Genomic DNA, 55972 nt, shown 5'->3' with positions numbered 1-55972 from the left:
TGCTGGCAGCTTGACGAATCCTGTTCTCGTGCAGGAACGTCTGCCCGACTTCCAAGCCGTGATCGACCTCACCGAGCACAGCATCCGACGGTATCCGCACATCGCGCAGTTCCACCTCGCCGTGGTCGCTGGGCATGTTGAACGTCCACCAGTAGTACGGCACTGCGAACCCTGGCGTATCGGTGGGTACCAGGAACGCAGTGATGCCGGTCGCCTGCCCCGGCTCGCCGGACGTCCGGGCGAACACCAGGTCGTGGGTGGCGCGGTGCACGCCGGTATTCCAGCGCTTGGCGCCGTTGATCACCCAGCCGTCGCCGTCGGCCACCGCCGTGGTCTCCAGCCAGGTGGCGTCCGAGCCGTGGCCGGGCTCGGTCAACCCGAACGCCATCGAACGCTCCCCGGTCAGCAAAAGCGCCTCGCCCCAGTCTTGCTTCTGCGCTTCGGTGCCGAACCGGTCCATCATGATCACCTGCGGAAAGTTGCCGACGATCGAGGATTCGTCCTGAAGGTCATTGTGCAAGCCCGAGCCCCTTGTGCGCCAGGTGCTCCCGGATGACAGCCATGTCGAGGTTGCTACCGTCGCGGCCGCCGAACCGCGACGGTAGCCCGTACCGGAGCCACCCGGCTTTGTCGGCCCGCCTGCGCATCTCGTCGAGGAGGTCCTCCCACGCTCGCGCCGGGATGCCGCCGTTGTCCAGGTCTGTCCTGGCGAACTCGCGGCGCCGATCGAAATACTGCATATTCTCGCGTTCCAGCGGCTTGATCTCGGCCTCGATGAAGGCATCCATTTCGGCGAGCAGTCCGGGAAGATGTTCCGGAAGGGTGAAATCCACAGTGATGTTTCCCTTGTCAGATCAGTAAATGGCCTAGTGCCCGTAGAGCGTTCTCTTCCAGATCGTGGCGAGGGTGCGGACCGCGTCCTCGTCTGTGGTGTGCACACCGAGCGCCGCGGCGTCGGCCCGCAGATATACCGTCGTGAACTGCTCGAACAGTAGCGCGATGGCCAGCGCGATGTGTTCGGGGTCCAGGGCGTCTTCCTGTCCGGCACCTCCGTAGCCCTGCTCGGCGGCCTGCAGCACGGACGCTCGCACGATGTTCATGCCGAACCGGCGGAATTCGTTCTGTACCGCTGCGAACCGCGGCTGCGTGGCCCCCAGCTGGGCGACGGCGACCATGATCCCGACGTTCTGTTTGAAGATGTTCCAGTAGCCGGTTACGACAGAGGTGAAATATTCTGTGTCATCGGGTGATTCGGGAAGTCGCACGACGATCCCGGAAAGAAAGTTATGCAGGAACGACTCCGCCAGATCAGCCAGCAGATCTTCTTTGTCATCGAAGTACCGATAGAACACAGCGGGAGATTTGCCGGCCGCGGCGGTGATATCAGCCAAGGTGGTGCCGTGAAAGCCGCGTTCGGCGAACAGCTTACGGGCGGCCCCTTCGAGGGACTCCCTGGTCTGTCTGCCTTTGCTGGTTCGGTCCCGGACCCGCTGCGTCACGGCTCAACTGTCCTGAATGCGGTCGCCGGCCCGCAGCAGTGCGCCGGGCAACTCATGGCCGATGATTCGCTGGGCCAGCCCGGCGGCGGCGATCGCGGCCGACAGATCGACGTCGACGGCGACATCGCTGTCGCGCAACAGGTACACCAGGTCTTCGGTGGCGATGTTTCCGCTGGCGCCGGGCGCGAACGGGCAACCGCCGAGACCGCCGATCGATGCGTCGAGCCGCCTCACCCCGGCACTGACCGCCGCGTAGGCGCTGGCCAGCCCGGCGCCTCGGGTGTTGTGGAAATGGGCACCGAGGGGTGTGTCGCCGACCAGCGGGCGGAGCGCCTCGATCAGCGACGTCACCCGTCGCGGTGTCGCGGTGCCGATGGTATCGGCGATGGCGAGCCGGTCGACGCCCGCGGCCTGTGCCGCGGCGATCACGCCGAGTACCCGCTGCACGGGGGTCGGCCCGTCAAAGGGGCAGTCCCAGGCGGTGGCGACGATGACCTCTACGCTGACGCCGTTGTCGTGGGCGATCGCAACGATCTCGCCGATCTGGGCGGTCGCATCGGCCGTACCGCGTCCGACGTTGGCGCGGCTGTGCGCGTCCGCGGCCGACACCACGTACTCGATCGATCCGAGGCCCGACGCGATGGCCCGTTTGGCGCCGTTCGGGCTGGCGACAAGCGCCGAGAACTCGATCCCGGCCGAGTTCCGCACGCGTGTCAGTTCTTCGGCGAACTCCGGTGCGTCGGCGAGGGCGGGCACCTTCGATGGTGAGACGAACGCGGTGGCTTCGACTTCCCGGACACCGGTGGCGATGATCGCCTCCAGCAGTTCTACCTTGGCGGACAACGGGATCGGTGCCTCGATCTGCAAGCCGTCGCGCAGTGCCACCTCGCGGATGGTCACGTGGGTCGGGAGGGCGTTCACAGCACCCCCTCGGTGCGCAGTTGGTCGAGTTCGGCGGCGCTCCGCCCGAGTAGACCCGAGTAGACATCGTCGTTGTGCTGGCCGGGCCGGCTCGACCCGGCGTAGCGGATGGTGCCGGGTGTCTCGGAGAGCACCGGTATCACCCCTGGGCCTTTCACGTTGCGTTCGACCCGCTCGTCCCAGTGGTCGGCGATCATGCCGCGAGCCAGCAGCTGCGGGTCGGTCACCACCTCGGCAACGGTGTTGATGGGCCCGCTGATCACCCCGGCCGCCGACAGGGTGGCGATGATATCGGCCGGCTCACGCTGTACCGCCCAGTCGGCGATGATCTTGTCGATCTCATCCTGGTTGCGGCCCCGCGCAACATGATTGACGAACCTGTCATCGGAGGCGAGTTCGGGTTGATCCATCGCCGCGCACAGTCGACGGAACACCGTGTCCTGGTTGGCCGCGATCACCACCCAGCTGCCGTCGGCGGTCGGGTAGATGTTCGACGGGGCGATGCCTTCGAGTCGGGTTCCCGACGGTCCACGGATGACGCCGCCGACGTCGTAGTCCGGGATGGTCGATTCCTGCACTGCCAGACAGGCTTCGGTCAGTGCGGTATCCACGATCTGGCCATCCCCGGTAACAGTGCGCCGATACAGCGCGGCCAGTGCACCCTGCACGGCGAACATGCCCGCCAGACTGTCTCCCAGCGATAAGGCCAGCCGCGGGGGAGGCCCGCCGGGAAAACCATTCATATGCCGCAGCCCGCTGGCCGCCTCGGCCACCGACGCATACCCGGCCTTGTGAGCTTCCGGCCCGGTCTGTCCGTAACCCGAGACCCGTACCAGGATGATGCCCCGATTGCGTTCGCGCAGCACGTCGTAACCCAGGTCCCACTTCTCCAGAGTGCCGGGGCGGAAGTTCTCCACGATGATGTCGGACTTCTCCACCAGGTCCAGAAAAAGGGCACGGCCGGCCTCCATTCGCAGGTTCAGCGTGGCCGCCTTCTTGTTGCGGGCGTGCACCGTCCAGAAGAAGTGATGTCCGTCGAGCTCGGCTTGGCCCCACGTGCGTAGCGGGTCCGGCGCCCCCGGTGGTTCGATCTTGATGACCTCGGCGCCCATGTCGCCCAGCAGTCGGCCGGCGAACGGCCCCGAGATCAGGGTGCCGACCTCGATCACCCTGATGCCATCCAACGGCCCCGTCGTCATAGCGAGAACCCGTGTCGGTGGAGCCAATCGGTGCACACCCCGACTGCGTGGCGCAGCGTGTCGCGCTGGTCCTGACCCGAGTAGTAGTGGTTGGCGCCGGGAATTTCCTGCATCTCCTTGTCGGGGTGACCGATGGCGTCGAACAGCCTACGGGTGTGGCTCGGGGTGCAGGCGTCGTCGGCGAGGTTACCGATGACCAGCGCGGGCACCGCGATATCGGGTCCGCACTCCACGGCATCGCCGCGGGCGTCGTCATAGCTCCACTGGGACAGCCAACTGCGTAGCGTGCAGAAGCGCGCCAAGCCGACGGGAGAGTTGTTCACCACCTCGGGGTCGCCCAGGTAGCAGGTACCCGGGGCGCGGTCGTTCGGATCGACTGTCGGATCGAGCCATCGGGGGTCGGCCATGGTGCCGTGCACGACGAACCCGAACTCGTCCTGCGGGCGTCCCGCCGCCTTCAGCTCGGCAAGTTTGTCCTTGACCCAGGCCGTGATTCGGCGGTTACGGGCGATCTGCGCCTCGCGGTACCTGGTCAGGAATTTCTCGGTGTAGGGCGGTTGATTCGGGTTGTCCGGGTCGTAGAGGTCGAGCTCCGGATCTCGGTTCGACGGATCGGACTCGTCGAGGATCGAGGCGTCCAGCCATTCAGTCATCGTGCCGTGGCGGCTGATGTGCGCGGCCAGCAACATGATTCCGTCGGCCGGTATCAGGCCCAACTTGGTGAGGTCGGGCCCGTCCCCGGACGGGCTGGACGTCACCGTCGGGCGCTGGGCCTGCTGCTGATAGAACACCGACAGCGACCCGCCGCCACTCCAGCCGGCCAGCACCACCTTCTCGTAGCCGAGCCGGTTCTTCGCGTCCTTGATGCATTCGCCGAGATCTTCGACGACCTTCTCCATCAGCAGCGCCGAGTCGGTACCGCGGAATCGACTGTTGCAGTAAATGACGTGGTGGCCGGCGCGGGCCAACGCGTTGATCATCGGCAGGTACGCGCCGCCACCGATCGGATGCATGAATACCAGCACGGTGTCGGACGGCTTACTCTTCGGTCTGAGCAGATAGCTCTCCAGCACGACGAGTTCGGCGATGCCGCCGTAGACATCGCGCACGCTCGAGGTGTTCTGGTAGGCAACGAGATACGGGATGCGGTCGTACTCGAACTTGATCGGTGCCTGTGTTGGCGCGCTCATCAGTGTTGTCCCAGATCGTTGGCGAGAATCTCTTCCGACGGGGTGAGCCGTCGTCTGGTGTCGATGGCGATCACCGACCAGTCGACGTGCGAATACTCGTCGAACTTGCGGCGGGCCCGTTCCCGCGCCTTCTCGGGGGCGCCGTGGTGAACCCCTTGCGGGGCATGGGAAACCAGCCCGGGTGGCATGGCAATGCCGTAGAGGGTGCCGCCGTGGAAGAACGCGATCTCGTCGAAGTCCACGTTGCGGTGATACCACGGTGTGCGTTCGGTCCCAGGCACGCTCTCGGCGGGTCTGGGCAGGAAGTTCATGATGTACACGCCGGTTGCCTGCATGAACAGATGCACGGTCGGAGGTAGGTGCACGCTGTCGGACGTGATGACGGTGTAGTCGTCGATATTGAAGGTGAACGGGAAGTTGTCGCCGCGCCAGCCCTCCACATCGAGCGGGTTGTGTTGGTAGAAAAGCGAAGTCGTCCCGACTCCATCGATCGGCGCGTGTACCAATCGGACCTCGTACTCGTCCCGTCCGTCATCGTCGATGGGGGCGGGCTCGGGGATGGTCGCCTGCGCGGGGTCGAAGGGGAAGTGCCTGCCGAGCTGCCCGGGCGGCGGGACGCGGAACTCCTCGGTGGCCTGGATCATCAGGAGGGTGGTCGCCCCGGCGTTCGCCGCCGGGATCTGGCGCCAGGTGCAGGCCTTCGGGAGATAGATCCAGTCGCCCTCGCGGTAGTCCAGTGGACCGAATTCGGTTTCCAGCCGGCCGGATCCTTTGTGCACGAATGACAGGACGTCGCCGTCGACATAGCGGACGAAAAACGGCATCTCCTCGGTGCGCCGGGACAGCAGCACCAGGCAATCGGCGTTGGAGAACATCAACAGTGGGCCACCGCGTGCATCGGTGGCATCGCTGGGCTTGAGCTCGGAACTCAGCACATCGGTGGGGCGAAGGGGACCGACCGATCGATACGCCGTCGGGTCGTGACGCCGGTACATGTGCGCGGTGCGGCCGGTGAACCCGCCGCGGCCCAATTCGTCGTCTTTGAGGCCGTTCAGGTCAGCGTGCAGCCGCCGCGGTGTGTTGCCTTTGCGCAGGTGGACGAAGGATTCCATCGTTGGCTCCCGGTCTTGTCGTGCGTCCGATGCGAAAAACTGAAGATGACATTACTTTTATTTTCGATCATCGACAAGACTGGATCAGTGGCCTGCGGGTGGTTCCACGAACTGCGCGCGCGAGGGTCCAGGCGCGAATGGTGCCCCGAAGTACTGCGTCTCGTGCACCACCTGCTCGCCTTCGAATTCCATGACGCTCACCACGTAGAACGGCGTCTCGTCATAGGTGAGGACGAGTTCACTGATCCATAGTTCCCCACCGCCGAGCATCCGTCGCAGAACGAATCGTTTGTCGTTGGGCTGGGCGGTGCGGGAGGCCTGGATGTTGTGCCGGCCCCGGATACGCTCGCCCGATTGCGGGTAGTCCAGGACAGCGTCATCACGGTAGATATCATGTTCGGCCGCAAAATCATTGGCGTCCGAGGCCGCCCAGTGCCGCTGTAACGCGGCCCGGATCTGGTCATCGTGTGTCACGATGCACCGTCTAAATCGACCCGCACCGTCAGGAGGTTGGTGCCGAAGGTCCGCACGCCGACGCTGTTGAACTGTGGCAGTTCCCGCAGCCGTGCTTGCGCATCGTCGTCGGGCACCAGGTGGGCGGTGCCGGCGTGCCACTTACCGCGTAACCGCACCCGTACGTGTGGGTCGGCATTGATATTGCGAACGTACTGCGACCGTTCGCCGAACTCGGAGACAAACCAGAATTGGTTGCCGACGAGCTTGCCCCCGAGCGGGGTCCGGCGCGGCTCGCCGGACTTGCGGCCGGTGGTCTCGAGCAGGGTCTGGAACGGGTTGCGTCGCATCAGCGGATTGGCGATCCGCTTCTGGAAGAAGTTCGTGATGGTTTCGGATGTGGTGGGCATACCGACCAGTTCACACCATCGCCACCAGGTTCAGGCTAGAAACCGCCGGCTACCCGAACCACCGCCCGCCCGGAGTATTTGCCGGCGCGGACCGCGTCGATCACCTCGACGACGTCCTTGGCGTCGACGTCGTTGGCGATCTCATCGAGATGTCTGGGCGCCAGCGACGAGCCGAGCTGCGTCCACAGTTCGCGACGCGGGCCGATGGGCATCAACACCGAGTCCATCCCGAGCAGCGCCACGCCGCGCAGGATGAACGGCATCACGGTGGTATGCAATGCCGGGCCGCCGGTCAGACCGCTGGCCGCCACCGCGCCGCCGTACTCGATCGTGCTCAGGACGTCGGCCAGCGTCGCGCCGCCCACACAGTCGACGGCACCGGCCCAGCGGGTCTTGCCGAGCGGCCGGGGTTTTGCGTCGGGATCAGCGGGCAGCCGGCCGATCACCTCGGCCGCTCCGAGCGCTTTGAGATGATCCGCGGCCTCGGGCTTACCCGTCGACGCGACCACCTGGTAGCCGGCCGCAGCCAGCAGGTCGATGCTGACCGAGCCCACTCCGCCGGTGGCACCTGTCACGACGATCGGTCCGTCGCCGGGTTCGATCCCGCGTTCGACCAGCGCCTGCACACTCATGGCGGCGGTGAACCCGGCTGTTCCGATCGCGGCGCCGTCCCGGGGGCTGATGGAACCGAGCGCCACCACGTAATCGGCCGGGAGCCGGGTGTATTCGGCATAGCCGCCGTCGCGGCCGGTGCCGATGTCGTAGCCGTGCGCCAGCACCAGATCGCCGACGGCGAACTCGTCGGACTGCGATTCGACCACTTCACCGGTGATATCGATCCCCGGCACGATCGGGTAATTGCGCACCACACCGCCGCGCGGCGTGACTGCCAGCGCATCCTTGTAGTTGACGCTGGAATAGAGCACCCGGATTGTCACATCGCCGGGCGGCAGATCCGCAGGTCGGCGTGTTTCGACTGCCAGCGTGATCGCATCCGTGCTCGTGTCGCCGTCCTGCCGTGCCACCAATGCCTGAAAAGAGTCCATCCGACGACGCTAGCCTCGAAGCATGCAGCCCTTTGCTCTTGGTCGTCTTTCGGTCAATCGCGTCGGGTTCGGAGCCATGCAACTGCCGGGTCCCGGCGTCTTCGGGCCGCCCAAGGACCGCGACCAGGCGATCGCCGTGCTGCGGCGGGCGGTCGAGCTCGGCGTCGACCACATCGACACCGCGCAGTATTACGGCCCGATCGTTGCCAACGAACTGATCAGGGAAGCGTTGTATCCGTATCCAGAGAACCTGGCGCTGGTCAGCAAGGTGGGCGGCCGACGAGACGACACCGGGGCGTGGCTGCCCGTCGCGGATCCTGCGGACCTGCGCAAGGACATCGAAGCGAACCTGCGCACCCTCGGCGTCGAACAGCTGGCGGCGGTCAACCTGCGGCTGATGGACAGTGACGAACCCGATGAGCTGTTCGATCGGCAACTGGATGTGATGATCAGGGCTCGCGAGGAGGGCTTGATCGGGGGGATCGGGTTGAGCAGTATCGATCTGACTCATCTACAACACGCGATGGCCCGCACCGAAATCGTCTGTGTGCAGAATCCGTACAATCTCGCCGACCGGGCATCGCAATCGGTGCTCGACGAATGCACCGAGCACGAGATCGCCTTCGTCCCCTTCTTTCCGCTGGGATCGGCTTTCGCCCAAGACAACCCAGTGTTGGGCAACGCGATCGTGCGGCGGGTGGCGGCGGACTTGGGACGCACCCCGGCACAGATCGCCCTGGCCTGGACACTAAGCGTGGCGCCGAATGTGCTCCTGATACCGGGCACGTCCTCGGTATCGCACTTGCAGGAGAACCTCGCCGTGGCCGATATCGATCTCGGTAAGCAGACCCGATCGGAGCTAACGGCTGTCTGCGTCTGACACCGTCGAGGCGGAGGTGATCGGGTTTGCCTATGCGGGGGTGTTCGGACGGACCTCGCACGGAACTCCGTTGACCACCTGGGTGTTACTCGGAACATCGATCAGCCCAGCGGGATTGAGCAGATTCGAGTTCACCCCGGGATGAGAATTGGCGATATCGAGGCTGGTGCCGTCGCGGCCGTGCCCCCAGCCGTGGGGCAGTGACGCCACCCCGGGTTTCATCTCGTCGGACACCTCGGTGAGCACCGATACCGATCCTTCTGTCGTCGAGACGTCGGCCATTTCGCCATCGACCAGCCCCAGCCGGGCGGCATCGTCGGGATGCACCAGCAGCGTGCAGCGCTCCTTGCCCCGCATCAGGGCCGGCACGTTATGAAGCCACGAGTTGTTCGACCGCAGATGCCTGCGGCTGGTCAGCACGAGATCCTCGGCGGCCCGGTCGATTCGGGCCAGCAGCCGGGGAATGTCGGCGGTCAGCATCGGGTGCACCAGCTCGATCTTCCCCGAGGGCGTGGTCACCGTCTCATCGAGTCGGCCGCCCTCGAGTTCGGCCAACCGCAGTCCGTTCTGATGTGTTCGTACCGTGTCCAGGGTGAGGCCGCCGCGACGCCGGCCCAGGTCGTCACCCCACGGACCGAGCCTGATGCCCAGATCAGCCAACCGTTCGGGGCCGCGCCCGCGAAGCGCGGCGATCACCTGAGCCGGATCGCGACCGGTCAAGGGAGTACCGGACGTGCTGCAGATGCTGGCGACCAGCCCGCTCGTGTAGAGGTCGTCCAGACCTGCGGTGTCCACCTCCGGTACTGGGATACCCACCACCGCGCCGGCCAGCCGCAGCAGTATCTCCCACTCGGCGGGCCGGTCTGCGGTGGGTGCGAAGACCGGTTCCGACCATTTGACACATGATGCAAGTGAATACATCCAGTACAGGTCATCGAAATGTGGACGTTCCAGCGGTGAGAGGCCGGGCAGAATGACATGCGCGTGTCTGGTGGTTTCGTTGAGCCAATTATCCACCGCGATCATCGCGTCCAGCCCGGCCAGCGCGGCGTCCAGCCGGCCCGCCGCCGGTGCGGAGATCACCGGGTTGCCCGCGACGGTGACAAGTGCGCGGATCTGACCGTCGCCCGGGGTGTCGATCTCCTCGGCCAGACAGCTGACGGGGAACTGGCCGAGCACCTCGTGCGCGCCACGCACGCGGCTGCGGTAGCGTCCGTATTCCCAGCCCTCGCCGGTCTGGTCGGGTGGTTTCATGAACATCGGTGACCACACCGCGGCCTTGGCGAAAACCGCACCACCGCGGCGATCGATGGCCCCGAGAGCGGCATTGAGGACGAAGACCAGCCAGGTGGCCAAAGTGCCGAATTCCTGTGTGCAGGTGCCAATTCGGCTATAGAGCACAGGGTTTTCCGCGCTCGCCAACTCCGACGCCAGTCGCCGGATCTCGACGGCCGGAATACCGCTGGGGCCAGCCACCCGCTCGGGGGAGAAGGGCTCAGCCATCGCGATCACCTCGTCGAGGCCGAGGATTCGCCCGGCCAGGTGGGTCGGGCGGCGAACTCCACCGATCTCGGCGAGGGTGTTCAGGATCGCGAACAACACCAGGGCGTCGGTACCGGGTTGGATGGGCACCCACTCGCTGGCCCGTTGCGCGGTCAGGGTGCGCCGCGGATCGACGACGACAACCTTGCCGCCACGGTGCCGGATCGCAGCCAGCTTGCCCATCACATCCGGCGCCGAGAGCATCGATCCCTGGGATGCAGAAGGGTTGGCGCCCAGGATGATCAGATGGTCGGTTCGGTCGAGATCGGGAATGGGCGCGTTCCACATGCCCCCGAACAACAGAGTGCCGACCACGTTGAGCGGCCACTGGTCCACGGTGCCCGGCGAATAGTAGGCCGGCATGCCGGCCGCCCCGGCAAAGCCGACCAAGGCGCCGATATAGCTCTCGAGCGCCAGGTTGTGCGCCACCGGGTTCCCCACGTACACCGTGAAAGCCTTGGCGCCGAACCGGTCGATGACCGGACGCAGGACCTTCTCGGTCTCGGCGAAGGCGTCATCCCAGCCGACCGGTACGTGTCCGCCGGATGCGTCGCGCACCAACGGAATTCGCAACCGATTCGGATCGTCGTGCAGATGGCCAAGCGAGGTCCCTTTGGGGCACAGATGGCCCTGCGACCAGACATCGTCGGGGTTGCCCCGGATGCTGGTCACCGTGTCGCCGTGGGTTTCGACGCGCAGTCCGCACATCGCTTCACACAGCGGGCAGGTCGCCCGGTGACTGGTCATCAGCCGGCCGGGTCCGGTTCGTAGCGCAGCAGGGTGACGTCGTGCTCGGGATAGTCGAAGAAGACCGGCCGCACGCGCATCCCGATCGTCAGATCGGCCGGGTCGACGTTCACCATCTCGGTGCTGAACCGCGGTCCCTCGTCCCACTGCACGACGGCCAGCAGCTGCGGTACGTCGGCGGCGAAGTGGGGTGACACCGGCTTCATCGCGATGGTGAAGGTGTACAGAGTCCCGGTACCGGAGATCTCCCGCCACTCCAGGTCGTCGGCCAGCGTGCGCGGGGCCAGAATCCTGGGATAGAAGACGTACCGGCCCAGCGACGGTGAATACTGGATACGGATGGTGTGCTGCGCCAAGGCATCCCAGAACGGGGCGCTGACCGGTGTCTTGACCGGCATGGGCTTTTCGAACTCTGCAGTGGTCATTTCGTCCTCAATCGCCCTGGAGGATCAATGTGGTCTGTTCGCTCAGGATTCCTCCGTTGCCGGAGACGAACGCCCGGTGGGCATCTGCCACCTGTGCCGCACCCGCACGGCCCATCAACTGCCGGGTGGCGTCGCAGACGTGGTGCATACCACCGGCGTTCCCGGCCTGACCGTAACCCAGTTGTCCGCCGGCGGTATTCAACGGGAAATCGCCGCGAAAGGTCAGGTCGTGCGATGCGACGAACTCCATCCCCTTGCCCTTCTCGCAGAACCCGGCGTCTTCCAGACTCAGCAGCACGGTGATGGTGTAGCAGTCGTAGATCGAGGCGATATCGATATCGGCCCGGGTGATACCGGCCATCGCGAATGCGCCGTCAGCCGCCTTGGTGATCGGCGTCGCCAGCAGGTCTTCGGCGTACGTCGGCGTCTTGTACGGCACGTGCTCGCCGAACCCGGTGACCCAGACCGGTCGGTTGCGCGACTTGCGAGCCAGGTCGGCATTGGCGACCACCACGGACGCGCCCCCGAAACAAGGCATCACGATCTCGAGGCGGTGCAGCGGATCGGCGATCATCGGGCTGGCCAGGACGTCCTCGATCGTGATCGGCGTATCGTGCCAGACCGCACCCTCGGTGTGGTTGGCGTTAACCCGTTGATCCACAGCGATTTTCGCCATCGCCCGCTCGTCGTAGCCGTAGGTGGCGCCGTACCGTCGGGCGACCTGACCGTACGGACCGTTCTGGCCGAGATTGCCGTAGGGAATCTCGAACTCGGCTTGTGGTGAGCCGTACTGATTACTGGATGCGCCGAAATACAACGCGTCGCCGTAGGCCTTCGGCTTCTTGTCCGAGGACGGCGTCATGTACTGAGCCGGGATGGTGCACAGCACGGCATTGCAGATGCCGAGTTCGACCGCCGCGGCCGCCCGCCACACCATCGCCGCTGCGGTCGCGCCCCCGAGGTCGACGAACTCTGCGAAATTGGCCGGGATACCCAGATATTCGGCGATCGTGGAGGGGACGAAGATCTCCGACTCCATCAGCGGGCTGCATACGATTCCGTCGACCTCGGTCGCCGAGATCCCCGCATCGGCCAGCGCCGCAGCGCTGAGGGTGGCCCATTGCTCCAGAGTGAACGTCAACGGCTCGGCCGGGGTCCGGGTGGGCGGGAGTTCGGTGAATCCGACGATGGCTGCTTCGCCGCGAAGTCCCATGTATCCGCCTCCTGGAAAACCGTGTTTTCCGTAACGTATCACGTACGGTGCTGACGATGGCCAGGTCGACGACTCCCGCTGACGCGATCTACGCGCGTGCGCTGACCCTGCTCGACGAGGAGGGGATCGCCGGGATCAACGCGCGACGGCTTGCCGCCGAGCTGCATTGCTCGACCAAAACGCTGTACCAGCAGGTCGGGAACCAGGATCAGCTGATTCGCGAACTCGTGGCCCGCCACTTCGCCGCGCTGCGGCTGGAGTTCGTCGAGGCCGACACCTGGCAGGAGAGCGCAGTGCGGTGGTGCCATTCCGTCCGCGCCGCCCTGCTGGCGCATCCGCACTTGTCGGCATTGATGACGTTCGACGACCGCGAGCCGATCGCGGCCTATGTGGATCGACTACTGCACGTGCTACTGCGGGCCGGGGTCCCAGCCGAGCTGGCCCGCAACTGCTGCCGGGTACTCGTGCACACGACGATCAGCCTGGCGGGAGCGGAGATCGCGGCGGGCGGTGAGTCGCCGGATGTGTTCGTCGAGGTATTCGACAACACGATCCGATGGGTGGTGTTGGGCGTTTCGGCCGAAGCTACTTGAGCTCGGCCGACGACAGGCCGAGCAGCCGGCGAGCGACCACCAGCTGCTGGATCTGCTGTGTGCCCTCGAAGATGTCGAGGATCTTCGAGTCGCGACTCCACTTCTCCAGCAGCGTCTGCTCGGAATAGCCTGTCGTGCCGGCCATCTCGACTGCTTTGAGGGTGATATCGCTGGCCACCCGCGCCGCCTTGGCCTTGCCCATCGACGCTTCCTTGGAGTTCGGGATGTTGTTGTCGGCTTGCCACGCCGAGCGTACGGTCAGCAGGTAACCCGCCTCCCAATCGGCCTCCATGCGGAGGAACTCGGCTGCGGGTGCGCTCTGCGCGTGGGACGGCTTGTCGTAGGAGATCTCGATACCCGCGTCGGTGAGGATGGCGCGGAGCTCCTCCAGTGCGGCACGGGCGATGCCGACAGCCATCGCGGCGACGACCGGCCGGGTGTTGTCGAAGGTCTCCATCACCCCGGCAAAACCCTTCTCCACCTGGATCTCTGGGCTGCCGAGCAGGTTCTCTTTCGGGATGCGCACGTTGTCGAACCGGATGACCGCGGTATCGGAGGCCTTGATGCCCAGCTTGTGTTCGAGCCGTTCCACGGTGACGCCGGGGTGTTCGCGCGGCACCACGAACGATTTGATCGCTGCTCGGCCCAGGGACTTGTCCAATGTGGCCCAGACCACGATATGGGTGGCGCGCGAGCCGGCGGTGACGAAGATCTTCTCGCCGTTGATCACGTACTCGTCACCGTCGAGCTTCGCGGTGGTCGCCACGGCGGCCGAGTCGGAACCGAAGCTCGGCTCGGTGATGGCCATCGCCGCCCACACCTTGCCCAGGCGTTCCAGTTGTTCGTCGGTCGCCACGCCGGAGATGGCCGCATTACCGAGGCCCTGGTAGGGCACCGACAGCATCAGCGCGACGTCGCCCCAGCTGATCTCGGTCACATTCACCACCGCGGACATGTTGCCGCCGTTGATGTTTGCCTTCTCGCCACCGGAGTCTGCACTGTCGCGGAAGGCCTCAGCGCCCGCGAACGAGATGGTCTTCGCCTCCGACATGCCCTCGAACAGCGTGGCCAGCGTGTCGAGTTCGACAGGGTAGGCGTGTTCCTTGAGGTCGTACTTGCGCGAGATGGGCCGCAGCATCTCGGCGGCGCCCTGATGCGCCTTTTCGATGACAGCCTGCAGTTTCTTCGGCATTTCCAGATTGATTGTCATCAGAGCACCACCACTCCCTCGGCGATACCGATGGCCCGCAGATCGCGATACCACCGCTCGACCGGATGTTCCTTGGTAAATCCATGGCCGCCGAGCAGTTGGACGCCGTCCAGACCGATCTGCATGCCCTTGTCGGTGCCGAGCCGCTTCGCCAGGGCGGCCTCCCTGGCGAACGGCAGGCCCTGTTCGGCGCGGGCGGCTCCGCGCCAGGTGATCAGGCGCAGACCGTCTAGTTCGATGGCGATGTTGGCGCACATGAACGCTACCGACTGGCGTCGGGCGACCGGCTCGCCGAACGCCTCGCGTTCCTTGACGTAGGGGATGACGTAATCGAGCACCGCGTGGGAGGTGCCGACGGCCAGCGCCGCCCAGCCCAGCCGAGACAACGCGATCGCCTCGGAGTAGTTCTGGGCGTAATCGGCCTCGCTCGCCCCGTCCTCGCCGAGTCGTGCAGACACGGGCACGGTGACCTTGTCGAGTTCGATCCGGCCGAGGGCGGCGGCCCGGATTCCCATGCTGGGATCGGGCTTGACCGTCACACCGGCGGAGGAGGCCTCCACGATGAACATGGCCGGCTTGCCGTTGAGTTGTGCTGCGATGATGAACAATTCGGCATCCGCCGCGGCAGGCACCAGCGACTTGACGCCGTCGAGCCGATACCCGCTCGGAGTGCGCACCGCGGTGGTCTTCAATGCGGTGGGATCGAAGAGCGCATGGGGTTCGGCGATCGCCAGGCAGGCCTGCGGCACATTCTCGCCGGCGAATTCCTTCAGGTAGGTGGCCTGCTGATCGGCGCTTCCCCAGTGGGTCAATGCGGAGGCGACGCCGCCGGGGGCGAGGATCGGCAACGCCAGCCCCATGTCGCCGTAGGCCAGGGCTTCGGCGACCAGCGCATTGGTGACTGTGCTGCGGTGCTCGGCGATACCGTCGAAATCCTCGGGCACGTTGATCGCGGTGACGCCGAGTTCGGCTGCCTTGGCGATCAGGCCGGCCGGATAGGTCGCTGCGTCGTCCGCGTCATGTGCGGCGGGGCGCAGGATCTCTTCGGCGAACTCTTGGACGGTCTCCAGGATCATCTTCTGGTCGTCGTCCGGGGTGAGGTCGAAATAGTCTGCGCCACTTGACTTCAGCCGGGTCGGAGCCTTACCGCTCAAGGCCTGGACCCGCTTGAACTGGCGGCTGGTCGCGGCGGCCACCGAGAACCCGTTCTTCACGCCGTAGCGCAGTCCTCGGTGTAGCGGGTCGCGCAGGTTGTAGCGGTCCAGGAATTCTTGGCCGACAAGCGGAGTGAGCAAGGCGATTCCGATATCGACGGAAGTGCGCTTGTGCTTCTGCAGTCCGACGGCGCTTTCGCGGGTGTTGGTCATGTCAGCAGCCTCAATGTAGGGGAGCAGTCTCTTCGTACCTTACTCCAGAGTAAGGTACGAAGATACTGTTGAACAGCTCACACCTAGGCGAGCCGGCTCAACACCTGGTCATGCACCAGTCCGTTGGTGGCGAGTGCGCTCCCGCCATGCGGTCCCGGCCGGCCGTCGACGCTGGTGAACGTGCCGCCGGCCTCACGCACCAGCAGGTCCAGGGGAGCCAGATCCCACAGCTTCACCTCCGGCTCGGCGACGATGTCGACGGCGCCTTCGGCCAGCAGGCAGTAGGACCAGAAGTCGCCATAGGCTCGTACGCGCCACACCTCGCCGATGAGCGCGATGAACTTCTCGCGCCGGTCCTCCCAGCCCGTCAGGTCGGAGAACGAGAGGCTCGCCGACGCGATATCGGCCACCCCGGATACCGAAAGCCGTCGCGCGGGGCCTCCATCGAAGGACCCCCACGCGCCTTCGCCCTGTCCGGCCCACCATCGACGACTCAGTGCGGGCGCGCTGACCACACCGACCACGGGCACCCCGTCCTGCAGCAGCGCGATCAACGTGCACCACACCGGGACTCCGCGGACGAAATTCTTGGTGCCGTCGATCGGATCGAGAACCCATTGGCGGCCTCGGAAAGACGGTGTCCCGCCGAACTCTTCGCCGAAGATCTCGTCGTCGGGCCGCAACCGCGCGAGCGTGTCGCGTAAGTGGATCTCCGTCGAGCTGTCGGCATCGGTGACCGGGGTCAGGTCCGGTTTGGTGTCGATCCGCAGATCCAGCGCTCCGAAACGGTCCATGGTCAGGGCGTCCGCGCGTGCGGCGAGGTCAAGGGCCAATGCCAGATCGTCTTGGATGGCTGTCTGCGCGACATTGTTCATGGCAGCAGTCCTACCATGGGTCCGGTGTGGGAATTCGCGATGTTGCTGCTGCTGGTCGGTGCATTGGTGTTGTTGATCGGACCGCGCTTCATGCGCCGCGGTCCTCGGCAAGGATCCGCCGCTGCGCCCGGCACATTGCTGGTCACCGGTGTCAGCCCACGCCCCGACGCCGAGGGCCAACAGTTCGTCACCATCTCCGGAGTCATCACCGGGCCGACCCTCACCGAGCATGTGGTCTATCAGCGCATGGCTGTGGACGTCGACCAGTGGCCGACCATCGGCGCGCTGATCCCCGTGGTCTATTCGCCTAAGAATCCCGACCGGTGGGACTTCGCACCGCCTGAGCCGCAGACGTATTAAAGGAGCCCCATGCCAGTGCCACTTCCCGACGGCCTGATCGACCTGCTGCGCAAGCCCAGCCCGTGCTTCGTCGCGACGTTGATGCCCAACGGATCGCCGCAGCTGACTCAGACGTGGGTCACCACCGACGGCGAGAACGTCGTGATCAACATCGTCGACGGACATCAGAAGGCCAAGAACTTCGCCCGCGACCCCAGGGTCGCGGTCAACGTCGTCGATCCCGACAACGTCTTCCGTTTCTACGCGATCCGCGGCCGGGTGGTCTCCATGAGCACCGAGGGCGGTCTGGACAGCATCAACGAAATCTCGCAGAAGTACCTCGGCATCGATTATCCGAATTTCACCGGCCAGCCGGAGACCCGCGTCATCGTCACGATCCAAGCCGACTCGGTGACGCCGCCGGCGCGCGACTGAGATTGACCCGGTGCACGCCTGTTCGCTCGTTCTGAGCTCAGCCGTGTCCGATCCGCAGTAGGTCCGCCACACTCGTCAGCTTGACCCGGGGCCGACCGTGTGGCTCGCCGGTGGTCCGCTCGTGCGCATCGATGAGTGCCCAGTGGTCATCGGTGATCAGCAGTGGCTGCCGCGACAGCAGCCACTCGACCAGGTTCTGTGCGTACTCCGACTCGCGGTCGGCCAGGTTCGCGCCGGCCAGGTCGATCAGCAGGGTCTCCACGGTGGCCTGCGAGTCCTTTTTGTTGCTGCCGATGACGCCTGACGGGCCGCGTTTGATCCAGCCGACGACGTACTCGTTCTCGCGGTCGGCGACGCGGCCGTCGGTATGCGGAATGGTGCCGGAGCCATCGTCGAACGGCAGGCCCGGCGTCGGCACCCCGCGATAGCCGACCGCCCGGACCACCAACTGCGCCGGCAGTTCCTCGCGAATGCCGGTGTCCTTGGCGACGACCCGGCCGTTGTCACTGACCAGTTCGTTGCTGCCCAACACAATCGACTCGACCTTGCCGTCGCCCTTGATCTCGATCGGTGACGTGCGGAACCGGAAGACGATCCGTCGATTGCCGGGTGTGGTTTCCCGTCCGGAATAGCCCCGCAGCACCTTGAAGTTCTGCCGGACGCCTTTGGGGACCGCATCCAGGTCGGCGTCGGTGATATCGGCGAAGTCGGTGGGGTCGATGATCACGTCGACATTCGCCATGCCGTCCAGGTCCCCGAGTTCGCGCAACTCCAGCGTCGTGAAGGTGGCCTGAAGCGGCCCGCGACGTCCGATCACGACGACCTCGTCGACTCTGCGGCGGTGCAGCGACTCCAATGCGTGATCGGCGATATCGGTGGCGGCCAGGGCTTTCGGGTCGGTCACCAGAATCCTGGCCACGTCGAGCGCCACATTGCCGTTGCCGACGACGATCGCGCGGCCACCGGACAGGTCCGGGTCGATCCCTTCGAAATGCGGATGCGCGTTGTACCAGCCGACGAAGTCGACCGCGGCAACGCTGCCGGGAAGATCTTCGCCGGGGATGCTCAGCGGGCGATCCGATTGCGCCCCAACGGCATACACGACGGCGTCGTACCGGTCGGCGAGTTCGGCGGTCTGCACATGTTCGCCGACGGTGATGTTGCCGAAGAACCGGAACCGAGGGTCGAGAGAGGTCTTCTCGAACTGACTGCTGATCGACTTGATCTTCGGGTGATCAGGGGCAACCCCGGACCGCACCAGCCCCCACGGCGTCGGCAACATCTCCAGCATGTCGACGCGCACATCGCGCACGGCATCTGGGGCGTCTGCGGCTTTCAGCAGTGATGCGGCGGCGAAGTATCCGGAGGGTCCTGAGCCGACGATCGCCACGTAGTAAGGGCGCATCTGGGACATGAAGGGAGCACTTTCTGTCGATGCCGGAACGCGCGCAAGGGGCTGTCGCGGAAGCATTCCGGCATTACAAGGGCAGGGAGAGGCTGACCGCGTAGAAGACCAACGCCTCGCTGGCCGGTCTTCGGGCTGGACCGGCGAGGCTGGCTGATTGGCGTACTACACATATCGGTTACCTGTGTGATGTTAGGGCCGCTCTGCACTACTCGCCGGTAAATGCCCTGCGTAGCAGCTGCCGATGACTACAACCGAAGCGGCCGACGGTAACGTGAACAGCCGTGGACCCCGACCTTCAGGCAGATCTCGACGCACTTGACACCACTTTGACGACGGTGGAGCGGGTGCTCGATATCGACGGTCTGCGGGGGAAGATCGAGAAGCTCGAACACGAAGCCTCCGACCCGTCGCTGTGGGATGACCAGGCGAACGCGCAGAAGGTCACCAGCGAGCTGTCCCACGCCCAGAGCGAGCTGCGCCGAGTCGAGGGTCTGCGTCAGCGGCTCGACGATCTTCCGGTGCTCTACGAGCTGGCCGTCGAGGAGGGCGACCAGGAAGTCGCCGAGGCCGATGCCGAGCGGTTGGCGCTGCGCGACGAGATCGAGACCCTCGAAGTGCGGACGCTGCTCTCCGGTGAATATGACGAACGCGAGGCCGTCGTCACCATCCGGTCGGGAGCCGGCGGGGTCGATGCTGCCGACTGGGCCGAGATGCTGATGCGGATGTACATCCGTTGGGCCGAGAAGCACGATTACAAGGTCGAGGTCTTCGACACCTCCTACGCCGAGGAGGCGGGTATCAAGAGCGCCACCTTCGCGGTGCATGCGCCTTACGCCTACGGCACGCTCTCGGTGGAGCAGGGCACCCACCGGCTGGTCCGGATCAGTCCGTTCGACAACCAGAGCCGGCGTCAGACGTCGTTCGCCGATGTCGAGGTCCTGCCCGTGGTGGACACTGCCGATCACATCGAGATCCCCGAGGGCGACGTGCGCGTCGACGTCTACCGCTCCAGTGGGCCCGGCGGCCAGTCGGTCAACACCACCGACTCCGCGGTGCGGCTCACCCACATTCCCACCGGTATCGTGGTGACCTGCCAGAACGAGAAGTCGCAGTTGCAGAACAAGGTCTCGGCAATGCGCGTTCTGCAGGCAAAGTTGTTGGAACGGAAGCGTTTAGAAGAGCGGGCGGAAATGGACGCGCTCAAGGGCGACGGCGGCAGCTCCTGGGGTAACCAGATGCGTTCCTACGTTCTGCACCCCTACCAAATGGTGAAGGACCTGCGCACCGAGTTCGAGGTCGGGAATCCGTCGGCGGTACTGGACGGGGACATCGACGGATTCCTCGAGGCGGGAATCCGCTGGCGCAACCGACGTGATGACGACGAATAACACCTCCCTGGCGTTTTCGGTGACGTCGCGCTGGCATGACTTCTGGCGCGGAGGCATCGGGGAGTGGATTCTCACCCACGGCCTCAGGATCGTCCTGCTCATCATCTTCGCCGTGCTGGCCGCGCGGTTCATCAGCTGGGCCGCCCAGAAGATCACCCGGCGTATCGACGCCGACTTCCAGGAAAGCGATCAGCTGGTTCGCACCGAGAGTGCCAAGCACCGCCAAGCTGTCGCCTCGGTCATCTCGTGGGTGTCGATCGCAGTGTTGTTCGTGGTCGTCGGGATGGATATCACCAAAGAGTTGGAGATTCCGGTCGGATCCCTGGTGGCCCCGGCCGCGGTGCTGGGCGCCGCGCTGGGCTTCGGTGCGCAGCGGGTCGTTCAGGACCTGCTGTCGGGGTTCTTCGTCATCACCGAGAAGCAGTACGGCTTCGGTGACCTGGTGGCGCTGACCGTGGCCGGCATCGCCGCACCGGCGGAGGGCACCGTCGAAGACGTCACCCTTCGCGTCACCAAGCTGCGGTCCAGCGACGGGGAGGTGTTCACGATCCCCAACGGCCAGATCGTCAAGACGATGAACCTGTCGAAGGACTGGGCTCGCGCGGTCATCGACATCCCGGTGCCGACCAGCGCTGACCTCACCATGGTCAACGACGTGCTGCAAGGGGTCAGTGAGACCGCCATGAAGGACAGCAGTCTGCGCGAGTTGCTGCTGGACGCTCCGCAGCTGATGGGCGTCGAGAGTATCGAGCTCGACACCGTGAACCTGCGGATGGTGGCGCGCACGCTGCCCGGTAAACAGTTCGAGGTCGGCCGACGGCTTCGGGTGCTGGTGATCGCCGGGCTGATCAGGGCTGGTGTCGTCACCTCGACCGACACGGCTCCTGTGGTCAACACCATTGCGAGCACGGCGACGGTGAGCAAGCCTGCCGAACCCAAGCCGATGGACGACCCCACATGACGTTCTGGAATTGGGTGACGCGCAAACGCACGGACCGCGGGTGGCCGGGTTACATCATCAACGGCCGGATCCGCACCTCGACAGCTGCGCTGATCGTCGCGTTCATCGTCATCGCGTGGCTCCAGAACACCTACCAGCCGGCGCCCGAGCCGGCCCAGGTGCCCGCGAGCCAGGTGGTGCCGCCGGGTTTCGTGCCCGATCCCGATTTCACGTGGGTGCCACGCACGCAGGTCGAGCAGGCGCCGCGGACCGTGTATCGCACCGTCACTCCGACGCCGACCACCGAGACGACGCCGACCGAGATAACGGAGACCACCAGCCCGGCCGAGCCGACGCCGACCACGCCGACGTCACCGGGCCTGGCACCGACCACAGTCGTCGATCCCGACGGTGCTGGGCCGCTTCCGCCGACGACGATCACCGGTGCGCCGACCCCTGGCGCCCAGACAGGTCCGTCCCCGGCGCCGTCGAGCGTGCCGAACCGGTCGGGCACTCCGATCCCGGCACCTGGGATCCCTGGCCTCCCCGGGCTGGCGCCGACGACTGCTCCGACGACACAGCCGCCACCCCTGTTCCCCTAGCGTGCCGAGGGCAGTGGCGCTCCACCGCTACACTGGCGTGCCGTGATGATCACCCTCGACAACGTGACCAAGCAGTACAAACAGTCGGCACGTCCAGCGCTCGACAATGTGAGCGTCAAGATCGACAAGGGTGAGTTCGTCTTTCTCATCGGCCCGTCGGGCTCTGGCAAATCCACCTTCATGCGCCTGCTGCTGGCCGAAGAGCATCCGTCCTCCGGTGATGTCCGGGTTTCCAAGTTCCATGTCAACAAGCTCTCCGGGCGGCATATCCCGAGCCTGCGTCAGGTGCTGGGCTGTGTGTTCCAGGACTTCCGGCTGCTGCAGCAGAAGAACGTGTTCGAGAACGTCGCGTTCGCATTGGAGGTGATCGGTAAACGGGCCGACACCATCAACCGGGTGGTTCCCGATGTCCTGGAAATGGTCGGCCTGTCCGGGAAGGCCAACCGGCTGCCCGGCGAACTGTCCGGCGGTGAACAGCAGCGCGTCGCGATCGCCCGGGCGTTCGTAAACCGGCCGCTGGTGCTGCTGGCCGACGAGCCGACGGGAAACCTGGACCCCGACACGAGCAAAGACATCATGGATCTGCTGGAGCGGATCAACCGGACCGGAACCACGGTCCTGATGGCCACCCATGACCATCACATCGTCGACTCGATGCGCCAGCGCGTGGTCGAACTGTCGCTGGGCCGCCTGGTCCGCGACGAGCAGCGCGGCGTCTACGGAATGGATCGATAAGTGCGTTTTGGCTTCCTGCTCAACGAGGTCGTCACCGGCCTCCGTCGCAACGTCACCATGACGGTCGCGATGATCTTGACGACCGCGATTTCCATCGGATTGTTCGGTGGTGGCCTGCTTGTCGTACGGCTGGCCGACCACTCCCGCAACATCTATCTGGACCGCGTCGAGACCCAGGTGTTCCTCACCAACGACGTGTCGGCCAACGATCTGACGTGCGATTCGGACCCCTGTAAGGCGCTGCGCGCTCAGATCGAGGGCCGCGACGACGTGAAGTCGGTGCGGTTCCTGAACCGCGACGACGCGTACAACGACGCGATCAAGAAGTTCCCGCAGTACAAAGATGTCGCGGGCAAGGATTCGTTCCCGGCGTCGTTCATCGTCAAGCTGGACAATCCCGAGCAGCACAAGGATTTCGATCAGGCGATGACCGGGCAGCCCGGCGTGCTCAACGTGCTCAACCAGAAGGATCTCATCGATCGGTTGTTCGCGGTCCTGGACGGACTGTCCGCCGCCGCGTTCGCGGTGGCGCTGGTCCAGGCTGTCGGCGCGGTCCTGTTGATCGCCAACATGGTTCAGGTGGCGGCCTACACCAGACGCACCGAGATCGGCATCATGCGACTGGTCGGCGCCAGCCGCTGGTACACGCAGCTGCCGTTCCTATTGGAGGCGGTGGTCGCGGCAACGGCGGGCGTCATCATCGCGATCGTGGGATTGATCGTGGTGCGCGCGTTGTTCCTAGAGAAGGCGCTCAACCAGTTCTATCAAGCCAATCTCGTCGCGCGGATCGACTACGCCGACATCCTCTACATTTCGCCCATCCTGTTCGGTGTGGGCGTGGCGATGGCGGGTGTGACGTCTTACGTGACGCTGCGCCTGTACGTGCGAAGGTAAGTGATGGCCAAGGCCAAACAGGGGGCCGTCAAGAAGCCGGATCCCACCAAGAAGCAGATCGTGGCGAGCAACCGGAAGGCTCGGCACAACTACACCATCCTCGACGTCTACGAGGCCGGGGTGGCGCTGGTCGGTACCGAGGTGAAGAGCCTGCGTGAGGGCCAGGCGTCGATGGCTGACGCGTTCGCGACGGTCGACGACGGCGAGATCTGGCTGCGCAACCTGCACATCCCGGAGTATCACCACGGCACCTGGACCAACCACGCGGTGCGGCGCAACCGCAAGCTGCTCCTGCATCGCAGAGAGATCGACAACCTGATCGGCAAGCTGCAGGACGGCAACCTGACGCTGGTGCCGCTGTCGCTGTACTTCATCGAGGGCAAGGTCAAGGTCGAGCTGGCGCTGGCCCGCGGTAAGCAGGCACACGACAAACGGCAGGATATGGCCAAGCGCGACGCCGACCGCGAGATCATCCGCGAACTGGGTCGGCGGAACAAGGGCATATCCTGATCGCTGCGGCGCTCGCCCTGTTGTCCGCGTTCGGCTACGGGATCAGCGATTTCGTCGGCGGTATCGCGTCACGGCGGGTGCCGGCGCTGCGAGTCGTACTGGTGTCCTACCCGGTGGCGATGGTGTTGCTCGGGATACTGGCGGTCATCGTCGGTGGCGACATCACGGGCCCGGCGATCTTCTGGGGCGCGGTGTGCGGTGTAAGCCAGGCGTTCGGGGTGTGGTGGTTCTACGCGGCACTGGCGTCGGGGCCCATCTCGGTGGTGTCGCCGCTGACTGCGATCCTGGTGGCCGCCGTGCCCGTCGGCGTCGGTATCGCGATGGGGGAGCGGCCCACGTTGGTGGCCGACATCGGCATCGGGATCGCGCTCTTGGCGGTGTATCTGGTCAGCCGCGATGCCGACGACGACGATGTCTCGCCGCATCGGTTCACCAAGAAGGTGGCCGTGCTGACGGTCGTCTCCGGGCTGGCCTTCGGGCTGAACTTCGTCCTCATCCACCAGGCGCCGGCCGAGGCAAACCTGTGGCCGCTGTTGTTCGCAAGAATCTCGGCGAGCCTGCTGATCGTCATCATCGCGCTGGCCAGCCGGAACCTGCGCCTGCCGACGGGACTTCCGTTGAAGTTGGCGCTGGCGGCGGGCGTCATCGACACGATCTCGAATGTGGCGATGCTGCTGGCCCTGCATGCGTCGTTGTTGTCGCTGGGCAGTGTGCTGATCTCGTTGTACCCGGCTGCCACGGTGGGACTGGCGATGGTGGTGCTCAAGGAGCGGGTGACCCGCTGGCAGGCTGTCGGCATGGTGTTGGCGCTCGCCGCGGTCGCGATGATCGCGGTCGGCTGAGTTCTCAGGTCACGTGGTGCTGCGCGCGTTAGCATCACTGCCATGACCTGCCCGTCCCGTCCTGTCGCCGTGCTCGACAAATTCGATGTTCTCTCAGGCCTTTTCGAGTCCTGGGCAGCCATCGACCGTCTGGTGGCGGGTCTGTCGGAGCCACGGTGGCAGGCGCCGACATCGCTGCCGGGGTGGTGCGTGTACGACGTCGTCGCCCACATCATCGGTACCGAATCGATGCTCGGTGGCGCGCCGACCCCCGGCAGCGATGTCGATGTCGCGACGCTGGGGCACGTCCGCAACGGCGTCGCCGAGATGAACGAGTGCTGGGTGCGACATCTGCGCGGCGGCACCGGCGCCGATCTCTTGACGCGGTTTCGGGCGGTAACGGGTGAGCGACGCTCGATGTTGGAGGCGATGAGTGAGGCGGACTGGAACGCACCGGCCATGACACCCGCCGGGCAGGCGACCTACGGGCGGTTCATGCGAATCCGGGTGTTCGACTGCTGGATGCACGAGCAAGACATCCGCGAGGCGATCCTGCGGCCGTCCAGCGATGAGGAGCTGTCCGGCCCCGAGCCTCGGTTGGTCCTCGACGAGATGGCGGCCACCATGGGCTTCGTCGTCGGCAAGCTGGGCAAGGCACCCGCCGGCTCCCGGGTCGCGATCGAGTTGACCGGGCCGATGGCGCGCACCATCTGTATCGCCGTCGACGGCCGGGCCGCCGTGGTCGACGATTTCGGTGCCGCCCAGCCGACGGTGACGATCCGAACCGACGGACTGCAGTTCACCCGGATCTGCGGCGGTCGGCCGCTGACCGCCGCCCGCTCGTCGGCCATCGACATCGAGGGCGACACCGAGGTGGGGGATCGCATCGTCGAACATCTCAATTACGTCATGTGATCGGGTCGGGATGAAATAATCGCTGGACCGTGTTGCAGTCCCAGGTATGATGGGATGTCTTGCTGGAATTCAGCAGGGGTGCGAGGGGCTGATCGGTTTCGACTTCGCGCATCGAATCAAGGGAAGCGTGCCGGTGCAGGCAAATGACCACCGTAAGCGTCGTTGCAACCAATTAAGCGCCGATTCCAATCAGCGCGACTACGCCCTCGCTGCCTAAGCGACTGCGTGTCTGTCAGACCGGGAGCGCCCTCGGCCCGGACCCTGGCATCAGCTAGAGGGACAAACCTGTACGTCCGGTCGCGGGACATATGGGGACATCAAACAGCGACTGGGATCGTCATCACGGCTTGTTCGCGAGACCGAGAGATCCAAGTAGAGACATAGCGAACTGCGCACGGAGAAGTCTTGAGGGAATGCCGTAGGACCCGGGTTCAATTCCCGGCAGCTCCACCGATAACTGCAGGTCAGATGGTTAAAACGGCCCCGAGAACGCCTTGTCAAGAGATTGTCAAGGTTCTCGGGGTTGTTGCTGTGTGGTGATACCTTCCCGATATGGCCAGCATTCGTAGGCGTCCTCGCACAGACGGCACGTACACATACGCCGTTTTATTCACTGTTGACGCCCGCCAAACGTCCGTCCCATTCACCGACGAATCGGAGGCGGAAAAGTTCCGCGTCCTCGTGAACGCCGTCGGTGGCAAACGAGCGATGGAAGCATCCGGCATCGGGGAGACTCATAAATCCGTCAAGGCGGGTCCGACCCTGGCGGAGTATCTGGCGCGGCACATCGCGGGTCTGTCGGGTGTCGAGCGCAAGACGATCACCGAGTATCAGCGGTACCTCCAAAACGACATCGCCCCGGTGCTCGGTGCGATCCCGCTGGCGAAGCTGACGCGTGAAGACGTCGCCGGGTGGGTCAACGCGATGCATGAGGCGGGGGCGGCGGGCGGCACAATTCAGAACAAATCGGGGTTCCTCTCCGGCGCTCTCAACCGTGCCGTGGAGACCAACCAGCTCTCAGCGAACCCGTGTCTAGGTGTCCGGTTACCGCGCACCGAAGAACGCGAGATGTGCTTTCTGGAACCCGACGAGTACCAGATCCTCAAGTCGTATTTCAGCGACCGATACAAGCCGCTCGTGGAATTCCTGGTGTCGTCGGGGTGCCGCGCGAGTGAGGCGCTGGCGCTCCGGCCGTCCGACGTGGACCGCGCCGCTGGCACCGTACGGATTACACGGGCGTGGAAGAAAGACGGCCCCCGCTACTACCTCGGCCCGCCGAAGACCAAGAAGAGCGTCCGCACGATCAACGTTCCGAAGGCGGTTCTAGATCAACTCGACTACTCCCACGAATGGCTTTTCGTCGGCTCCAATGGAGGGCCGATTCGGCTGTACAGCTGGCGCTCCAACGTGTGGGTGAAGACGCGGGCGAAGGCGATGGCCTGCGACGAGAACAACCCGGCTAAGCCGGTCCTAGAGAAGTCGCCCCGCATCCACGATTTACGGCATACGTGTGCGTCGTGGATGATCAACGCCGGCGTGCCGCTCCCTGTGATCCAGGCGCATCTGGGACACGAGTCAATTGCGACAACCGTCGATCACTACGGCCACCTTGACCGCAAGAGTGCCGCCGCAGCTGCCGACGCTATCGCCGCTGCACTCAGTGCATAGCCGGGAGCACGTCAACTAGAACAAGGACTTCTTCCACAACCAGGACGAGGACGCGCTCGCCATCTTCGTCAACCTCGACGGTAAGGACTGCTCCCCGAACTTCTCCACGCAAGTAGGCCGACCACGAGATGCAAGTGGAGCCGACGGCTCGAACCTAAAGTCCGACGCCCAGATCGGTTTCCTCCCAGGCTGGGGCTCTTCCACGGCCCGGGCCGGCCGGTCTACCTGCGTGAAGACCGCCACGACCTCTGGCGCCGCCAACGAATCCCGACAAGCACATTTGCTTGCTGGAGCTGGTGGGGAAGTCCAAACATGAACGACGTCTACCACTTGTCCAGCTCGTCCGACGCGGCATCTCACCGGGTGGAACTGGGCTCGCAACTGGTCTGCGGAGCGTGTTTCGTCGTCGTCTGCGCCCAAAACTGTCGACTGCGTTTGCGATGGTTCCGACATGACAAACACCGCGAAAACCCGGGAGCCACTGGCTCACCCGATCAAAGACCTTGTCCCACCGTTCCCTTCCGTCGACTGGCTGAGTCGCCGCCTCAACGCCGGCGTCATCCCCGGTACCAAGTTGGGCCGGACTTGGGTGATGACCGACGACGATGTCCGCGCTGCACTGGACACCTTCAAGAACACCAAGAGCTCCGCAGCGACCACGAGCTCTATCACACCGGCGTCCGCCCGCAGGCGGTTGGCTGAGGAATTGTGAGAAGCAGGAAAGGCCAATCGATGGAGAACAACGGAAGAGATAAGGATCTTCGTGTCCAGCTTCGATAAATTTGCATATCTGAAAAAGCTGGGTGGCTACGCAACTGGAAGCGATGATCGCGCCGGTGCTGATATATCAGCCAACGAATTCCGGGTCTTAGTGACGCTGCTGAACTACGCAAACGGCAGTGACGGTGCCAGTGCATACCCTGGTGTCGACAAGCTGGCGGCGAACTGCCGCGTCTCGGCGACCACCGTGAAGCGCTGCCTCAATCGACTCATGGAAGCCGGTTACATATGGAAAGTGAAGACCGGTGGTCGAGCTGGCGACGGCCGTTGCTGGGCGACGGAGTATGCATTTCATACCTCCCCGCCTATAAGTCAAGCCTACGGTGTGCACGCCCGATCTCAGCAGCCCGAGCTGAACGTCTCAGGGGGTCAGACCGACGATGTCAATAGCTCAAATCAAAGGGTCAAAGGGTCGATCCTGACGCCTCAGCAGCTCAGCCCGGTCGCCTCAGAGGCTCACAGCTATGACCCTCCACCAGAGCACTTACCACCAAATCAAATAACACCAAGGGAAGAATCACCGGACCACGAACCAACAGGGCATTCTGCACCAGGCGCCAGGCCCGAGGAAGGCACCTACGTCTGCGTCACATGCGGAACCCGCGGAAAAACGGTCAGGTATGGGCACCCGCCTACCTGCTCCAGTAAATGTCTCAGCATGTATATCGAAAAGTGCAACGGCCTGAAGAACTCGGCGGGAAAAAACGCATAGAGGTAAAAGCTCAACGATCGCAATTTCGCAGCCATAACGTTCCGGGTCTATGGAGTTGGTAAACATTGACCACCGATCTCAGAAAGACGTTGTGTCCTAATTGAGTGGGTGACCGTCTTGGCGAAACTCTACTATCGACTCTAGCGCGAACTAGCCGCCGCATTGAATTCCCCGCCCATGTCGACTGGGTCGACGCCGCTCGCGCGAGATATACCTCAGCTTTGAAACTACCCCTTACGACAGTTGCTCGCGGCTTCAGGCGTCCTGTGATTCACCGTGCATCCGCCGTGTCGGTAGATCGCCTTGCCGCCGGGCGCCGTATCGGCCCGTACAGCATGGTAGGCGGCAAGTTCAGCTCTGCGCTGAGAATTCCTGCGTAACACTGACATTCCGATAACTATCAGGAAGACGATCCAGGGCAACTCAAAGACCACTCCGACAGCTGTCCGGGCCGGTGATGGGTTGGCGGCACCGGCAGCGACCGCGATATACGTTCCCAAGAACCAAGGCCAGGCAAGCGCAAGAACCGCAATCAGAAATACAAAGAATCCGCCGTCGCCGGACGACGATCTTCGACGCCGGCCACCCCATGACGTTCCCGCTGATAACGGTCCGATGCCGACACCGATGCCCCTGGTTGAAATGCCGCCACGAAATCCGAACGCTCCACCGCCGATGCCAATTCTCATCGTGATCCCACCCCGCTGGTCAAAGCACGTGCACCATCTCGTGCATACCGCCGGCAGCATATACGGCGATGCATGGCTTACCGGAGGGGATTCGTGAACGTCGATCAACGATCGATTTGTTGAGGTTTGCTGGCTAGGTATCACATCCTTGAGGACGGAAGTAGTCGCTCTTTTCGGCAGGCCGGCTGGGCCAATCGCCCGAGCGGCTTTCCTTCCACCTTGATCGGTTCGCTACGTATCTGAGTGCACCTGCCGTAGGTCGGGGCTGCGAAGGTCGTTCAGCCTTCCTAATTCCTGGCGCCTCATAGGGGAGAAGTACTCCCGAGGCGTGACTGCTTACTTTCGAGTGGGCTGGCGAAACCCTGTGAGATTGCTGTCGCGGTCAGATAGCATCTGAATCTCGTGATCGGGGGTGCTCTAGATGCGCTTGATAGGTCGCCAGTCTGCCCTTGTGGCCAGTGTCGTCGTCGCCATCGGGCTGACTTCTGCAGCCCCAGCCAAAGCCGAGGTATTCATCACCTGCCCATCGGGGCGAGATGGCGTTGCAACGGTGGTCACCTCGTGCGCATTCGCCGATAATGTGCGGTATGCCTGGCTCAATCAGGATGGTCAGGTCATCACTGCATACTCGCCGGTCACGAGCATGTTTTACACCATGTACTGCGACGCCGGTTATACCGCCCATATGGACAGCGGCATCGTCGTTGACGCTACGCGCTGCGAGGGCGGCAACGACGCTGTCGTGGTGATCTGGTGACTCGCAAAATGCACTGATAGTCGGATGCTGGTTGTGTAAACCGGCTGCACACTGGCTCTCCGGCAAGTGTGGAGTTCTTGAAGTGCACTTGTGGTGTTTTCATCAACGCGCGATGATTCGCTACTTTGCCTTTGCTTTTTCTTCCAAGAGCTCGACCAAATCTGCCGGATAGTCGGCGATGATCTTGGCGGTCTTCAGAGGAGAGCTGTCATTTTCGCCACGGTTCGGATCAGCACCGTGGTCGAGGAGTAGTCGAATCATCGAACCGTCCGGTGAGTTCCGGTGGCGCTTCCTCACGGCAAGCCACAGCGGAGTGTTACCGAATACGTTGATGGGGTCAATGTCAACGCCCGCATCTAGTAGCGCCTTGGCGAACTCGATGTTTCCTTTGTCGGCTGCGATGTGTAGCGGTGTCATATCTTCAGGGCCTGGCGCGTTGATGTCATTGCCAGCGGCCAGTTCCACGCTGAACGCTGATACGTCGTTCTTCATAATTGCGGTGTGGATCGGTTTCAAAGGGTCGATCTTCGGGGGTCTGCCGCTGCGCGCCATGAGTGACTGCCTCTTAGATTCTATTTGGGGTCGTGGGGTCAACGGTAACGAGTCGGCCCAGGAAGGCTGAATGGACTGCATCGCCCATGTCCTCGACGTCGTGGCGCAGTAGTGGCCGCTGCGCGGCGTCGATATATATCGCGTGCTCGATGAGGAACCCTTCCTCGCCGCCCTCGTTACGGCCTACGTACGTGCTGTACTGGGCCCATACCCGTCGACCGCTGGTCGTGAAATAGCCGCTGCTACGGACCGCCGCCGCGGAAGAGTCTGCAGCGATAGTCAGCGAGATGGAGTTGACGTTGTCGGCGTCGAGGTCGCGAAGTGTGCGGTCTGCGCTCTCAGTCAGGACGTTTTCGGGCAGTGTTCCATTGAAGCCGAAAAGACTCAGCGTTTCGCAACCCTCCCACCCGCCCTCGGGCTTGTGCCCGCTGAGGACGACCCGTCCCAAAGGAACTGCGTCAGTTCCGATCTGAGCGAGCTGCCAGCCTGGTGGGACATCCAGAGATTGAAGCCATTCAGGCAGGTTTTGGGCGGGCACCGCGCTCAGGTTGGCCACGTGATTCCGCACTTCGTCGACGACGGACGATACCGACATCAGCCGACTACGGTCAGGCTGGGCGGCCGCAGGTTCCCGAGCCGGCCGCTGCACTTCACCCTGGATCGGTGATGGCACGTATTTCGCTGCTGCGGCGGGGCTTTCGGGTGTCATCATCCTCCTCCGGTTATCGCTTGCCACGGATTTTCTAGGAAGGTCAGCACTCCTATGATGACACCTCCAACGGTGATTGCGCCGCCTTGCGCTACCTGCTCAGGAGTCACGTTGATTACCGGGCCATTCGACGGAGGCGAGTACGAACCTGTTCCTGCTGAGGTCGCCGAACCACCGGCAGGTTGTCCTGCCTTCACCCGCTCAGGAGTCCAGTCCGGATTGCTCTCGTAGGGGCTCTTGTCCTCGTTGGCGTGACCGCTGTTCTCTGCAGGTGTCTCCAGCCGGTACTTTTCCCTATTGTTCATGAAGTCATTGAGCTCTTCTTGTGTCCATCCCTCTTCCTCGGCTTGTCTAAGTACGCGCCAGTTTTCGTCGCCGTACTCATGACCAAGGTGCGATGCACCCTTTTCTGGCACCGTCATCGAGTTTGGTGGGCCTTCAGGGCCTGTGCCCACAACCCTGCCAGTGTCCCTATCAACCCAGATGAGGTCGCCGTTGGCGTTGCGCCGGGCTGGGATGACCGCGTCACTGACATCCGACAAAATGTCGCCGTCGGTGTTCCGCAACGCATCCCGATACACACCGAGTCGGGTTTTGACTCGGACATAGGGCCGGTGCAGGCTGGCCATGTAGGCGGTGGCCTGGTTTTCGGCGGCCTCAGACGCTTGGTCGGCCGTCATCCCGCTCAGCGCACTCTGATGGAGCTGATCTGTCAGTTGTTGCGCCAGTCGGGCCCGCTCTGTGGGGCTGAGATCTTGTCCTTCAAGGATGTTGTCGACCGTTGCTTTGATGTCAGCATCCGACATGGGCTTGTCCCCCGGGCCGGCGATCCCATCCGGTGTCGGCGGGATGGGCATATCTCCGTCCGCCATGTTGATGGCCGCGGCTAGCTCGGCATCTACCGCGTTGGCGTCTGCGATCAGAGTGTCGAGTCGTGCCTGCAACCCGGGAATTGCTTCCTGCATTTCCCGTCGCCCATGCGTCGAATGAGGAGTTGGCACAATGCGGTTCGTCGCCGGATCGATCTCCAAGCCGTGTAACTCGGCGTCTGCCTGCAACGTTTTGAGGTCCTGCTGCACCCTCTCGATGTCGTTGGCGGCGAGGTTAGCGGCTGCGGCGACCGCCTGCGCTTCACGCCCGTGTGCATCAAGGTCCTGGCGTGTCTTGGCTATCGCGTGTTGCGCAGCCTTGGCGGCTTCGCCATCCCAAGAATTGAATACTTGAAGGGTGCTGAGCTCGCGGGACACGTCGTTTGTCACTTCCGCACGAGTCTGTCCTGCGTGAAACACCTCGCGTACGGATTCGGCGCTCCACCGCTCGATATCAGCGATGGTCATGGTCATGTTTGGTGCGTGATGCTGTCGGCCGCAGCGCCCAGTCGGCCTAATGCTTGGGCGTTCTTCTCCTCCATGGCCGCGAATGATGCCGCGGAAGTATGTAGTCCTTCGGCATGGTCTGCCACTCTGGCAAGCAATACCTTCGACTTGGGTTGCCAATCTGCCAACTTCGCAGCTAGGGCTATCGCCGATGTGCCCTGCCAGCCTGCCTGTGCTGATTCCATTCGGTTATCTGAAGCGAGATGGCCTGCAGCCAAGTCTTCACCTTGACCGGTGACGTGGATGGCAGACCCGACCATGTCCTCGTGGTTTACACGTAACGTCACCTTGACCCCCTGATGTGGTGCGGACCCGATGCTTCATGGATACCAACACGAGGAGTCGGCCGCTAGTCACCCCATGCATGCTGTGGAAAGCCAGGCTTCCCTTTCATCCGACGGGTACTCCAGGAAGCCGGTAGACATCGCGCGGCCGTCCGGCACAAATTTTTCAAAACGTGTTTCGGCGCAAAGAAGCCTGGCAAGCGGTCGTTACGAGGTCCGGCTAGTGATCGGACCTACCCCCTTAGGGTGTCGCGCTCCGATAAGGTCGCTGCACATGTCGATAGACGAAACCGAACCGACGCCGTCCTACGCGACGCTGCCGGGGGGCATCTCAATCAGCGATGTATCTGAGGCCATTGCTCACTCCGGTTATCCGTTGCAGGCCGACGTTGCACATGTGATCAAGCAGGCTGTAGACCGCTCCTACAATGTCACTCTCAATCTGCAAGAAGAATGGACTTACGTAGACGGTGAGTCTGATCAGGTTCGCTCGCTCGACACCTATGCGGCGATGAATTTCGTGCGGCGTTTCGACAACCTAGATCGGGTCGAATTGCAAGACGGCGATGACCCCCCAAGCGGGCACAGCCACTGGATGTACGGCTGCGGCCTCGATCTGCTTGTCGAGTGCAAGCAGAGTGAGATGCCCTATGTGTTTTTCATACGTGACGAGAGCCCGTCGGAGACGCATGATTTCCCGGAATTCGTTGGTATCCCATCAACTAGCGTCATCCTGCATCACAAGGAGCCGGAAACCGAAGCGCTATCGGACTTCGCTTTCCATATGAGCGTTCACGACATCATCGGCGTGTCGGACTTCGAGTTCTTCAAAGGGCCAGGGAAGTACGCGGGCTCAATATCGAATGTCGTACGGAGGGGAAAGAAGGTAGAACTCACCGGCGAGGAGGCGTACAGATCGCTCATGCTCCCTCTGCGGAAAGCTGCCCAGCATCTCAAGGGAATCCATGAACCGGAGGACGCCTTCTCAGAAGACTGGTTCTACCGTATTCACATTGTTGTGTGCGTGGCAGTGCTGCGAGCGCCAATGTTTGCTAGTCGCCGGCAAGACGACGAGCACAGATTGGAACCCATTCCATGGGTACGCGCATGGAGACTCGAGCCAAGAACATCGGAGTTCCGGCGCGACGAGTGCCGCTACATGGATGTCGTCCATGAATCATTCCTCCCGAAGTATCTCGAGATGATGCTTCGCGACTTTGTTGCACTAGCGACGCGCTTGGAAGATGCCGAAGACGTGCTTTTTGAGGGTCGTGGTGTTGACGAGTTACCGCTCCCGGAAGACACAGATGATAGCGAGGAGGGGGCCGACGAACGCCCGCCCGCAGAGCATATTAGGGCGTTGACTGCTGCTGAGAAGGCAAAGCTCGACGCTGAGCAGAGTTGAGGAGGTCGAGGAGGCCCAAGCCGACTTGCCTTCCCAGTGGGGAAAGAAAGGCGTAACCATAGTTCTGGGGGCCGCTGAGGTGCTTCGGAATCGTGCTCTCAGAACTAAAGTTTCGGACACCATCGGTTGAGTACCATTGCAGCATAGGAAAGTCCATGTCACCCTGTCTCAGAAGTTGCCTCGAAAATGAGGTCGCACAATTTGTGCTTTGGCGACTTTTGCGACAAATCTGCAATGACCTCCGCAGCCGCCCCGACCGTCGCCGACGAACAACTCGGCTAATGCGCGAGTGAGCACTGAGAACCAGTTTTTGTACCAACAGCTAGATGCGCTTACCGCAGTTGGCGTGGACGCGGACCGCGTGTACAGCGACAAGTTGTCGGGGGCGTCGGCATAGGCACAGCGCCCCGGTCTTGACGCGCTGCTGAATTTTGCCCGCGAGGGTGACGCAATCGCTGTGGTCGGTTTCGACCGTTTGGGTCATGACGACCATCCGCGAGATGCAAGAGCGGAGGATCGTGCTGCGGTCCTTGCGAGAGGGGATCGACACCTCGAACGCTGCGGGCCGCATGGTGGCCGGTGTTGTGGCCACTTCGCTGAGCTGGAACTCGAATTGGGAAAAGAGAGACGCCACCGCATCACGGGAGGCGCGGCGGGCGCGGGGGCAGTCCATTGGCCGGCTGCTAGCGCTAGATCCTGCCAAGATCGCGTTGGCTCAGCGCATAAACGGTAGCGGCGAGTCTGCAAACTCGATCGCGACGACGCTGGCTGTGTGCCGCGCAACGATCTACCGGGCACTCGCATAATCTAGCTACGTCGCCCAAGACGCCCGCTAGGCCCGCGATTTCAGGCATGCCGCGCCAACTGCAAGCCAATGAAGGGTGCGGCAGTATTCGCGTACGCTGCCTTTATGGCTATCAAACTGCCGCTTCACAGCGTCGCAGAGGACGAGCGCGAGACCGTTGATGCAGCCTTAATCAGTGCTAAGTCCGCGATGAAGCCCGCCGACTATATCTACGGCGAGGAACTGGAAAGCTGGATCACGGTAGTAGAGGTTTTTGACGACGACTCGTCCTTCACCTTTACGGCGACCAATGGCAACGTCGTCGTGGCCAAAGGAACGTCAGTCATTCGGCGAAAGCGGGCAGCCCTGCTGCGCGAGCGGGCCACAAGCACGCGTGTCGTCACCGAGAAACGTGAACCGGATCGGCACCCTCGCGGGGCAACTCAAGGGTTCCCTCGCCAAGACGAATACCCTGCTAGGCCAGATAGTTCCACCTAGGTGCTCGGCGTCGGTTGAGGCGACCGAATGACTGTGTGCCTCACAGTCCGACCCACTGGGGGGTGCCCCTGCCAGGGGCTCCGGGCTTTGCCTCACACGGCCAGCGCCTCTTCTCTCTCCGATGATGCGCCCAGCGAATCGCTAACATCGATTTAATTATGGTGGGTAAAGGCGGACCGCGCCCGTGATTGATATGAAATGATAATGCCGCTGCTCGCATTTGGTCATCGCAATTATGTCGACCGGTGGCAAGCGCACTTCCCATAATTCTCGTTCTCGCAGATAAACAACGTCTTCTCGATTCTCGTACACTACAAGAACATCTAAGTCGTTTGGTTCATCAGACCGCAGCATGGAGCCAAACGCCCAGATTTCGACACGGTTCAATTCAGAGGCAAGTTTGCAAAGTCTATTAAGTATTGGCCATCGCGACGTCAATTCCATGGCTTGCGAATATCTGAGATGAAATCGTCGATCTTAAAGAGTGGTATGCAAACCTGTTTCGAACTTTTGACGACGCGCTCTCCAAAGCCTTGTGCGCTAGGATTTGTGACGACCAATGCGTCCGGTGTCAGTTCCGGATATTCGTCAATCACCGCTCCAAACTGCTCGTCGGTCATTTCGTATCTATCAACCGTCACAATAGAAAGTGGCCGCAGGCCGACATTCCGTGTGAGTAACCACGCACGGTGGCCGACTCGATCAACTGATGTGACGACTCGGGTCGCCGCGAGTCGTCTTCGTATATATTTTTCTTCGGGATGGACGTACTGGGAAATGTTATCGAAGTCCTGCAAGGCACGGCCAAAGCCACCGAAGGTGTCGACGGAGAGGCCCAGTTCGGCTGAGCGTGAGTACACGTCGGGTGAGACGCTCCTGCGGGTAACGATCACCATCTGCGCTTCGGGGAGTTCCTCTAATGCAGCTTCTAGATCTTCCACCGAAAACGGAGTGCCTGCGCCTTGCTCAACGCAGTAGGCGTATGCGTCTGGGTAGCCCGAACGCTCGACCTTGACCCCATGTGCGCCGATTGCCTCTACGTTACTTATCTTCGACTTTCCGCTGAAGTCATCTTGCTCACGGAGCTGCGTAACGATCCAATCTCTGATGGTCAACTTTTATCCTCAAAAATCGATGCCATCGCCAGAGGGAATCGAACTGATCCTGGCATCCAGTCCCCCTTTAGGTGCCGGTCTTGTAACTGTTGAATGTGGAGGGTGAAAATATGTACAGTGTCGCTCTCATCAGTCGTCAAAAGCCGTCGGTTAGCCGCCAAGAGTCTTAACAACTTTTTACTATTAGGGAGGAGCGTCGCTTTGACCTGCTTACGCCACTGATCGGCACGGTCGTCATCAAATACGTCGATCTTTGGTCCATACTGGTTGAAAATTTCCTTGTTTGCGCTGAGTAATGGTTCGATGGCAGATCTTGCTTTGCTGCGCGATGTGAAGACCGGCGTGCCGTGCGCGATAGCTCTCGCCTCTTGACTGAGTAGCTTCCAGCCGTGGATAACGGGCGGTGGATACTCGCCGGGAGTTTTGTCAATCACGACATGGCAGGTGGGACACAGAAGAAGGATGTTCTCTGGCAGGGCGCGTTCCGCATCGGTAAGAGCACGTCCGTCTTCTGCTCGTGGGCCGTCATCGCTCGCGGGGATGATGTGGGCCAATTCGCCGACGTGTTTTCGTTTAACGAAGCTGAGTAGGTCCACTCGGCATTCCGGATTCTGACAGTGACCGCCCGACTCCGACCATAATCGATCCCTTACCCACGTTGCGAGATGCAGGCGTTTGTTCTTCTTGGGAGTTGCTGCCACACCTAATACTTGCAAAAAGTTGAGGTGGAGGGCTCAAATCCCTCAACGTCGACTTCGGTGACCTAGCGCACGCGCGGCGACAGACATCCTTTGTGACCTCGGTTGTGCTCCTCCGAGAACGACACCGACATCCGCGAACTTGGCAATGCCGTGTGCCATAACCTTCGAGCGGCATATGACCCTGCTGCGACCATCCAGAGCATCTCAACGAGGGGACTAGACGACGTTCAAGGGTGGTTTGATCGTCGGGGTCAGCCGCGCCGTGTAGTGCCTAGACCCTGCACCACTCTCAACGCCTGTGTGCCATCAGTCCGCAACTGGTCCGCAGTAGGACAAGCAATCGCCTCGCTTAGCGAACGAAACCAACCCTCTGACCTGCGCCTCCTCAGCACACCCAACTCAACAAACAATCGCAAACGCCCAGGAAGCAATTCGCGCTCTACTCAGACGCTGTTGACGAGCGGATTTCCAATGACGCCGGGACGATAGTCCGCATGGAATAGGAGCGCAAGTCGGGGCCCGGCGTTCGACGTGCGTTTGACAGCCGCTTTTGATGCAATAGTGCTGTGGCACTTGATGCTCCACTGAACGAGCGACAGATCGAGGTTCTCCGCTGGATACGCGACGGGTGTCCCGATGGGCGGTGGACTGACTTCACCTTTAAGACGACGGCGACAGCTCTCGCGTCTCGCCGTCTGGTCACAATCTCCAAGCGCGGCGGCGTATGGAGTGCTGGAATTCTTGGTGCAGGCGAGCACTATTTGGCTAATAGCGACTATCCAGCCGGCCACTGGGCCAAGCGCCACGCCAGACCAACGGTCGACCTGGACATGCGGCAACCGGCTGTTGCACACCGGCCGATCATGCCGCCGGCTGGAGAGATAGCGCAGCGGCCGAAGCGGCAACCTCCATGTGACGAGCAGACTCCGACACGCAAGCTCGTCAAGGACATTGTCAATGCCGGCGGGATGCTGGAGATCGATACGACCGACGACAACACCAGCTACAAAAGTTTGGTCGGCATCATCAACCGACGCCGGATGGCGCCGGATGGCCAAGAAGTAATCCTGGTTCAGGCCCGCTATGACCGGATCGTCTTGCGCCTGTCGTCGGTGTCGGACTGGGTGACGGACCCGCCGTCGCAGACGGTGGCGGCTGAGCGGATCGGCCGCTGGCACCCAGCTGTTGCCACTTTGCGGTCAGACAAACGGCTTGATTCACTCGAAAAGCATCTGCGCGGCAGAGCATTTCGGTTGCTGCATGCCCTCGCGCAAGAAGCCGAGGCCCGGGGTCACACGGTCCGTCTGCCGAAGCGAAGCCACCACGGCTCCGTCGAGGATCCGAGCAAGCTTGGTGGCGACCTGATCTTCAAGGTCGAAGGCATCGAATGCTCGGTAAATATTTGGCAGCCGAAGGACCGGTTACCGCATACGCCGACGCAGGAAGAGATCGAGCGCGAGAAAAAGTACGGGTGGGGTCCGTCGAGATACGACTACGTGCCGGCTGATCGGCTGAGCATGTTGATCAACACCAACAGTCGCTTCTCTTCAAAGATCACTTGGCCGGAAACCAAAACGCTGGCCCTGCACTCCCGACTTCCTGACGCGATCATGTCATTTGAGCGTTGGGCCGTGATTGACGCCGAAGGCAATGAGGCCGAACGGCGTGCCGAGACGGAGCGTCGTGTGCGCCGGGAACGCGAGGACGAACTGGCTCGCCAGGCTTATGTCCAACACGCGTTTGGTGAACAACTCGTCGCTGACCTCGCTGACTGGGACTTGTCACTGAAGCTCCGTCGGTATTTGGCGGCGATGGCTGGACGAGTCGAAGACATTTCGGACGACGGTGAGCGCGAGGCCGCGACGATGTGGCTGAATTGGTGCAGGGCTTACGCGGCGAAGCGGAATCCGCTGGAGAAGCCGATCTGTCAGCCGAAGGTCAAGGCACCGGGCTATTCTGAAATCCAGGAGTTTCGAAACCGCCTGGGGTTTCAGTCCAGCCTGTGGTGATCGTCGAGAGCCCGCGCGAGGCCAACTGTCGGCGTCGCTGAACTCGTATGAGTGTGCGGTAGTCCTGGTCTTTTCAGACCTTCGGCCACAGCTCCCACCGGTTCGCCCGCCCTCGGCGGACCTCTGCGTCGGGGAATTGGGTCTGTAATTCCTGAAGACGCTTGGTGATCTCGGCGATCGGCAGACCTGAAGGGATCTTCGCCAGTGGTTGGGGCTTTGGAGCCGGTGGCGCTGGCAGGGGCGGATTCTCGCGGATGGTTGTTTCGAAGATCTTCCGCGCACGTCGTAAACGAGCGCCCCATCCAGGCCATGCGGGGCATGGGCGCTGAAATGGTAGCGCCCCCCAGCCATGCTCCGCGAGCGGCGTGGGGCACTCGCTGCACATGTCATCTGCCGTGAGCGGCGGGACCGCGAGGAGTTCGTCGAGCCGACGGCGCTTCACATCAGCCGGCATGCGGTCCTTCCGTTTGCCGGGGGCAACGGGTTTGGGTATCTCGCGCCGGAGTCGTCGAACTTCCTGCTCTCTGCTGCAGATGTAGCGCAGCAGCATGTAGTCGCGACATTCCGTTGGCAGCCAGCCATTTTGGTTGACGATTGATTCGGGATCTCCTACAACGGTCGCCAAACGGTCGATTTCCAGCCGCCGGCGTTCGATGGACTGGACAAGCTCAGCGACTAGTTCCTCGCCTCGCTTGGGAACGATCTTGGGAAATAGTGGACCGTCTTGGTATTTGGCCAGCTCTGAAATTTCGTGCTCCAGCTTTGATTGATTCTCGATGAGCGCCAGTCGAGCCGTCCACCGGTCCTCGTCGTACTGAGCTTTCCTCGCTTCACGCTCCCGTGATTCTTCTGTGCAAGCTCGCTCTCGGGCCTTGTCCTGGCGCGCCCAGCGGAGTTCAATCTGCCACGGCGTGAGCATGCGGTGGCCGGGTTCAGCTCGCCGCCACTGATCCATTACGTCGATGGCGCGCTCGAACTCGGCTTTCCGGTCGTCGCGCACCCATGGGTTCCAGCGACTGTCGCAGTTGATCTCTTTGAAAATGCCTCGGGCAGCTATGAACTCTTCTGCAGTGGACGTGGCAGCGCGCTGAGGCTTCCACAGCATGCCGTCGTGCTCGATGACGTTGTCGCTGGGTGTCTTCGCGGTTGTTACGGGCATGATTACTCCCTTGGTCACGTGTATCGAGCAGGCGGCGGTCGCTGCGTTGGTCCAGTAGCGGCGTTGGCAACGGGTCGATGAAATCCTCGGTGCCAGTCGAGCTTGCACGCTCAGCGGTCGCGGCCCGGTTCGAGGCTTGATGACTGACGTGCATCGCCACTCTCGTGCCGGTCAGCTCACATCACGAGCCAGCGAGGCAATCGCACCATCCACGACCTGCACGGCAATTCCTGGTGCTCGCGGCTTCGGCGACTACGGGCACGTTTCTGTGTCGATGCGGACCACCCCAAAGTCCACTTTCATACTCTCCGTGAACTTTCCGCCAGGCGGGGGAGCCGAGGTGCAGACCTGCCAATTGCGGTCGCTGATCTGGGCGCGACCTTTCCCGGTGAGATCTGTTGAGCTGCTGTACCAGACCGCGTCGGCAGTCAGGGACTGGATGGCGTCCTGTGCACCCTGCAGGTCCATTCCAATCAAATTTGGCATCGTCCAAGTACTCGCCGCTGCGGGCCCGGCCGCAGCTATCCCGACCCCACCAGCCACAGCCCCGACTGCAAGCACCGCGGTGATTTTCCTGATCATCGTTCTCCCCCTTGGCTCGGAAAGGGACGATAAAGGACACAACACGACTTCGCAGCTAATTCCCAGGAATGCGGTTGCCGACCCGTGCCGGTGAATCGGCTACCTACTAGCCCCATGGTTGCTTGAACGCGGAGCATTGGACGAATACGCACTTCGAGACCTGTGTTAGTCGACCTGGTAACCGAATGATGTGGCCAATGGCGGAGGCCTCCTGTAGTTAGGCTGTATCAGCCCATGGCACCCTAGGCTGCATCATCCCCAGTCTGTCGCGCTCCTGCGACTCAACTAGACGTTGCCCTGAGACCACGAGGCCACCAAGCCATCTAGCGTGGAGGAGGAGACGACGCCGAGTGCGGGTTATCGAGCTTGACTCGGTTTCGTTGCACAGGTGGCGATCTCACCGCTGAATGCGGTCTTCGCTATAAGCTCTGACGGGACTTGTGGGCATACTTGCGTAAGCGCCAGTTACAGCCTAATGTTTTGCCAGCAGGGGCCAGGGTCGGCCGTTAGCCACTTTCAGGGGGAATCGTGATTCGTGGATTCGTAGTCGCTGCGTTGATTGGGGCCGCTGCGGTCACTGCGGTGGGCGCCGCACCGTCAGCGCTGGCTGAGCGTCCATACAAGAACTGCACCGAAGCGCATCAGGACGGCCGGTATGACATTCCGCAGGGCGACGACGCCTACTGGAGTGGTGGCGACCGCGATGGCGACGGTTATGCCTGCGAGTCGTAGCCGCCAGTCGGTGGGGTCGATGACGGCGGCCGCGGCGGCCTTTTTTCTGACCGACTGAACTTCCTTCCGGTCGCTGGACTTGCTTTCTAAGGCTTCCATTCTGGTGACGATGTCTTCGTTGTGGGCTTCGCGGCGTAACGGTAATCCGCCACCCTAGTTGGCGTAATTCTCGAATCTGCCGGCCATAGTGCTGCCCGTCTTTGTTGCGCTCAAATCGAGGGTTACGTTAGTGACCTGTTCGATGGAGGTGGCCTAAATCGCGAATGCCAACACTTCTCCGGCGCCTCCGCGCGGCCATCGTCGTCGCGGTACTACTCAGCTGTTCCGTCCTCTTGCCGGCATCTGCGGCAGCCGATCCTGTCGTGACGACCGCGGTGGTGTTGAAGATCGTCGACGGCGACACCATCGATATTCGTGACGACGTCCGGGGACGGCTACGGGTCCGCCTGCTCGGAATCGACACTCCCGAGACAAAGAAGCCCGGCTACACGGTGGGGTGCTGGGGGCCCGAGGCGACCGACTTCGCGGTCCAGACCATGCTTGGGCAACGGGTCGCTCTGGTCCCCGACCCCACTCAGGACAGGACAGACCGATACGGACGCACGTTGGCCTATCTTGTGCGGGGTGACGGCTGGGATTTCTCGGTCGAGGCCGCACGTGCGGGTGCGGCCCGTTCGTATGTCTACCGCGGCCATCCAGTCGCGCGATTCGCTGCCATCGAAGCAGCGCAAGGAGAGGCCCAGGACGCAGGCCGTGGACTGTGGGGACCACCGTGCTTTGGTGAGACCGCTTCCGTCCCACGATGAGTCGCGAATCACGAATGTCGCCAACTCCTATAGATGGCGACTTGCTGTGCTGCAACATCTTGGCATGTTCGATAGCGCGGTCGGCCGCCGTAGTGGAATACGACAGGACGCCGAAAAGGTAGGGCGGCCCTGCGATCTTCGACTCGCAGGTTCCGCCTGAGGGCGGGTGTGAGCTGACAACCGCTCAGCACGGGATGATGAACCCAGGATCGGTTGTCGTGTCTAGCCATTTCCCGTAGGCGTTTCCGCCGACAGCATTCACTGCAGCGCACACCTCACGCTCCGTCCGTCCGCCGAGATTGAAGACGGCGTAGATCGGATTTCCCTCATCTGTCGCCTTGCGCAGCGATGGACACGCTCGATCGGTGCGTAGGTAGAACGCGCCGGGGTGAGCATCTAGCAGACGTTGCACGCCAGCGGCATACAGCCCCGGGGTAGTCACGGAGCCCAAAATCACGATCCCTTGGCCGTTGCAGCGCGGGGAACTGATCGGTGTCCGTAGGCCTAGGTCGCCGGTTGGTGGCGGCGGTGCCGAAGATGGCGGCGGAGACGACTTCGGGGGAGTGCTGCTCGCGGGCAGCGACTTTGAAGTCGATATAGGCACGGACGACATCGTCGACGCCAGCCCCGATGACGGCGGCACGGGACTGGCGGGTGGAATTTCGGTTGGCGGGGCGGACTGCGGCTGGCCCAAACGTGCGCCGATGAAAGCAACCAGGCCGACGGCGAGCAGGGCGGCAATTCCACCGGCGATTAGGGCGGCGCGCCGCGCTGTCGAGGTGGCACGCGGGCTAGATGGCGTCGACGGCGCACTCGCGTCGGTCCGCTGCGGCGACTCGGCGGCTCGTGCTGCTAGTTGCGTGTCAGCGGTCGGACTGACCGTGCCTTCCTCGCGTGTGGCGAGAGCGGCGGCGAATTCACGGCAGGTGTCGAATCGTTGGAATGGTTCTTTCGCCATCGCCCTGGCCAGTACGGCGTCGATCGACCCTAGGTCAGCGATACGGCTTCGCAGCCGCGGGGGTGGCGACGACAGGTGGTTGCCGATCACGACAGCCGGATTCGAGTTGGCGAACGGCGGTTGGCCGGTCAGGAGGTGAAATGCGGTGCAGGCCAACGCGTATTGATCTGCCCGGCCGTCCAGTGTGGTTCCCATGAGTTGTTCTGGTGCTGCGTAGGCTACTGATCCGACCGTCATGTTGGTCGCGGTCAGGCCGCTGGTCTCGTTGGTCGCTCGGGCAATCCCGAAGTCGGCCAATAGGATTCTGCGATCACCGTAGCGCGGGTCGGTGATGAGGATGTTCGCCGGCTTCACGTCGCGGTGCAGTAGATAGCGTTCGTGGGCGTAGTCCAGTGCTTCAGCGACTGCGGCGACGATTTCGAACACGTCTTTGGTTGGCATTCCGTGCGGGTACCGATCGCGCATGAGTTGAGCAGCGTCGGTGCCCTCGACGAAGTCCATCGTGATCCACAGCTGCCCGTCGTGTTCCCCCCGATCGTGGACCGCGACGACGTGGGGGTGCCAGAGAGCGGCGGCGATGTCAGCCTCGCGTGCGAACCGCTGACGGTATTCGCTATCGGCGCTGACTCCGGACGGCAGGATCTTGAGTGCTTCGCGTCGGGGTAACCGCGGGTGCTGCACAAGGTAGACCTCGCCCATCCCCCCGGTACCCAGTAAGCGAAGGATGCGATATTCAGCGAATACCGCACCATCAGCGATGGGCATGCGCGCATCGTACCGAGCGCATCGTCATGGGCTTGCGGAATGCTGACGTTGCCTCAACCGGTGAAATTGTCTCGGGGGCAAGCGAGTGCTTCCCCGCCAGGGTTGCGAAAGCCTCACTGGCACGGTGACGGCACCCGTATCGTCGCTGCCATGGACGCGTCCGAGCACAAAAGGAGCGGCGACAGTCCGGATGCCGTGACGCGCCGCCGGTTAATTCAGCTCGCCGGCGGCGCGGCCCTGGCCGCCACCGCTAGCGCGTGCGCACAACGACTTCCCCCGAAATCTCCGCCGGCCCCGACGGCGTCGGTTCTCGCTGTCAGCGCCGAACCCGCCCAGCCGCCGCTGGCACCTGCACCGGTGGTCACTCCGGCCCCAGTCACTGCTGACCTCCTGTGCCGGGACGCCTGGCGTGCTCAGCCGGCGCGCCCCGGCGGGGTAAAGCACACCATCAACCGAATGACGTTGCATCACACCGCAGTCGTCCTCGGCGATAACAGACTTGCCCCAGCGCGACTTCGCCAGCACCAGCACTATCACCAAGACCAGCTGGGCTGGATCGACATCGCCTACCACGTCAGCGTTGACCGCAACGGGAACATCTACGAGCTACGGGATCCGACGCTGGTCGGTGACACCGCGACAACCTACAACCCGACCGGCCACTTCCTGGTCCTCTGCGAAGGCGACTTCGACCAAGAGGATGTCACCGACGAGCAACTTCAAGGTGCCGCTGTGGCGTTCGCCTGGGCCACGCAGAACTTTCAGATCAGCACCGACACGCTGGGCGGCCACCGGAATTTTGCGGACACCGCATGCCCGGGTGCGAACCTCTACGCCCATGTCACCTCGGGAGACCTACGACAACGTATCGAGGATCTGCTGGAGGCAGGCCCGGTGAATCTGCAGAAGATTTGCGGGCCAGAGGCCAGTGATGTCGTCTCAAGAATTGAGGAAGGTGGCTAGCTGATTCTCCCGCTGGCCCAGAGACCCACCCGATCATGGCCGGTCACCATTAGCCCGATTACCAAGCGATTCACTGCGAAGCGGCTTGCGAGAAGGGCTTGGCAGGGCCGCGGTCATCGCGCACGAATAAGGCCGAGCTTTCATCAGTGATACGCGTGCAGAGGGCTTAGTTGACTCGCTGCCACAGTGTGCAGGCCTGCGAGTGGAACATTTGATCGGTCGGGCTGATGACGACCGTCTGCACGTCACCGGCGGCGACGCCACTAGCGATGACTTCGTCGGCGGCGCCGGTGAATCCCGAGAGGCGTTGCCAAGTGCAGGGGGAGCCGCCGGAGGGGGCCGGCGTCGACCGGTATGTCCCGGGGCTGATGTCGGTCCAGACGGTGAAGGTGCCGTCGCCGAATTCGCTGGGCGGCGGTGGTGGGCCGGGTAGAACCTGGCCGGGCTGCGCGTCGCCGGCGGGCGGGGCAACGAGTATCTCGTTGTGGGCCGAGTGCGCTTCGGGATCGGTGATCCATTGACCTGGACCGGGGACGGGCGAGGGCGGTGTCGTAGCCGCCGTGATCTGTATGGGCTGATCTATGACGATGCGCATGACGGCCATACCGATCAGAAGACCCAGCGCGACTGCGAGCGCGATGGTGGGTAATGCACGGCGAGGCGTGTGCCTGCGCGTTCTCGTCTTAAGCTCGAGCACGCCTTCTTCCCCCTCACGGCGTTCTGCACCCTAGTTGCGATTCGCAGCGTAGCTCTGTGTTCCGACATCTGTCGGGGGTCCGGAGAATCGTGCTTCGTGAGTGCGGTCCAATGGCACTGGAGTGGCCGTCCCCTCCGGTGAGTGTCGGTATCATCCCGCCATGCCGTTGACCACTGGGACCGTCTTTGCCGGCTTCACGGTGCTCGGGTTACTGGGGTCGGGCGGAATGGGCGAGGTCTACCTCGTCAGGCACCCGCGGTTGACGCGCAACGATGCCCTGAAGGTGCTGCCGCGGGGCCTCGGCGATGACACCGATTATCGCCGCCGGTTCGATCGTGAAGCCGACGCTGTGGCCGCGCTGTGGCATCCCCATATCGTCGGAGTCCACGATCGCGGGGAGTGTGACGGCCAACTCTGGATCTCGATGGATTACGTCGAGGGCACTGATGCCGGAAGGCTTCTGCGCGAACACTTTCCCACGGGAATGCCGAGGGACGAAGCGCTGACGATCGTGGCGGCGATTGCCGATGCTCTGGACTACGCGCACGGTCGGGGACTGCTGCATCGCGACGTCAAACCCGCCAATATCCTTCTCACGGACCCAGCAAATGGGACGCGGCGGGTGCTCCTCGCAGATTTCGGGATCGCACGCAGGCTCGATGACGTCAGTGGTCTGACGGCGACCAACATGACCGTGGGTACGGTTAGTTACGCAGCCCCAGAGCAGTTGGTGGACGGGACGGTCGATCACCGCGCCGACCAATATGCGTTGGCGGCGACGGCTTTTCATCTGCTGACCGGTAACGCGCCGTACGCCCATTCCAATCCGGCGGTGGTGATCAGCCGTCGGCTCAGCGGCCCAGTTCCGCGACTGTCAGATGCCCGCCCTGACCTGTCCGCCCTCGACGCGGCGATGGGGCGTGCAATGGCCGAACATCCAGGCGACCGGTTCGAGAATTGCCAGGAGTTCGTGACTGCGCTGCGCAACGATTCGGCGCGGCAGCGCCACGTCACCGCGGCGGTGGCACCTACCATGCAGGCGCCCGTGCGGACGGCGCCGCCCCAAGCCTACGAAACTGAGCCCCGATCGGGCGTTCGCCCGCTGGTGTGGGCTCTGGCCGGGCTCGGTGCACTTCTCGCAGTCGCTGCCGTGTTGGTCGGCGTGCTGTTGTCGCGCAACGGGCCCAAGGCTGAGCCGCCACTGCGGGTGCCCTCGTCGGCCAGTCAGACCAGCTCGCCCCTTCCGGCGCCGCCAGTCACAGTGACCGTGCCATCGGCGGTGACGGCACTGCCGCCGATCACGTCTGCGCCGCCGATGGTGCTCGACGATGCCGATATCCACGGGTTCGTGACCTTCAACGGGGCGGCACGCTGCGCGGATGCTGACCTTGCCGAATTTATTCTGCGCACTCCGGAGTCGGCGCTGGTTATTTGCCAGAGTTCTTCTGGCGGTGCGTATTACCGAGGTTATCGGATTTCCGACGGAGCCACGTTGGAGCTGAATACGGTGCAGCCGAGTAGCGATGGATTCGTCGCCATCAACTCCTCTGACGGGACGCGCTACGAGGTAAGCAGGTCCGGACTGCAGATCGTGCAGAACGGCGAGGTGGTGGCCGACGAGTCGGCGGTCGAGTCGGCGTCATGACATCCTGCGTCGAGGGTTCACTCGCCTCGGCATCGCCTACCTGACAAGCCTAGCGCGGCCGATCAACCTCGTAGCGGCCGTTGTCATCGGAGACTAAAACGGCGACTTGCCTTTTAACACCGTTGACCGTTACCGCGCAGTTGAAGAATGTTCCCTTGGTTGCGCTCGGGTTGCGGCCGTCGTTGCAGCTGACCTCTGTCACGGCGTTCGCGCCGTAGCCGCTGGCGGGGTCAGCCAGGATTTGTTGGACTCCTACTTGGACTTTCGTGACATTGAGCTGGGTGCCGCCGAGCACGCCGAGCTGGGACACGCCACTGAGCAGCACCACCGCCTCGACGAGGACGACAATCACGCCCACACCGATGAGTGAACGCCGGATGAGCCCTCTGCGCTGCCGCCACTTACCAGGGGGAGTCGATACATGTTGTGGTGCAGCGATATTCCTGGTGGGCGCGGGGATGTGCGCCGACGGCGGCTGCCGCTGTGGCTGCTGCAGATACCACGGAGTTGCGGCCGGCGAGGGCATAGGCGACCCGTCGCTAGGTGGCCGGTTCTGCGGCACAGGCCGGGGCGGGGGCGCTTGCCGAGGTGGTTTGGGGTCCAAGGGTGGTCGAGGATTCCGACGTGTCTCGGCGGGAGAATCCGGGCGGGGGTGGTGATGAAAGTCTTGGGTCTTGTCCCATTCACCGCGGGGAGGGCCGGTCATGGGAACCGCTGGTAGCACTGCTCGTCGTCACCCATGAGCCCAGACCTGAAGGCAAAGATCCGAGTAAACCCCGCGGGCACTGTGGTGCCGTTGGTGTCACTAGCGACAATCGGTTTTACTAGGAGACCAGAGACAGCCTCGTCAAGATCTCCGGCGGCAAGGACCATTGCTCTGCCTGAGGGAAGTGACACGTTCTGCGCCATGTTTCGCTGCGCGACGCCGGTGAGGCATGCGGTACGCAGCGCCGCTGCGTCGCCGGTTAGCGACAGACTCCGTTCATGCTGCATGGCGAGCATGTATCGCGATGTCACAATGGAGAAAGCAGTGTCGTCTCCGCGCAGGATGGTTGAGTTCGATTTTTCGTCGCTATAGGCGCCGATCTGCTGCAGCGCTGCGAGGTCCACATTGATGGTGTTGGTGCTGGGGCAGTAGGACGCCGGTGGACTCGGCTTGGCATCAGGGCAAGCCGGTGTGCCGCCGACGGTTAGGGCTGGCGCGCTTTTTGGGTGGAAGATCTGCCCTAATAACTCCATCAAGGTAGCCAAGCTGTCGTCGTCGATGGGCGTCTCACCTGGCGTCGCGCTCGCATAGTCGTATTGCAAGGATTGCGGCAATCCCTTTTGGCGCATCGCTATCTCGTGAGTATCGATGGCAGAGCATGTGGCCGCCCCCGCATCGAAGCCCTCTTGGAAAGCACCGATGCGGTCCAGTGCCGAGCCGTGCCCCTGGTAGGTACCTTCGTATTGGTCGGGTGCATCGCGTCCGTACAGTGCACCGGCAAGCACACGGTCGAGTCCATCGGTGGTGTTCAAGGTGAATCGAGTGGAACGTCCGTCCGCTACCCACCGCAGGTACACCCCGGCGAAACAGTCGGCTTGTTGCTCCCTGACGAGTCCTGGCGTCGATTCATCAACGAGCCCAGCCCTATGCTGAACGGCGTGGCCGAACTCGTGCGCGAGTATCCCTACAGCGGCGATATCACTGTAGAACTGCCGGGCCCCCGGTATCAGTGATCCACGGTCCCAGGCCAGGGAGTCGTTGATAGAGCAGTAATGAGCATTCGGGGAGCCGTAAGTGTCCTGTCCGCAAAAGATCGGGGACAATCGAGCATTTGTGGAGTCGTAGGAAATGAGCGTTTCGACCGGTACGAAGGGTCGCCCTCCGAATGATGACGGGAAGCTCTTTGTCCAGAATTCTTCAATATCGTTGGCTGCCAGTAGCGCCAGTCGATCGTCGTCACCGTTGTTCGTGCCCTCGACCTCACCAACCGGCCGGGGCGCGTTGTAGCGGACGCCGTTCGGACCGCCGACTGCAGGTAGTCCACTCACGCGATCGGGATCATAAAGCATGGAGGCGGCGTGCCCGTCGATCACCGTCGGGCTGCAGCTCGCGGTAAGTGCCGCGCACACTAAGGCGAACAGCGGCAACGGCCAACTACGCCAAGAGCGTTGCAGCACAGAGAATCTCATCCGCGGCGAAAACGATCATCTCCGGGCCGGAAATTAGTCGGTCCGGGACCATTGTAGGGCGATGGCGCTCCGCCGTACGGAGGTGCAGGAGGGTAGGGCTGCTGTGCCAGGATGCTCGCTACTGCGCTCGCGGCCTGGAGGAATGCGGCGACCAGGACGAGGATCAGTCCGACGCCTGCTTCGAGTAAGTTCTCCAGACCGATCAACAGGAACAGCAGCGACGCGAATCCCGAAACAGCCAGTCCCGCAACGACGGATTCGTTGCGAGCTTGGCCGGGCAACAGACCGAACGCAGCGATGGCGGCCGACGCAAGTAGCAGCGCTAGGCCTGCGACACCGACACCACCGGCGGCATTGTCGAAGAAGGTGACCGACGTGCCGCCCGACGGCTGACCCTCGGGGTTGACCTTCGCGTAGGGCGCAAACCCGAGGAAGAAGCTCACCACCCCAAGGACGACGACTCCCACGTGGGCGTAGAACGGCAATCCACGCCCAGCAGGAGCTCGCACACCGGGGGGCGTGCCCTGCCAGTGCGCGCCCGGCTGCCCGCCATATTGGTCGGGACTAGGTGGATAGCTCATGGAACCCCCTCCCGGTAGAACCGCGTCGGCCGAGCTCGTGGCAATTCCAGGCCAGGCTGACTCACCTCGGCACGTTAGCTGAAAGTGCGGATACACGGTGGTTAACCGATCGTTTCGCCGATGGCTGTCGTGGAAAGCGATGCGGCTCCGCGATAGGTGACATTGCTCAAATCGCGGGCATACGCGCGCGCATCGTGGTGCGGGGACGGATACTGCGTGTCGTATGTGAGGAGGGGGACGTGGTGGAAGCGCAGTCGCGCACCGGTTCGATGTTCGGCAAGTACAAGCTCACCGCCTTGATCGGACGAGGTGGCATGGGAGAGGTGTACGAGGCGTACGACACCAGCAAGAACCGCTCCGTTGCGTTAAAAATCCTGCCTGAACAGCTGTCGCACGATGAGCAGTTCCGGGCGCGGTTCCAGCGCGAGTCCCACGCCGCCGCCGGCCTGCAGGAGCCGCACATCATCCCGATCCACGACTGGGGCGAGATAGACGGCAATCTGTTCATCGATATGCGCCTGGTTCAAGGTCAGGATCTGCACGAGGCGCTCAAGAGCGGACCGCTTGAGCCCGCACGCGCGGTGGCCATCGTCGCGCAGGTCGGCGTCGCGCTCGACGCCGCCCATGCCCAAGGGCTGATCCACCGGGATATCAAGCCGCAGAACATCTTGGTGACACCGGCCGATTTCGCGTATCTCGTGGACTTCGGGATCGCCGAGACTGTTGGCGAGACGCGCCTGACGGTGGCCGGGAGCGCGATCGGCTCGTTCTGCTACATGGCGCCGGAACGATTCGAGGACCTGCCGGCGACGCCGGCGGTTGACGTGTATTCGTTGGCTGGCGTGCTTTACGAGGCGTTGACGGGGGACACGCCGTTCGGTGTCAGCAGCATGGAGAAGCTGATCGCTGCTCATGTGTCCGCACCGCCGCCACGTCCCAGCGCGGTTAATCATCGGGTGCCGCCGAGTTTCGATGACGTCATCGCCCGAGGCATGGCCAAGGAGCCCGACGACCGATACGGCAGTGCCGGAGCGCTGGGCCGCGCCGCTGAGCGCGCCCTACGTTCCGGGGCCCAGGCGCCCAGCACAGGCCCGATGGCGGTAACCCAGGAGGCGGTGCTGACTGCGCCGCCGTCCGGGCCGCACCCAGTCTGGCAGGGCGATCGGAGCTGGCAAGCAACGCAACAGATCTCCCACCAATCGAGCCGACCGTGGCTGATACCTGTCGTCATCGCCGTGGCAGCGGCTCTGCTGCTGGGTGGGATCGGAGTGGTGATCGGATTACTTGCCCAACAGAAGTCTGCGCCGCCCACGAGTACCGGTCCGGCGGGTGTCTCTACCGTGGCGTTGCCGGCCCCGACCAACCGCACCGAGCCACCGTCGCCACCGCCCGCTCCGGTGCCGCAGTCTGCGGTGCGACCGCCCTTGGTGCTGGGACGTGACAGCAGCGAGAGCCACGAGTCATGTGACGACGGTTTTTCGCTGCGCAATGCCGCCGGGTTCGGCAGCCATGCGGGTCGCGGCACAGCGGAGACGTCCTGCTTCTTTGCCGGCAGTGTGCTGAGCTCGTACTGGAACCAGTACGGGGGCGCCAGCCGCGATGCGCGGACGGTGTCAGCGCCCGGCAAGGTGGACTGCAGGTCGGTTGGCGGCGCGCAGTGTGACGGTCCGAATTTCGTGATGCAGTGCGCGGCTTACGGTTCGGACGGGTGGATCACGTGCACGGGCGGTAGGAACGCGAAGGTCTACTTGTACTGAGTCGCGCGGCTCGACGTCTCAGGGGCACTGCGCAGCGGGCAGCGCCGATCGGTGCGCGTCGAGCAAGCGGGCGATCGCGGTGAGGGCCTGAATGCCGTCAGCGAAGGACCCGGAGGTGGGTTCGGCAGCGATCGCGGCGACAGTCAAGCCGTTTGGTGTTGGGATAATCCCCATTTGCCGCACGAGGTAGCTACCCGACTGGGAAGGACCCCATCCGCCTTTGAACTGAGCATCGGAGACAACACCGAGGCCCCACTTTTGATCGTCTTCTATCTGTCCCATCAACGCGAGAACCGGGGCGTTGCGGTCGTCGCAGGCCGCGGCGGCGAGGAACCGGCTCTGATCGGTCAGTGTCCAGTCGCTCTGACCGAAGGCGCTGAACTCCGGTCGCACTTTTTCGGATTGGACGGTGGTCGGGTCACGGTATTCCTGAAGGACCTGTTCTACCGCGGCGGCAGCTGCGGTCGGATCGCCGAGAGTTCTCCAGATCTGTTCTGCAGCTGCGTTGTCGGACTGTGTGATCGCGGCCCGCATAGCGTCGGTGACCTGCGATGGGTCTTGCTCGGTGCGCATCTCCGCGATGACCAACGGCACTTTGATCGTGGACCAAGCGGGCCCAGTTGGCCAGTCTCCGAACATGGTCGGGTTTGACTGCTCAGGACCGACCGGGCGCAGGACAAGTCCCACTTTCGCGTTCAACGTGGTCTGTAGGCGCGCGAAGTCTGTTGCGAGCTCACCGTTGTCAGGGGTCGCCAGCGGCGGAGGTAGCGGCGCATCTGGTGTCGCGGAGTAGGTTTCCCCATGACGTGGCGGGGCGGGCGTAGGTGTCGCTACTCGGCGACCGAGCGCCACTCCACCGGCGATGACTACTCCGACCGCGAGGGCGACGACTCCGACGATTGTGATAATCCAGGTGATCCGTCGCGAAGGCTCCGCCGACCGGGGTTTGTTATGCCGAGACCCTCGGTCTCCCGCGGCTTCTCTGCGGAGTCGGGCACACATAGCGGTGAGGTCACCGTCCGTTCCAAACGTGGACACCCTGGCGAAGAACCCGCTAGGGCGTCGCGCTGCCGGCGAACAAGTAAAGGGCTATGAGGTGCCGTTAAGCGTTGCGGGTCGGCTCACCCTAACTCGGGGTGGCCTTCTGCTGGAGGTACGCCACGATCCCCTGGGTGACGTTCGCAGCGTATCGAGCACGCCCGTCGGCGCTTTCCATTTCCGCGGCGTCATCGATATTACGCATATTGCCGAGTTCAATGAGCACGGCGGGATATTCGGCGAGGTTCAGACCGGCGAGATCGGCGCGACCGTAGAGCCCACCGGACCCGATGTAGGTCGATTCCGGCAGTCCCGCGGCGGCTAACGCATCGCGCATGGTGTTCGCCAGCTGCATGGCGGGACCGGACTGAGCCTTGTTGAGTGGCGGCGCGGAATAGTTGACGTGGAAACCGCGCCCTGAGGCGGGCCCACCGTCGGCATGAATGCTGACGATGGCGTCGGGTTGCATCGCATTCGCGGCGGACGCGCGTGCGTCGATACAGGGACCGGGCCCAGTGTCATTGTCGCGGGAAAGCTGAGTCCGCACTCCCATCTGCTCCAGTCCGGCCCGGACCTGTTGTACAACATCCCAATTGAAGGTGTGCTCTGGAAATCCGCTGTTGGTGCTGGTGCCCGTCGTTTCGCAGTCCTTCATGCCGCCGCGGCCGTTGGGGACCTGCTGGCTGATCGACGCATCATTCGTGCCGCTGTGGCCCGGATCGAGGAATACAGTCATCCCGGCGATGCTCGGTGTATCGGCGGATGCGGGGAAAGCCGTGCTCGACAGTGCGACGGCGGTCGAGACGGCCGCGGCCAGAATGCGTCGGACCTGCGCCCGCTTGCCTGTCCGATATCGCATGACGAAAGGCTAGCAACCTGATGCCAATCGTCAGCTGACCCGGCGGGAAAAGACCCGCTTGCAGCGGCCTAGACCCGGATGCCGCCCTCTTGAGATGCCCGGAAAGCCATCACCCAGCAATGGCTTGGAGCAGCGCTGTACGAATTCGCTCCCAGTCTTGGGCCGAGTCCGATCCTTTGAGCAACTCGACGGTCAGAATAGGGATGCCGCGATCGCGTCCGGTGTATGAACCCAGCGATCCGGGAGTCGGCGCGAACTCACTGGACGCTTCCACCGGAAGGTGTGCGATGTCCGCAAAGCGCTCGGCAACTTCCTGCGCCGGCCCGTCGAAGTTCACAAATTCTTTGCCGGCCCAAGAATGCATCACCAGAATGAGATTGGGCTGTACGCGGTCGATCGTGGCGCTGAGGGCCTGCGACTCGGGCTGACTCAACGGTGTTCCTCCGTTGCTTTGGTCGAAGTTGTTGGCGGGGAAGTTTCGATTGATGTCGACGCCGTTCGCGTTATCGCGCGTCCGTGCAGCCCTCCCGTCAGGATTCACGTCCTCTAAGATTGTCAGCGTCACCGCATCGGCCAAGTTGGCATCTAGGAACGCCTTCGGCAGTTCATCTGTGGTGTAGGCGCCTTCAGTTTCGTCACCATGAATCCCGCCAACGAACAGAACCTTTCGAGGGCCCTTTCCCAGTGTCTTCATCCGGATCGGGCGTTGCTGGACAGACAAGCCCACAACCTCCCACTCGCTGGCAGCCGGCGCAGCCGGCAACAGCGGAGGCGCTGACGTCGTCGCGATTACCGTCGCGGCCGGTTCGCTTCTGGCCGAGGGCGGGCCGGCGGTGACTGTGGACGGTTCCTCGCCGCAGCCGCACGTTAGTCCCGCAGTCAACAGCGTCCAACCGACGAGCACAGCCCAGCGAGGAATCACTTGCGTCGGACCTACCCTCAGCACGCTGGAATTCCAGATCCTCTGACATCTAGGTAGACCGAGCTAACGTATGCGCCGTTGTACAGGCGGTACCAGGTATAGCTCGATCCTTGCCCCTGGTTCGATCGGAAATCGCCGATGGTCTGGCAGACGACCGTGACGGGCATGTTGTCTAGGAGGTCATCGGGAACGAGGCGCTCAGACTCGTTGAACGGTGCGGCGCGCTGCTTAACACCGCAGGTTCCGCCTTCGTCGCAGGTGCCAATCACAAGCGCGCCCCAGTAGGTGGGCCTAGGCAGTCCCATCGAGGAGGTAGGACTGCTCGCAACGGTGGACGGTGGACGTGTCGCCGTGCTGGTCGGGGTTCGAGCTGCCGTCAGAGTCGGTTGCACGGTCATCGCGCCAGGCTGCTGGGTGGCGGTGAAGACCGAAGGTCCAGCGGGCGGACCTGCTCTTGTGGTATTCCAGAGGGTAAGGCCAGCGGCAGCGGCGAGAAGCACAGCAGCCGTGGCGATTACACCCATTCGCATCCGACTGCTGCCGCGAGGTGTTGAACTTCGGTCGACCACTTGCAGGTCTGCGGTGGGCAACGGCGCGGAACGCCACGCTTGGCCGTCCCAGTACA

56 protein-coding genes, 1 other RNA gene and 2 pseudogenes (2 of these 59 only partly in view) are annotated in these 55972 nt (G+C 63.1%); 26 read left to right on the top strand and 33 right to left on the bottom strand.

What is annotated here, in order from left to right:
• The 9 genes and pseudogenes from H7J73_RS24480 to H7J73_RS24440 all read right to left on the bottom strand — a co-directional run.
• A pseudogene (locus tag H7J73_RS24480) lies at positions 1–833 on the bottom strand (acyl-CoA dehydrogenase family protein); it reaches 422 nt to the left of the window's first position.
• Between the two features lie 33 nt (positions 834–866).
• Positions 867–1499, bottom strand: a complete 633-nt coding sequence (locus tag H7J73_RS24475; protein WP_264070316.1) for a TetR/AcrR family transcriptional regulator — start codon at positions 1497–1499, stop codon at positions 867–869.
• Between the two features lie 3 nt (positions 1500–1502).
• Positions 1503–2420, bottom strand: a complete 918-nt coding sequence (locus H7J73_RS24470; protein ID WP_264070315.1) for a hydroxymethylglutaryl-CoA lyase — start codon at positions 2418–2420, stop codon at positions 1503–1505.
• Positions 2417–3619, bottom strand: a complete 1203-nt coding sequence (locus H7J73_RS24465) for a CaiB/BaiF CoA transferase family protein (RefSeq protein WP_264070314.1) — start codon at positions 3617–3619, stop codon at positions 2417–2419. The genes H7J73_RS24470 and H7J73_RS24465 overlap by 4 nt, the downstream gene beginning before the upstream one ends.
• Complete coding sequence (locus tag H7J73_RS24460; RefSeq protein WP_264070313.1) at positions 3616–4809, bottom strand: alpha/beta hydrolase; 1194 nt, start codon at positions 4807–4809, stop codon at positions 3616–3618. The genes H7J73_RS24465 and H7J73_RS24460 overlap by 4 nt, the downstream gene beginning before the upstream one ends.
• On the bottom strand, positions 4809–5921 hold the full coding sequence (locus H7J73_RS24455; protein ID WP_264070312.1) for a homogentisate 1,2-dioxygenase: 1113 nt from the start codon (positions 5919–5921) through the stop codon (positions 4809–4811). Before H7J73_RS24455 ends, H7J73_RS24460 begins: the two co-directional genes overlap by 1 nt.
• Before the next feature lie 84 nt (positions 5922–6005).
• A complete protein-coding gene (locus tag H7J73_RS24450) occupies positions 6006–6395 on the bottom strand; it encodes a nuclear transport factor 2 family protein (RefSeq protein WP_264070311.1) in 390 nt (129 codons plus the stop codon).
• Positions 6392–6784 carry a nitroreductase/quinone reductase family protein gene (locus H7J73_RS24445; RefSeq protein WP_264070310.1) on the bottom strand — a complete coding sequence of 131 codons (393 nt, stop codon included), beginning with the start codon at positions 6782–6784 and terminating at the stop codon, positions 6392–6394. The genes H7J73_RS24450 and H7J73_RS24445 overlap by 4 nt, the downstream gene beginning before the upstream one ends.
• A 35-nt stretch (positions 6785–6819) precedes the next feature.
• Positions 6820–7830 (bottom strand): acrylyl-CoA reductase family protein, encoded by a 1011-nt coding sequence (locus H7J73_RS24440; protein WP_264070309.1) that lies wholly within the window; start codon positions 7828–7830, stop codon positions 6820–6822.
• Positions 7831–7852: 22 nt separating this feature from the next.
• Here H7J73_RS24440 and H7J73_RS24435 point away from each other — a divergent pair, with 22 nt between their 5' ends.
• Positions 7853–8710: an oxidoreductase gene (locus tag H7J73_RS24435; RefSeq protein WP_264070308.1), complete on the top strand. Its 858-nt coding sequence runs from the start codon at positions 7853–7855 to the stop codon at positions 8708–8710.
• 30 nt (positions 8711–8740) lie between these two features.
• On the opposite strand, the gene H7J73_RS24430 is transcribed toward H7J73_RS24435, so the two are convergent.
• The 3 genes from H7J73_RS24430 to H7J73_RS24420 are packed head-to-tail and all read right to left on the bottom strand — an operon-like array spanning position 8741 to position 12637.
• On the bottom strand, positions 8741–10999 hold the full coding sequence (locus H7J73_RS24430; RefSeq protein ID WP_264070307.1) for a molybdopterin-dependent oxidoreductase: 2259 nt from the start codon (positions 10997–10999) through the stop codon (positions 8741–8743).
• Positions 10999–11424, bottom strand: a complete 426-nt coding sequence (locus H7J73_RS24425; RefSeq protein ID WP_264070306.1) for a Zn-ribbon domain-containing OB-fold protein — start codon at positions 11422–11424, stop codon at positions 10999–11001. The genes H7J73_RS24430 and H7J73_RS24425 overlap by 1 nt, the downstream gene beginning before the upstream one ends.
• A 7-nt stretch (positions 11425–11431) precedes the next feature.
• Entirely contained in the window at positions 11432–12637 is a 1206-nt protein-coding gene (locus H7J73_RS24420; RefSeq protein WP_264070305.1) for a thiolase family protein, read from the bottom strand.
• Positions 12638–12693: 56 nt separating this feature from the next.
• Here H7J73_RS24420 and H7J73_RS24415 point away from each other — a divergent pair, with 56 nt between their 5' ends.
• Entirely contained in the window at positions 12694–13230 is a 537-nt protein-coding gene (locus tag H7J73_RS24415; protein WP_264070304.1) for a TetR/AcrR family transcriptional regulator, read from the top strand.
• Here H7J73_RS24415 and H7J73_RS24410 read toward each other — a convergent pair.
• From H7J73_RS24410 to H7J73_RS24400, 3 genes are all read right to left on the bottom strand, one after another.
• Positions 13223–14440 (bottom strand): acyl-CoA dehydrogenase family protein, encoded by a 1218-nt coding sequence (locus H7J73_RS24410; protein WP_264070303.1) that lies wholly within the window; start codon positions 14438–14440, stop codon positions 13223–13225. The genes H7J73_RS24415 and H7J73_RS24410 overlap by 8 nt on opposite strands.
• Positions 14440–15807, bottom strand: coding sequence for an acyl-CoA dehydrogenase family protein (locus H7J73_RS24405; RefSeq protein WP_264070302.1), 1368 nt, complete (start codon positions 15805–15807; stop codon positions 14440–14442). Before H7J73_RS24405 ends, H7J73_RS24410 begins: the two co-directional genes overlap by 1 nt.
• An 83-nt stretch (positions 15808–15890) precedes the next feature.
• Positions 15891–16682, bottom strand: a complete 792-nt coding sequence (locus H7J73_RS24400) for an inositol monophosphatase family protein (RefSeq protein WP_264070301.1) — start codon at positions 16680–16682, stop codon at positions 15891–15893.
• A 24-nt stretch (positions 16683–16706) separates the two neighbouring features.
• On the opposite strand from H7J73_RS24400, the gene H7J73_RS24395 reads away from it, so the two are divergent.
• Together H7J73_RS24395 and H7J73_RS24390 are read left to right on the top strand one after the other, a co-directional pair.
• A complete protein-coding gene (locus H7J73_RS24395; protein WP_435405572.1) occupies positions 16707–17042 on the top strand; it encodes a hypothetical protein in 336 nt (111 codons plus the stop codon).
• Between the two features lie 9 nt (positions 17043–17051).
• Entirely contained in the window at positions 17052–17456 is a 405-nt protein-coding gene (locus tag H7J73_RS24390; protein ID WP_264070299.1) for a PPOX class F420-dependent oxidoreductase, read from the top strand.
• Positions 17457–17493: 37 nt separating this feature from the next.
• Here H7J73_RS24390 and H7J73_RS24385 read toward each other — a convergent pair whose 3' ends face one another.
• Positions 17494–18861, bottom strand: coding sequence for an FAD-dependent oxidoreductase (locus H7J73_RS24385; RefSeq protein ID WP_264070337.1), 1368 nt, complete (start codon positions 18859–18861; stop codon positions 17494–17496).
• Positions 18862–19145: 284 nt separating this feature from the next.
• Here H7J73_RS24385 and prfB point away from each other — a divergent pair, with 284 nt between their 5' ends.
• The 13 genes from prfB to H7J73_RS24320 all read left to right on the top strand — a co-directional run bounded on the left by prfB (position 19146) and on the right by H7J73_RS24320 (position 30275).
• Positions 19146–20252, top strand: coding sequence for a peptide chain release factor 2 (gene prfB / locus H7J73_RS24380; protein ID WP_264070298.1), 1107 nt, complete (start codon positions 19146–19148; stop codon positions 20250–20252).
• Positions 20239–21213 carry a mechanosensitive ion channel family protein gene (locus tag H7J73_RS24375; protein WP_264070297.1) on the top strand — a complete coding sequence of 325 codons (975 nt, stop codon included), beginning with the start codon at positions 20239–20241 and terminating at the stop codon, positions 21211–21213. The genes prfB and H7J73_RS24375 overlap by 14 nt, the downstream gene beginning before the upstream one ends.
• Complete coding sequence (locus H7J73_RS24370) at positions 21210–21794, top strand: Rv3103c family proline-rich protein (protein WP_264070296.1); 585 nt, start codon at positions 21210–21212, stop codon at positions 21792–21794. The genes H7J73_RS24375 and H7J73_RS24370 overlap by 4 nt, the downstream gene beginning before the upstream one ends.
• 45 nt (positions 21795–21839) lie before the next feature.
• Complete coding sequence (gene ftsE / locus H7J73_RS24365; protein ID WP_264070336.1) at positions 21840–22529, top strand: cell division ATP-binding protein FtsE; 690 nt, start codon at positions 21840–21842, stop codon at positions 22527–22529.
• A complete protein-coding gene (gene ftsX / locus H7J73_RS24360; protein WP_264070295.1) occupies positions 22530–23423 on the top strand; it encodes a permease-like cell division protein FtsX in 894 nt (297 codons plus the stop codon).
• Between the two features lie 3 nt (positions 23424–23426).
• Complete coding sequence (gene smpB, locus H7J73_RS24355) at positions 23427–23933, top strand: SsrA-binding protein SmpB (protein ID WP_264070294.1); 507 nt, start codon at positions 23427–23429, stop codon at positions 23931–23933.
• On the top strand, positions 23930–24775 hold the full coding sequence (locus tag H7J73_RS24350) for an EamA family transporter (protein ID WP_264070335.1): 846 nt from the start codon (positions 23930–23932) through the stop codon (positions 24773–24775). The genes smpB and H7J73_RS24350 overlap by 4 nt, the downstream gene beginning before the upstream one ends.
• Positions 24776–24817: 42 nt before the next feature.
• The gene (locus H7J73_RS24345; RefSeq protein WP_264070293.1) at positions 24818–25669 is read left to right on the top strand and encodes a maleylpyruvate isomerase family mycothiol-dependent enzyme; all 852 of its coding nucleotides are present in this window, start codon (positions 24818–24820) and stop codon (positions 25667–25669) included.
• 84 nt (positions 25670–25753) lie between these two features.
• Positions 25754–26122, top strand: a transfer-messenger RNA (tmRNA) gene (gene ssrA, locus H7J73_RS24340).
• Positions 26123–26377: 255 nt separating this feature from the next.
• On the top strand, positions 26378–27337 hold the full coding sequence (locus H7J73_RS24335) for a tyrosine-type recombinase/integrase (RefSeq protein WP_308207445.1): 960 nt from the start codon (positions 26378–26380) through the stop codon (positions 27335–27337).
• Positions 27338–27788: 451 nt separating this feature from the next.
• Positions 27789–28049, top strand: a complete 261-nt coding sequence (locus H7J73_RS24330; protein WP_264070291.1) for a hypothetical protein — start codon at positions 27789–27791, stop codon at positions 28047–28049.
• 51 nt (positions 28050–28100) lie between these two features.
• A complete protein-coding gene (locus H7J73_RS24325) occupies positions 28101–28829 on the top strand; it encodes a helix-turn-helix domain-containing protein (RefSeq protein WP_264070290.1) in 729 nt (242 codons plus the stop codon).
• 1140 nt (positions 28830–29969) lie between these two features.
• Entirely contained in the window at positions 29970–30275 is a 306-nt protein-coding gene (locus tag H7J73_RS24320) for a hypothetical protein (protein ID WP_264070289.1), read from the top strand.
• Positions 30276–30395: 120 nt separating this feature from the next.
• Here H7J73_RS24320 and H7J73_RS24315 read toward each other — a convergent pair whose 3' ends face one another.
• Genes H7J73_RS24315 through H7J73_RS24300 form a run of 4 tightly spaced genes read right to left on the bottom strand, consistent with a single transcriptional unit; the run spans position 30396 to position 33199 of the window.
• Positions 30396–30827, bottom strand: coding sequence for an ankyrin repeat domain-containing protein (locus tag H7J73_RS24315; RefSeq protein ID WP_264070288.1), 432 nt, complete (start codon positions 30825–30827; stop codon positions 30396–30398).
• A gap of 13 nt (positions 30828–30840) precedes the next feature.
• Complete coding sequence (locus tag H7J73_RS24310; RefSeq protein ID WP_264070287.1) at positions 30841–31536, bottom strand: hypothetical protein; 696 nt, start codon at positions 31534–31536, stop codon at positions 30841–30843.
• A complete protein-coding gene (locus H7J73_RS24305; RefSeq protein WP_264070286.1) occupies positions 31536–32879 on the bottom strand; it encodes an Rv0964c family protein in 1344 nt (447 codons plus the stop codon). Before H7J73_RS24305 ends, H7J73_RS24310 begins: the two co-directional genes overlap by 1 nt.
• Positions 32876–33199 carry a WXG100 family type VII secretion target gene (locus H7J73_RS24300; RefSeq protein ID WP_264070285.1) on the bottom strand — a complete coding sequence of 108 codons (324 nt, stop codon included), beginning with the start codon at positions 33197–33199 and terminating at the stop codon, positions 32876–32878. Before H7J73_RS24300 ends, H7J73_RS24305 begins: the two co-directional genes overlap by 4 nt.
• Positions 33200–33470: 271 nt before the next feature.
• Between H7J73_RS24300 and H7J73_RS24295 the strand changes: the two genes are divergently transcribed.
• From H7J73_RS24295 to H7J73_RS24285, 3 genes and pseudogenes are all read left to right on the top strand, one after another.
• Complete coding sequence (locus tag H7J73_RS24295; protein ID WP_264070284.1) at positions 33471–34601, top strand: hypothetical protein; 1131 nt, start codon at positions 33471–33473, stop codon at positions 34599–34601.
• A 289-nt stretch (positions 34602–34890) separates the two neighbouring features.
• Positions 34891–35407, top strand: a pseudogene (locus tag H7J73_RS34065) (recombinase family protein).
• A 104-nt stretch (positions 35408–35511) separates the two neighbouring features.
• A complete protein-coding gene (locus tag H7J73_RS24285) occupies positions 35512–35883 on the top strand; it encodes a hypothetical protein (RefSeq protein ID WP_264070283.1) in 372 nt (123 codons plus the stop codon).
• Between the two features lie 156 nt (positions 35884–36039).
• On the opposite strand, the gene H7J73_RS33890 is transcribed toward H7J73_RS24285, so the two are convergent.
• The 3 genes from H7J73_RS33890 to H7J73_RS24275 are packed head-to-tail and all read right to left on the bottom strand — an operon-like array spanning position 36040 to position 37699.
• The gene (locus H7J73_RS33890) at positions 36040–36327 is read right to left on the bottom strand and encodes a nucleotidyltransferase domain-containing protein (RefSeq protein WP_353962008.1); all 288 of its coding nucleotides are present in this window, start codon (positions 36325–36327) and stop codon (positions 36040–36042) included.
• Positions 36318–36998: a hypothetical protein gene (locus H7J73_RS24280; RefSeq protein ID WP_264070282.1), complete on the bottom strand. Its 681-nt coding sequence runs from the start codon at positions 36996–36998 to the stop codon at positions 36318–36320. Before H7J73_RS24280 ends, H7J73_RS33890 begins: the two co-directional genes overlap by 10 nt.
• Positions 36995–37699 carry an HNH endonuclease gene (locus H7J73_RS24275; RefSeq protein WP_264070281.1) on the bottom strand — a complete coding sequence of 235 codons (705 nt, stop codon included), beginning with the start codon at positions 37697–37699 and terminating at the stop codon, positions 36995–36997. Before H7J73_RS24275 ends, H7J73_RS24280 begins: the two co-directional genes overlap by 4 nt.
• A 566-nt stretch (positions 37700–38265) precedes the next feature.
• On the opposite strand from H7J73_RS24275, the gene H7J73_RS24270 reads away from it, so the two are divergent.
• On the top strand, positions 38266–39708 hold the full coding sequence (locus H7J73_RS24270; RefSeq protein ID WP_264070280.1) for a hypothetical protein: 1443 nt from the start codon (positions 38266–38268) through the stop codon (positions 39706–39708).
• Between the two features lie 73 nt (positions 39709–39781).
• On the opposite strand, the gene H7J73_RS24265 is transcribed toward H7J73_RS24270, so the two are convergent.
• Positions 39782–40867: a hypothetical protein gene (locus H7J73_RS24265; RefSeq protein WP_264070279.1), complete on the bottom strand. Its 1086-nt coding sequence runs from the start codon at positions 40865–40867 to the stop codon at positions 39782–39784.
• Positions 40868–41977: 1110 nt separating this feature from the next.
• On the opposite strand from H7J73_RS24265, the gene H7J73_RS24260 reads away from it, so the two are divergent.
• The gene (locus H7J73_RS24260; protein WP_435405571.1) at positions 41978–42181 is read left to right on the top strand and encodes an excalibur calcium-binding domain-containing protein; all 204 of its coding nucleotides are present in this window, start codon (positions 41978–41980) and stop codon (positions 42179–42181) included.
• 263 nt (positions 42182–42444) lie between these two features.
• Positions 42445–42987 carry a thermonuclease family protein gene (locus H7J73_RS24255; protein ID WP_264070278.1) on the top strand — a complete coding sequence of 181 codons (543 nt, stop codon included), beginning with the start codon at positions 42445–42447 and terminating at the stop codon, positions 42985–42987.
• A gap of 184 nt (positions 42988–43171) precedes the next feature.
• Here H7J73_RS24255 and H7J73_RS33605 read toward each other — a convergent pair whose 3' ends face one another.
• A complete protein-coding gene (locus tag H7J73_RS33605; RefSeq protein WP_276031717.1) occupies positions 43172–44710 on the bottom strand; it encodes a serine/threonine-protein kinase in 1539 nt (512 codons plus the stop codon).
• 150 nt (positions 44711–44860) lie between these two features.
• On the opposite strand from H7J73_RS33605, the gene H7J73_RS24245 reads away from it, so the two are divergent.
• A complete protein-coding gene (locus H7J73_RS24245) occupies positions 44861–45673 on the top strand; it encodes an N-acetylmuramoyl-L-alanine amidase (protein ID WP_264070277.1) in 813 nt (270 codons plus the stop codon).
• A 166-nt stretch (positions 45674–45839) separates the two neighbouring features.
• Here H7J73_RS24245 and H7J73_RS24240 read toward each other — a convergent pair whose 3' ends face one another.
• Positions 45840–46370, bottom strand: a complete 531-nt coding sequence (locus H7J73_RS24240; RefSeq protein WP_264070276.1) for an Rv1352/Rv1906c domain-containing protein — start codon at positions 46368–46370, stop codon at positions 45840–45842.
• Positions 46371–46530: 160 nt separating this feature from the next.
• Here H7J73_RS24240 and H7J73_RS33600 point away from each other — a divergent pair, with 160 nt between their 5' ends.
• A complete protein-coding gene (locus H7J73_RS33600) occupies positions 46531–48015 on the top strand; it encodes a serine/threonine-protein kinase (protein ID WP_276031716.1) in 1485 nt (494 codons plus the stop codon).
• 49 nt (positions 48016–48064) lie between these two features.
• Here H7J73_RS33600 and H7J73_RS33740 read toward each other — a convergent pair whose 3' ends face one another.
• The 3 genes from H7J73_RS33740 to H7J73_RS24220 form a co-directional block, all read right to left on the bottom strand.
• Complete coding sequence (locus tag H7J73_RS33740; RefSeq protein WP_264070275.1) at positions 48065–48373, bottom strand: DUF4333 domain-containing protein; 309 nt, start codon at positions 48371–48373, stop codon at positions 48065–48067.
• Between the two features lie 344 nt (positions 48374–48717).
• Positions 48718–50190: a neutral zinc metallopeptidase gene (locus tag H7J73_RS24225; RefSeq protein ID WP_435405570.1), complete on the bottom strand. Its 1473-nt coding sequence runs from the start codon at positions 50188–50190 to the stop codon at positions 48718–48720.
• Positions 50187–50771 carry a DUF5336 domain-containing protein gene (locus H7J73_RS24220; protein WP_264070273.1) on the bottom strand — a complete coding sequence of 195 codons (585 nt, stop codon included), beginning with the start codon at positions 50769–50771 and terminating at the stop codon, positions 50187–50189. Before H7J73_RS24220 ends, H7J73_RS24225 begins: the two co-directional genes overlap by 4 nt.
• 269 nt (positions 50772–51040) lie before the next feature.
• Here H7J73_RS24220 and H7J73_RS24215 point away from each other — a divergent pair, with 269 nt between their 5' ends.
• Positions 51041–52528, top strand: coding sequence for a serine/threonine-protein kinase (locus H7J73_RS24215; protein WP_264070333.1), 1488 nt, complete (start codon positions 51041–51043; stop codon positions 52526–52528).
• Between the two features lie 18 nt (positions 52529–52546).
• On the opposite strand, the gene H7J73_RS24210 is transcribed toward H7J73_RS24215, so the two are convergent.
• The 4 genes from H7J73_RS24210 to H7J73_RS33590 all read right to left on the bottom strand — a co-directional run.
• Positions 52547–53122, bottom strand: a complete 576-nt coding sequence (locus H7J73_RS24210) for a serine hydrolase (RefSeq protein WP_264070272.1) — start codon at positions 53120–53122, stop codon at positions 52547–52549.
• A gap of 532 nt (positions 53123–53654) precedes the next feature.
• Positions 53655–54425, bottom strand: coding sequence for an Rv3717 family N-acetylmuramoyl-L-alanine amidase (locus H7J73_RS24205; protein WP_264070271.1), 771 nt, complete (start codon positions 54423–54425; stop codon positions 53655–53657).
• 109 nt (positions 54426–54534) lie between these two features.
• On the bottom strand, positions 54535–55329 hold the full coding sequence (locus H7J73_RS24200) for a M14 family zinc carboxypeptidase (RefSeq protein WP_264070332.1): 795 nt from the start codon (positions 55327–55329) through the stop codon (positions 54535–54537).
• 35 nt (positions 55330–55364) lie between these two features.
• On the bottom strand, positions 55365–55972 hold the 3' portion of the coding sequence (locus H7J73_RS33590; RefSeq protein ID WP_276031713.1) for a protein kinase domain-containing protein. It continues 1003 nt past the right edge of the window; 608 of the gene's 1611 nt are visible here — the last part of the coding sequence; its start codon lies beyond the right edge, outside the window; the stop codon is at positions 55365–55367.

The sequence above is a fragment of the Mycolicibacterium komossense genome (genome assembly GCF_025822605.1).
GTDB classification, from domain to species: domain Bacteria; phylum Actinomycetota; class Actinomycetes; order Mycobacteriales; family Mycobacteriaceae; genus Mycobacterium; species Mycobacterium komossense.
This window is presented reverse-complemented; position numbering and strand designations above follow the sequence as displayed.

Excerpts from the sequence above, each read along its gene's own strand:
- H7J73_RS24465 (WP_264070314.1), bottom strand. The coding sequence starts at position 3,619 with ATGACGACGGGGCCGTTGGATGGCATCAGGGTGATCGAGGTCGGCACC.
- H7J73_RS24460 (WP_264070313.1), bottom strand. The coding sequence starts at position 4,809 with ATGAGCGCGCCAACACAGGCACCGATCAAGTTCGAGTACGACCGCATC.
- H7J73_RS24455 (WP_264070312.1), bottom strand. The coding sequence starts at position 5,921 with ATGGAATCCTTCGTCCACCTGCGCAAAGGCAACACACCGCGGCGGCTG.
- H7J73_RS24445 (WP_264070310.1), bottom strand. The coding sequence starts at position 6,784 with ATGCCCACCACATCCGAAACCATCACGAACTTCTTCCAGAAGCGGATC.
- H7J73_RS24440 (WP_264070309.1), bottom strand. The coding sequence starts at position 7,830 with ATGGACTCTTTTCAGGCATTGGTGGCACGGCAGGACGGCGACACGAGC.
- H7J73_RS24435 (WP_264070308.1), top strand. The coding sequence starts at position 7,853 with ATGCAGCCCTTTGCTCTTGGTCGTCTTTCGGTCAATCGCGTCGGGTTC.
- H7J73_RS24430 (WP_264070307.1), bottom strand. The coding sequence starts at position 10,999 with ATGACCAGTCACCGGGCGACCTGCCCGCTGTGTGAAGCGATGTGCGGA.
- H7J73_RS24425 (WP_264070306.1), bottom strand. The coding sequence starts at position 11,424 with ATGACCACTGCAGAGTTCGAAAAGCCCATGCCGGTCAAGACACCGGTC.
- H7J73_RS24420 (WP_264070305.1), bottom strand. The coding sequence starts at position 12,637 with ATGGGACTTCGCGGCGAAGCAGCCATCGTCGGATTCACCGAACTCCCG.
- H7J73_RS24415 (WP_264070304.1), top strand. The coding sequence starts at position 12,694 with ATGGCCAGGTCGACGACTCCCGCTGACGCGATCTACGCGCGTGCGCTG.
- H7J73_RS24410 (WP_264070303.1), bottom strand. The coding sequence starts at position 14,440 with ATGACAATCAATCTGGAAATGCCGAAGAAACTGCAGGCTGTCATCGAA.
- H7J73_RS24405 (WP_264070302.1), bottom strand. The coding sequence starts at position 15,807 with ATGACCAACACCCGCGAAAGCGCCGTCGGACTGCAGAAGCACAAGCGC.
- H7J73_RS24400 (WP_264070301.1), bottom strand. The coding sequence starts at position 16,682 with ATGAACAATGTCGCGCAGACAGCCATCCAAGACGATCTGGCATTGGCC.
- H7J73_RS24390 (WP_264070299.1), top strand. The coding sequence starts at position 17,052 with ATGCCAGTGCCACTTCCCGACGGCCTGATCGACCTGCTGCGCAAGCCC.
- H7J73_RS24385 (WP_264070337.1), bottom strand. The coding sequence starts at position 18,861 with ATGCGCCCTTACTACGTGGCGATCGTCGGCTCAGGACCCTCCGGATAC.
- H7J73_RS24375 (WP_264070297.1), top strand. The coding sequence starts at position 20,239 with ATGACGACGAATAACACCTCCCTGGCGTTTTCGGTGACGTCGCGCTGG.
- H7J73_RS24370 (WP_264070296.1), top strand. The coding sequence starts at position 21,210 with ATGACGTTCTGGAATTGGGTGACGCGCAAACGCACGGACCGCGGGTGG.
- ftsE (WP_264070336.1), top strand. The coding sequence starts at position 21,840 with ATGATCACCCTCGACAACGTGACCAAGCAGTACAAACAGTCGGCACGT.
- smpB (WP_264070294.1), top strand. The coding sequence starts at position 23,427 with ATGGCCAAGGCCAAACAGGGGGCCGTCAAGAAGCCGGATCCCACCAAG.
- H7J73_RS24345 (WP_264070293.1), top strand. The coding sequence starts at position 24,818 with ATGACCTGCCCGTCCCGTCCTGTCGCCGTGCTCGACAAATTCGATGTT.
- H7J73_RS24335 (WP_308207445.1), top strand. The coding sequence starts at position 26,378 with ATGGAAGCATCCGGCATCGGGGAGACTCATAAATCCGTCAAGGCGGGT.
- H7J73_RS24330 (WP_264070291.1), top strand. The coding sequence starts at position 27,789 with ATGACAAACACCGCGAAAACCCGGGAGCCACTGGCTCACCCGATCAAA.
- H7J73_RS24315 (WP_264070288.1), bottom strand. The coding sequence starts at position 30,827 with ATGGCGCGCAGCGGCAGACCCCCGAAGATCGACCCTTTGAAACCGATC.
- H7J73_RS24310 (WP_264070287.1), bottom strand. The coding sequence starts at position 31,536 with ATGACACCCGAAAGCCCCGCCGCAGCAGCGAAATACGTGCCATCACCG.
- H7J73_RS24305 (WP_264070286.1), bottom strand. The coding sequence starts at position 32,879 with ATGACCATGACCATCGCTGATATCGAGCGGTGGAGCGCCGAATCCGTA.
- H7J73_RS24295 (WP_264070284.1), top strand. The coding sequence starts at position 33,471 with ATGTCGATAGACGAAACCGAACCGACGCCGTCCTACGCGACGCTGCCG.
- H7J73_RS24285 (WP_264070283.1), top strand. The coding sequence starts at position 35,512 with ATGGCTATCAAACTGCCGCTTCACAGCGTCGCAGAGGACGAGCGCGAG.
- H7J73_RS33890 (WP_353962008.1), bottom strand. The coding sequence starts at position 36,327 with ATGGAATTGACGTCGCGATGGCCAATACTTAATAGACTTTGCAAACTT.
- H7J73_RS24265 (WP_264070279.1), bottom strand. The coding sequence starts at position 40,867 with ATGCCCGTAACAACCGCGAAGACACCCAGCGACAACGTCATCGAGCAC.
- H7J73_RS24255 (WP_264070278.1), top strand. The coding sequence starts at position 42,445 with ATGCCAACACTTCTCCGGCGCCTCCGCGCGGCCATCGTCGTCGCGGTA.
- H7J73_RS33605 (WP_276031717.1), bottom strand. The coding sequence starts at position 44,710 with ATGCCCATCGCTGATGGTGCGGTATTCGCTGAATATCGCATCCTTCGC.
- H7J73_RS24245 (WP_264070277.1), top strand. The coding sequence starts at position 44,861 with ATGGACGCGTCCGAGCACAAAAGGAGCGGCGACAGTCCGGATGCCGTG.
- H7J73_RS33600 (WP_276031716.1), top strand. The coding sequence starts at position 46,531 with ATGCCGTTGACCACTGGGACCGTCTTTGCCGGCTTCACGGTGCTCGGG.
- H7J73_RS24225 (WP_435405570.1), bottom strand. The coding sequence starts at position 50,190 with ATGAGATTCTCTGTGCTGCAACGCTCTTGGCGTAGTTGGCCGTTGCCG.
- H7J73_RS24220 (WP_264070273.1), bottom strand. The coding sequence starts at position 50,771 with ATGAGCTATCCACCTAGTCCCGACCAATATGGCGGGCAGCCGGGCGCG.
- H7J73_RS24215 (WP_264070333.1), top strand. The coding sequence starts at position 51,041 with ATGTTCGGCAAGTACAAGCTCACCGCCTTGATCGGACGAGGTGGCATG.
- H7J73_RS24205 (WP_264070271.1), bottom strand. The coding sequence starts at position 54,425 with ATGCGATATCGGACAGGCAAGCGGGCGCAGGTCCGACGCATTCTGGCC.